General features: G+C 45.0%; 31 protein-coding genes and 1 tRNA gene (1 of these 32 only partly in view). 8 read left to right on the top strand and 24 right to left on the bottom strand.

What is annotated here, in order from left to right; genetic code table 11:
- From WC639_00165 to WC639_00145, 5 genes are all read right to left on the bottom strand, one after another.
- Positions 1 to 374, bottom strand: partial view of a hypothetical protein gene (locus WC639_00165; protein MFA6306214.1) — the 5' portion only. The gene continues 943 nt to the left of window position 1, outside the view; the window shows 374 of its 1317 coding nt (coding positions 1-374); its start codon is at positions 372 to 374; its stop codon lies off the left edge, out of view.
- A gap of 147 nt (positions 375 to 521) precedes the next feature.
- The gene (locus WC639_00160) at positions 522 to 4157 is read right to left on the bottom strand and encodes a DNA polymerase III subunit alpha (protein MFA6306213.1); all 3636 of its coding nucleotides are present in this window, start codon (positions 4155 to 4157) and stop codon (positions 522 to 524) included.
- A gap of 166 nt (positions 4158 to 4323) precedes the next feature.
- The gene (locus WC639_00155; GenBank protein ID MFA6306212.1) at positions 4324 to 4665 is read right to left on the bottom strand and encodes a hypothetical protein; all 342 of its coding nucleotides are present in this window, start codon (positions 4663 to 4665) and stop codon (positions 4324 to 4326) included.
- Positions 4666 to 4806: 141 nt separating this feature from the next.
- Entirely contained in the window at positions 4807 to 5688 is an 882-nt protein-coding gene (locus WC639_00150; protein MFA6306211.1) for a ParB/RepB/Spo0J family partition protein, read from the bottom strand.
- 165 nt (positions 5689 to 5853) lie between these two features.
- On the bottom strand, positions 5854 to 6624 hold the full coding sequence (locus tag WC639_00145; protein ID MFA6306210.1) for an AAA family ATPase: 771 nt from the start codon (positions 6622 to 6624) through the stop codon (positions 5854 to 5856).
- A 295-nt stretch (positions 6625 to 6919) separates the two neighbouring features.
- Here WC639_00145 and WC639_00140 point away from each other — a divergent pair.
- The 6 genes from WC639_00140 (at position 6920) to WC639_00115 (ending at position 12366) form a co-directional block, all read left to right on the top strand.
- Positions 6920 to 7003 (top strand) — tRNA-Leu (locus WC639_00140).
- Positions 7004 to 7158: 155 nt separating this feature from the next.
- Complete coding sequence (locus WC639_00135; protein ID MFA6306209.1) at positions 7159 to 7833, top strand: hypothetical protein; 675 nt, start codon at positions 7159 to 7161, stop codon at positions 7831 to 7833.
- 40 nt (positions 7834 to 7873) lie between these two features.
- Positions 7874 to 9127 (top strand): IMP cyclohydrolase, encoded by a 1254-nt coding sequence (locus WC639_00130; protein ID MFA6306208.1) that lies wholly within the window; start codon positions 7874 to 7876, stop codon positions 9125 to 9127.
- 229 nt (positions 9128 to 9356) lie between these two features.
- Complete coding sequence (locus WC639_00125) at positions 9357 to 10841, top strand: lyase family protein (protein ID MFA6306207.1); 1485 nt, start codon at positions 9357 to 9359, stop codon at positions 10839 to 10841.
- 33 nt (positions 10842 to 10874) lie between these two features.
- Positions 10875 to 11402, top strand: a complete 528-nt coding sequence (gene purE / locus WC639_00120) for a 5-(carboxyamino)imidazole ribonucleotide mutase (GenBank protein MFA6306206.1) — start codon at positions 10875 to 10877, stop codon at positions 11400 to 11402.
- Positions 11350 to 12366 (top strand): phosphoribosylaminoimidazolesuccinocarboxamide synthase, encoded by a 1017-nt coding sequence (locus WC639_00115; GenBank protein ID MFA6306205.1) that lies wholly within the window; start codon positions 11350 to 11352, stop codon positions 12364 to 12366. Before purE ends, WC639_00115 begins: the two co-directional genes overlap by 53 nt.
- Positions 12367 to 12770: 404 nt before the next feature.
- Here WC639_00115 and WC639_00110 read toward each other — a convergent pair whose 3' ends face one another.
- From WC639_00110 to WC639_00040, 15 genes are all read right to left on the bottom strand, one after another.
- Positions 12771 to 15038 carry a tetratricopeptide repeat protein gene (locus tag WC639_00110; protein MFA6306204.1) on the bottom strand — a complete coding sequence of 756 codons (2268 nt, stop codon included), beginning with the start codon at positions 15036 to 15038 and terminating at the stop codon, positions 12771 to 12773.
- Between the two features lie 68 nt (positions 15039 to 15106).
- Complete coding sequence (locus WC639_00105; protein MFA6306203.1) at positions 15107 to 15499, bottom strand: four helix bundle protein; 393 nt, start codon at positions 15497 to 15499, stop codon at positions 15107 to 15109.
- 53 nt (positions 15500 to 15552) lie between these two features.
- Positions 15553 to 18849, bottom strand: a complete 3297-nt coding sequence (locus WC639_00100; protein MFA6306202.1) for a LamG-like jellyroll fold domain-containing protein — start codon at positions 18847 to 18849, stop codon at positions 15553 to 15555.
- 228 nt (positions 18850 to 19077) lie between these two features.
- The gene (locus WC639_00095) at positions 19078 to 19992 is read right to left on the bottom strand and encodes a hypothetical protein (GenBank protein MFA6306201.1); all 915 of its coding nucleotides are present in this window, start codon (positions 19990 to 19992) and stop codon (positions 19078 to 19080) included.
- An 18-nt stretch (positions 19993 to 20010) separates the two neighbouring features.
- Complete coding sequence (locus WC639_00090; protein ID MFA6306200.1) at positions 20011 to 20841, bottom strand: Bro-N domain-containing protein; 831 nt, start codon at positions 20839 to 20841, stop codon at positions 20011 to 20013.
- A 154-nt stretch (positions 20842 to 20995) separates the two neighbouring features.
- Complete coding sequence (locus WC639_00085) at positions 20996 to 22825, bottom strand: LamG domain-containing protein (GenBank protein MFA6306199.1); 1830 nt, start codon at positions 22823 to 22825, stop codon at positions 20996 to 20998.
- Between the two features lie 19 nt (positions 22826 to 22844).
- Positions 22845 to 24089: an ATP-binding protein gene (locus tag WC639_00080; GenBank protein MFA6306198.1), complete on the bottom strand. Its 1245-nt coding sequence runs from the start codon at positions 24087 to 24089 to the stop codon at positions 22845 to 22847.
- A 129-nt stretch (positions 24090 to 24218) separates the two neighbouring features.
- Positions 24219 to 27671 (bottom strand): DUF2341 domain-containing protein, encoded by a 3453-nt coding sequence (locus WC639_00075; protein MFA6306197.1) that lies wholly within the window; start codon positions 27669 to 27671, stop codon positions 24219 to 24221.
- Between the two features lie 320 nt (positions 27672 to 27991).
- A complete protein-coding gene (locus WC639_00070; protein MFA6306196.1) occupies positions 27992 to 28591 on the bottom strand; it encodes a DUF3800 domain-containing protein in 600 nt (199 codons plus the stop codon).
- Positions 28592 to 28623: 32 nt separating this feature from the next.
- The gene (locus WC639_00065; protein ID MFA6306195.1) at positions 28624 to 30810 is read right to left on the bottom strand and encodes a hypothetical protein; all 2187 of its coding nucleotides are present in this window, start codon (positions 30808 to 30810) and stop codon (positions 28624 to 28626) included.
- Positions 30811 to 31032: 222 nt separating this feature from the next.
- Positions 31033 to 32718, bottom strand: coding sequence for a DUF2341 domain-containing protein (locus WC639_00060; protein MFA6306194.1), 1686 nt, complete (start codon positions 32716 to 32718; stop codon positions 31033 to 31035).
- A 102-nt stretch (positions 32719 to 32820) separates the two neighbouring features.
- Positions 32821 to 35919, bottom strand: a complete 3099-nt coding sequence (locus WC639_00055) for a DUF2341 domain-containing protein (protein ID MFA6306193.1) — start codon at positions 35917 to 35919, stop codon at positions 32821 to 32823.
- Positions 35920 to 36113: 194 nt separating this feature from the next.
- Positions 36114 to 36956 (bottom strand): Bro-N domain-containing protein, encoded by an 843-nt coding sequence (locus WC639_00050; GenBank protein ID MFA6306192.1) that lies wholly within the window; start codon positions 36954 to 36956, stop codon positions 36114 to 36116.
- A gap of 192 nt (positions 36957 to 37148) precedes the next feature.
- Entirely contained in the window at positions 37149 to 37403 is a 255-nt protein-coding gene (locus tag WC639_00045) for a GIY-YIG nuclease family protein (protein ID MFA6306191.1), read from the bottom strand.
- 30 nt (positions 37404 to 37433) lie between these two features.
- Positions 37434 to 38705 (bottom strand): LamG domain-containing protein, encoded by a 1272-nt coding sequence (locus tag WC639_00040; protein ID MFA6306190.1) that lies wholly within the window; start codon positions 38703 to 38705, stop codon positions 37434 to 37436.
- A gap of 2736 nt (positions 38706 to 41441) precedes the next feature.
- Between WC639_00040 and WC639_00035 the strand changes: the two genes are divergently transcribed.
- On the top strand, positions 41442 to 41693 hold the full coding sequence (locus tag WC639_00035; GenBank protein ID MFA6306189.1) for a DUF433 domain-containing protein: 252 nt from the start codon (positions 41442 to 41444) through the stop codon (positions 41691 to 41693).
- Positions 41656 to 42024 carry a DUF5615 family PIN-like protein gene (locus WC639_00030; protein ID MFA6306188.1) on the top strand — a complete coding sequence of 123 codons (369 nt, stop codon included), beginning with the start codon at positions 41656 to 41658 and terminating at the stop codon, positions 42022 to 42024. The genes WC639_00035 and WC639_00030 overlap by 38 nt, the downstream gene beginning before the upstream one ends.
- Positions 42025 to 42720: 696 nt before the next feature.
- On the opposite strand, the gene WC639_00025 is transcribed toward WC639_00030, so the two are convergent.
- From WC639_00025 to WC639_00010, 4 genes are all read right to left on the bottom strand, one after another.
- On the bottom strand, positions 42721 to 43374 hold the full coding sequence (locus WC639_00025) for a transposase (GenBank protein MFA6306187.1): 654 nt from the start codon (positions 43372 to 43374) through the stop codon (positions 42721 to 42723).
- A 52-nt stretch (positions 43375 to 43426) separates the two neighbouring features.
- Positions 43427 to 46531, bottom strand: a complete 3105-nt coding sequence (locus WC639_00020; protein MFA6306186.1) for an FISUMP domain-containing protein — start codon at positions 46529 to 46531, stop codon at positions 43427 to 43429.
- A gap of 115 nt (positions 46532 to 46646) precedes the next feature.
- Complete coding sequence (locus WC639_00015) at positions 46647 to 50522, bottom strand: LamG domain-containing protein (protein MFA6306185.1); 3876 nt, start codon at positions 50520 to 50522, stop codon at positions 46647 to 46649.
- A 12-nt stretch (positions 50523 to 50534) separates the two neighbouring features.
- Positions 50535 to 57662 carry a peptidase G2 autoproteolytic cleavage domain-containing protein gene (locus WC639_00010; GenBank protein MFA6306184.1) on the bottom strand — a complete coding sequence of 2376 codons (7128 nt, stop codon included), beginning with the start codon at positions 57660 to 57662 and terminating at the stop codon, positions 50535 to 50537.
- Between the last annotated feature and the right edge of the window lie 9 nt (positions 57663 to 57671).

The raw sequence follows: 57671 nt of genomic DNA, 5'->3' as shown, positions 1-57671 counted from the left end.
AGAGCGGCCAAAGCCGCGCCGGCTTCATTGTCCAATACTTCTATGGTTGAACTGTCGGTAATTTTTTCTTGAGCCGGAATAATTACAATAGTTAGCTTGGCCAAGCCGAAATACAAAACGGCCGCGACCAATAGCAAAGTTAAAACAATAAAACTGAAAGCGATTTTGCGATAGCTATTTTTCGGCTCGCCCGACTTTGAGGCTAACGGTTTTTTTTCTATTTTAAATCCGGCTTCCGGTCTTGCCGGCGCGATATTTAAATCATCGTTTAAGCCGAAAGGCGGTTTTTTCGCTCTGGCTTTTCTGGCGGTTTTAATTTTTGCCTTCTTAACGGCTCCGGCCTTAGCCGAGGCGATTGTTTTTTCTTCATTCATATATTTATTTCTCGCAACTCATAGCCCACAACTCGCAACGCAAAATAAAAATTTTGTGATTTACAAGCTATGAGTTATGAGTTGCGAGTTATGAGTTACGAGATTATTTTTATTCTACCAATTTTTTCATTTTTTGTCTAATAGCTATTATTTTAAAATATTATTTATGGCTTCAACTAAAAATTTATTGTAATCAACCTTAAAATCGGTCTCAACTAATTTAATATTGGCGCCGGCGCCGGACGATAATTTAAAAAATACTTTTTTATCGCCGCTATTTTTTAAAAGCGCTTGTTTTAATTTTTCCAGCGCCGAAGCGTTGATGCTTGAATTTAAATTTATATATAAATTATCATCTTCAAAAATTAAATGCTTCGCCGTCGGCGCTGTGCCGGCCCGCTTCGCCGGAGCTCTCGCCTCGCTGAAGCTTTCGGCGTAGCGCGGGTCAGCGAGGCGAGCCGGCGGATAAGATTTCGGCCGCTGATAACCAAAAAATTTTCTCGGCTCGTGGCTGTTTTTCCCGTTGCCCGAAGCCGTGAATTTTTTTATCGCCTCACCGGCGGTTTCAATTTTAAGCTCAACCGCTTTATTCGCCAGCAATTTAAGATCCTGGTCTTTATCGGATAATTTGCCTTGGCACAGCACCACTTTGCCTTCTTGCCAAATTAAATTATTCTCTTTTAACAGGCTCGGGAAAACCAATATTTCCAAACTGCCGCTATTATCTTCAATCTTAACGAACAGCATGGGCTCGTTAGAGCGAGTAATTATTTTTTTAATCTTGGTAATAACGCCGCCGACATAAATCTGCTGATCGGCTTTATGTTCGGCCAAGCGCGCCACCGGCAAAACCGCTTGATTTAAAAATTGCTTAAACTCGGAAAAAGGATGCTCACTGACATAAAGGCCTAAAAGTTCTTTTTCCCAAGCTAATTTTTCGCGCCCCGTGGCGGCCGGCGCCGAAACAAGCTTAAGCTGGCGGCTGAAATTCAAGCTCGGGGCATCGGAAAACAGGCTGACCTGGCCGTTGGATTTTGTTTTAGTGGTTTCGCGGTTAAATTCCAAAATGTTGTCCATGTTGCCTAAGAGCCGGCCGCGTTCGCCGAATTTATCAAGTCCGCCCGATTTGATCAAGCTTTCCAGCGACTTTTTATTTAAATCTTTATCGCAGACTCTTTCTAAAAGATCGGTAATATCTTTGTACGGCCCGTTCTTTTTGCGCTCAATGATTATTTCTTCGGCAATATGGTCGCCGATATTTTTCACGGCTTTGAGCCCGAAGCGGATAGTGTCCGGCGCTTCATCCGGGTTAACCGCCATATTTTTTTCCGTGCCGGACGTTACCACAGTGAAAGAATCAAAAGATTGGTTTATATCCGGCGCCATGACTTTTATGCCCATATGCCGGCATTCGTCAATTTCAATGGCGATGCGGTCGGTATTCTGCTGGTCGGCGGTAAGCAGAGCGGCCATAAATTCCGTGGGCCAGCGCGCTTTTAAATAAGCGGTTTGATAGCCGATTAAAGCGTAGCAGGCGGCATGAGAGCGGTTAAAGCCGTAGCCGGCGAAAGGCTCAATAAAAGAAAAAATCTTTTCGGCCAGCTGGCTGGGAATGCTGTTTTTAACGCAGCCGTCAATAAATTTTTCTTTTTGCTCGCCTAATAACTTAACGATTTTTTTGCCCACGGCTTTTCTTAAAACATCGGCCTCGGCCATGGTAAAGCCGGCCAGATCACGGGCGATCTGCATGACCTGCTCCTGATAAATCGCCACGCCATAAGTTTTTGAAAGTATGGGTTCAAGCTTGGGATGCAGATAATTCGGCTTTTTTTTGCCCTGCTTGCCGTTAATATAATCAGGAATCCATTCCATGGGCCCGGGGCGGTATAAAGCCACCATGGCGATAATGTCTTCAAATTCAGTCGGCTTAAGCTCGCGCAAATATCTTTTCATGCCGCTGGATTCAAATTGAAACACGCCGGTGGTTTCCCCGGCTTGAAATAATTTATAAGCCAGCTCATCGTCTTGCGGAATTTTATCAATATCAATTAGAAGCCCGCGGGTATTTTTAATGATTTTTATGGCCGACTCAATAATAGTTAAATTTTTCAAGCCTAAAAAGTCCATTTTTAAAAGCCCTAAATCCTCTACCGGATGCATGGAAAACTGCGAGACAATAGTCCGGTCCGAGGAAGAAGCGTATTGCAGAGGCACATACTCGGTTAAAGCATCTTTGGTGATAATGACCGCGCAAGCATGGGTTGAGGCATGCCGCGCCACGCCTTCAAGCCGTTTGGCATAATCAATAACCTGCTTGGCCGCCTGATCGGTCCTGTAAATTTCTTTCAGCTCGCCGATTTCGCTAACCGCCTGATCGATTTTAGAAAACATGGGAATCATCTTGGCCAATTTATCGCATAATTCATAAGGATAGCCAAGCACCCGGCCGACGTCGCGAATCGCGGCCCGCGCCGCCATGGTGCCGAAAGTGATTATTTGCGAAACATGGTCTTTGCCGTATTTATTCTCCACATATCTTAAAACCTCGTCGCGCCTCGCGTCGGCGAAATCCATATCAATATCCGGCATGGAGATTCTGTCCGGATTTAAAAAACGCTCAAACAATAAATCATATTTAAGCGGATCAATATTGGTGATATTTAATAAATAAGAAACCAGGGAGCCGGCGGCCGAACCGCGGCCCGGGCCGACCACGATTTTATTGTTTTTCGCCCAATTGACAAAGTCGGAAACAATTAAAAAATATGACGGCCAGCCCATTTTTTTAATGACGGTTAGCTCGTAATCCATTCTTTCCCTTATAACCGGATCAATTTCGCCATAGCTTTTGCCGTAGCGCTCAATTAAGCCCTGATGGCATAAATTATCAATATAATCGTCAATATTCTGCCCGTCCGGAACGGAAAAATAAGGCAATTGGATTTTACCCAGTTCAATTTCTAAATTGCAGGCTTCGGCGATGGTTTCCGTGTTGGCGATCGCCTCTGGCACATGCTCAAAAGACTCGGTCATCTCTTTTACTCCGCGAAAAGAATAATCGCCGCCGATCATCGTCATCCTGTCCCGATCTTCCTTTTTTTTCTTAGTCTGCAGGCAAAGCAAAACGTCCTGCGCTTCGTCGTCGTCTTTATTTAAATAATGGACGTCATTGGTCGCTACTAAAGGCAGATTTAGTTCGCGCGAAAAATTTATTAAAGCCCGGTTGACCTTAGCTTGATTTTCAAGGTTAGGATGGCTCTGCAGTTCCAAATAAAAATTTCCCGACCCGAATAATTCGGCGTATTCTAAAATTCTTTTTTTAGCCTTATCTAATTTATCGGCCGTTATCAGTTTGGGAATTTCGCCGGCCAAACAGGCGGTTAAGGCGATCAGGCCGTCTTTATGCTTGGTTAAAACTTCCCAGTCAATCCTCGGCTTATAATAGAAGCCTTCTAAATGCGCGATAGAAGTCAGTTTAATCAAATTTTTATAGCCGATTTCATTTTTAGCCAAAAGCACCAGATGATAATTTCTTTCATCGGCTTTGACGTTTTTATCAAGGCGTGACCCGGGCGCTAAATAGGCTTCCACGCCGATAATCGGTTTTATGCCGGCCTTTTTGCATTTTTGATAAAATTCTATGGCGCCATACATAACGCCATGGTCGGTTAAGGCCAGGCTGGTAGAGCCTTCATCTTTGGCTTTTTGAATTAACTCGTCAATTTTAGTCAATCCGTCTAAGAGAGAGTAATGGCTATGAACGTGGAGATGGGTAAATTTCATATTTTTTCTCGCCCCCTTTGACAAAGGGGGTCGGGCCTTGCCCGCAACGCTTCGCTTGCGAGGCGGGCGGGGGGATTTTTACCTTTTTAATATAACATTTTGCAGAAAAATAGCAAACAAAAAAACCGCCTCGATTCATCGGGCGATTTTTATTTTTTTGTTTTTATTATCTAACCATCTCGCACCACTTATAAGAGCCTAAGCAGCCGAAAGTATTAAGCTTAAACGCCGGCTGGCAGCCGATGCCGGCCAGTTCCAAGTTATTGGCCGCCATATAAGCCACCGAAGCAAAACAGCAGTTATATATTTTTTCGTCTTGCTTATCGCACTTAACTAATAAGCTCTTATAGTAATCGCTGAAATTTTCCTCTTGATTTTTATTTCTAGAAGTTTGCCCGGATTTTACCAGCCAATTTAATAATAAAATTATAATAACAAAAATTACGGCGTAAATTATAATATTCGCTTGAAATTTTTTATTTTTAAATTTGTCTTTAATATCATCCATATTTTATTATTCTGTCATTTCGACCCCGCATTTTGCGGGGGAGAAATCTATAATACATCTTAGCTAAAATTACCTTGTTTTTATGGCCGCGCTTAGTATTATAGATCTCTCCTCCCTGCAGTCGTCGAGATGACAAAAAAATTAATTTTTTATCTTAGCCACTAATTCCCCTAGCTCCTCGTCGCTATAAAAATAAATAATAATTTCTCCGCCCTTGCCTTTGCGCTTAACTTCGGCTTTGGTGCCGAAAAACTGGCGGAAAGCGAATTCTTTGTCTTTATCAGCGTAATTTATCTTAATCCTGGCCTGCTTGGTCCCGCCCATAATCCTGGTTTCTTTTAGCGAGTCGTCAACCGTCATTTTATTTAATAATATTTTTTTATACAGCGCGAATTGCCGGGCTTCGCTTTCTAGCCCGACGATTATTTTGGCATGGCCTTCGGTAATTTTCCCCTGGATTAAAGCTTCCTGGATTTCTCCGGGCAAATTTAAAAATCTTAAAGTATTGGTTATGACCGGGCGCGACCGGCCGACTCTAACCGCTAATTCTTCCTGGCTTAAATTAAATTCGTCAATCAGCTTGCGGTAAGCGATGGCCGTTTCAATCGCGTTTAAATCTTCCCTTTGCAGATTTTCTACGAGCGCCAGTTCCAGTTTTTGCTGCTCGTCAGCCTGCCTGACTATGGCCGGCACGGACGTAAGACCTAAAATTTTCGCCGCTCTTAAGCGCCTTTCGCCGGCGATTAATTCATACTTGCCGTTTTTTTGCGTAACGATCAGCGGCTGAATAATGCCGTACTGCTTAATTGATTCAACCAGCTCGTTAAGCTGATGCTCGTTAAAATTCTTACGCGGCTGCATGGGGTTAAGCGCGACCTCGTCCGGTTTTAACTGCAAAACTTTTCCTCTGTCATCAACGCTGGTCACGTCAACCACGGCATCGCCGGCCGATGTCATAGCGGCTCTATTGACTTTTTGCGGAATCAGGGAGCCTAGTCCCCGACCAAGGCTGTTATTAGGCATATTGTTATAAAATTATATTTAATTAATTATTTTAAAATTTTTAAACCCTAATTTCCAAATCCCAATGCCCAATAAAATTTTAAACTCCAAATCCTAATTTAATTTTTGGGATTTAAAATTTAGGATTTTATTGGTCATTGGATATTGGGGTTTGGGATTTTTTTATTAATATTTTCTCTCTAAATCAATTACCTCTCTTGCCAATTTTTCATACGCCCGGCCGCCTTTTGACGCCGGGTCATAATATAAAATGGATCGGCCGTAGCTCGGCGCTTCGGCCAGCTTAACCGAGCGCGGAATAATGCTTCTAAAAACTTTATTGGGAAAATATTGGTAAAGCTCGTTCATGACCGAGCCGGACAAGCGGTTGCGCTTATCAAACATGGTAATGACCGCGCCCATAATGCCTAATTCCGGCTTTAAATTATTTTGCACCAAACCGATAGTTTCTAAAAGCTGGCTTAAGCCTTCTAAGGCGAAATACTCGCTTTGAATCGGAATTAAGACTTCGTCCGCGGCCACTAAGCTGTTTACCGTTAATAATCCCATTGATGGCGGTCCGTCAATAATAATATAATCATATTCATCTTTAACAAGATCTAAAATTCGCGCCAGCCTGAATTCCCTGTCTTCCATATTGACGAGTTCAATGCCGGCGCCGGCCAAAGCGATCGTGGCCGGAGCGATTTTATAGCCGTCCTGCAAAGTGTATTTTATAATTTCAAAAATCGGCTTTTGCCCGATTAAAGCTTCATAAACTCCATGCTCCAAGTTTTTATGGTCAATGCCTAAGCCGGAGGTGGCGTTAGCCTGCGGGTCAATATCCACGAGTAAAACCAGCTTGCCGAGATAAGCTAAATAAGCGCCCAAATTTAAAGCCGTGGTGGTTTTACCCACCCCGCCTTTTTGATTGACTATGGAAATAATTTTACCCATTTGGCAGTTTCGTCATTGCGAGCGACAATATTTTTTTGTCATTTCGAGCCGTAGGCGAGAAATCTATAATATTTAGTAATCGCGCTAACCAGCTATTATAGATCTCTCCTCGCTCCGCTCATCGAGATGACAAATAATTAGATTGCTTCGTCGCCCGATTACGGGCTTCTCGCAATGACATATAATTTTATATTTACCACAATATTATAACTCATTTCTCTTGCTTTGACAATTTTAATGATATAATTTATAATAAAACCGCTAGCAATAATTGCTAGTTTTATTTTATAATCAAGCCGCTGTGGTGAAACTGGTAGACGCGCACGACTCAAAATCGTGTGGGAGCAATCCCATGTCGGTTCGACTCCGACCAGCGGCACATCGGTTCGTCTAAGCTTTAGCGTAGGCGACCAAAGGAGACCAAACAAGGAGTTTGGTTTTTATGTTCCTTAAAAATTAGAATTGTCATTAAGGAGCTTGGCGATATTTCAGGTGAATATAAACTAACTGCAACTTAAAAAATGGAGGTGGATTATGTCAATCAATGTTGTTGAAAAAATTGATGGTTTGGTAGAGGTAAGAAACGTGTTAATAAGCGTTTCAGACAAAAAGGGCCTTGATCCTTTTATTCCGCAGCTTATGGAAATAAATCCGGGCATCAGAATTTTTTCTACCGGCGGTACGTTCGGAGAAATTACCAAAATCCTCGGCGACAGAGCCAAAAGCTGTTTAACTCAAGTAGCTGATTATACCGGACAGCCCGAAACCCAGGGCGGCCTGGTTAAGACGCTTGATTTCAAAATATATCTCGGGCTTCTTACTGAAACGTATAACGAAGCCCATCAGGCGGATCTGGAAAGAACAAAAAGCGTTCCTATTGATATGGTCGTGGTTAATCTCTACCCCTTTTCTAAAACCATCTTGAAACCTGGCGTAACGGCCGAAGAAGCGCGGGGCAATATTGATATCGGCGGGCCTTGTATGATAAGAGCCTCGGCCAAGAATTTCCTGCGTGTGGCTTCAGTCGTTGACCCGACTGATTATATTCCGGTCATTATAGCAATGGAAAAAAATGAAGGGGCAATCCCTTTAGGCTTACGCTTTAACCTGGCCAAAAAGGCATTCAGCCATACGGCCAGATACGACCGAAATATCGCCGACTTCCTCGGCGACATAACTATTGATGATGTAAAAAATGCTACACAATAATCGATTAACCATTTAACCGTACCGTAGGGAGGTAAGATAAATGGCACAACAAGACCTAAAAAAAATGTATAAAACCATTATGGATGACCATTTCCCGCCAAAAATGGAAATCAGCTTTGTTGACGGAAAAAAGCGACAGACACTTTTTTATGAAAAAGCAACCTGGACGATCGACGGTGTGGAAAAAGGGCTGCGCTACGGGGAAAACCCGGGGCAGGAGGCCGCTCTTTACAAGCTTACAAACGGGAACCTGGTACTAGGTGAGACACAGACAATTCTGCCGGGCAATTGTCTTGCTTCAGATATCGAACTGCTTCAGTCCGGCAAGCATCCCGGGAAAACCAACCTGACCGACGCGGATAATGCCCTGAACATTCTCAGGTATTTTACCGACACGCCCACCGTGGTTATTGTTAAACATAACAACCCTTGCGGCGTTGCCCAGGATGAATCTCTTGAACGGGCATATATCAAGGCCAATATGGCGGACAGAGTCGCGGCCTTCGGCGGCTGTATCGCGCTTAACCGAGCGGTTGACTTGGCGACGGCCGAAGCGATAAACATGCAGTATGCCGAAGTGGTGGTGGCGCCTGAATTTGAAACCGGAGTCATGGATATTTTCGCGAAGAAGAAAAATCTAAGGGTGATTAGAATCGAAAATATAGAAAGACTCTGGGCTTTTGTCGGTAAAAGATGCGTTGAATTCAAAAGCCTCATAGACGGCGGAATTGTCGCTCAATGGTCATTCGTGCCCGAAGCCCGTACTAAAGAGAGTCTCAGGCTTGCCGAGTGCGTGTACAAGGGAAACGCTTACAGAATAAACAGAAAACCAACCAAGGAAGAATACGAAGATATGCTTTTTGGCTGGCTGGTCGAATCGGGTGTTACTTCCAATTCGGTCATCTATGTTAAAGATAAAGTGACCGTCGGCATCGGAACCGGTGAGCAGGACAGGGTCGGAGTTGCCGAGATAGCCAGAGATAAAGCCTACAGAAAGCTGGCTGACAGGTATTGCTTTGAAACATACGGAATTGCATATAACGACTTTAAAGATGAAGATAGAAAAGCGGAAATAGACAAAAGGGTGGCGAGAGAAAAAGGAGGATTGTCCGGAGCCGCAATGGTAAGCGATGCGTTCTTCCCTTTCCGCGACGGAGTTGATGTCGGAATTAGGGAGGAAATCTCCTGCGTTATTCAGCCGGGTGGATCGGATAACGATTACCAATCCATTGAAGCCTGCAACGAGGTGGATGTTACGATGGTTTACACCGGGCAGAGAAGCTTCAAACACTAAACCATCCTCGCCAAGAGGACTATACAGGGTTTCGCGCCTACAAGCCGAAACCCTTTTTTTATTATAAAATTTTACGCTTGCTTTTTCTCCCATTTTATTCTAATATAACAAAAACTAAAAGGAGGCCGGCTTAGGAGGAGCTGGCTTTTTATGTTCCTTAAAATTAAAATAAATTAACTGAAACAGAAATATAAACCAATAACTTAAACGAAAGGAAAAGGTGAAAGAGATGATAAAGCGATACCAGAAGCAAAAGATAGAGGAGATATTTAACGAACCAAGAAAATATTTACTTTGGGAAATGACCGAAAAAATGTTGCTGCGGGCCAGGGTGGAGTTAGGCATACTGCAAGATAAAATATACCGACGGATTATAGGAATCTGGGGAAAGCACCCAATCGATATATCTTATCTTCATGAATTAGAGAAGAGATTAAAACATGATCTCAACTCTTTTCTCGGAGAACGAAACAGGCATTTGGACGAAGATGACGCGGCTAAGGTGCATGAAGATATAACCTCCTACGACACGGAAGAGTCGGCGTTTATTAGAATGTTAAAAGATGCGGTGGCTGAAGTTAAAAAAGAGGTTGAAATTACTTTTAACATTCTTGGAACAATGGCCGTTAAATATAAATACACTGTCATGTACGCGCATACTCACGGCCAAGGCGCCAAACTTCAATCTTTCGGCAAAAGATGCCTTGGCTGGCGCGAACAGCTGGCTATTGACCTCCGGCTCCTCTCATTTATCGAACACTATCTTAATTTTTCAAAAATGTCCGGCGCCGTAGGCAACTACGGAAATATTGATCCGGAATTGGAAAAATTAACCTTGGGCTACCTTGGCTTCAAGCCATTTTACGGCGCTACCCAAATTATGCCGCGGGAAATATATGCTATGCTCGCGTCGGCGCTTTGCCAGCTGATTTTTACGCTGGAAAAAATCTCTCTTGACATAAGGCTGGGAGCGAGAAGCGGCCGCCCAATTTATCAGGAACCATTTAATAAGGAACAAATGGGTTCATCGGCTATGCCGCATAAGCGGAATACGATAAGCACCGAACAAATGGAAGGCATGTCCAGGCTGGGGATGGGGTGCTTTATTGCCATCTTGCAGAACATCCGCACCTGGGAGGAAAGAGCCATTGAGCAGTCATGCGTCGAGCGAGTTGCCTGGCCTGATTTATTCCACATCGTCATCCATTGCCTTGAAACTATGAATAAAGTATTGTCAGGGCTTGATGTGCATCAGGAAAACATGCTGATGGAGATTGTTGAATCTCGCGGCTGCTATGCCTCGGATGAAGCTAAAGAATTTATCAAAAAGAAAGCGGTCGCGCTTGGCTTAACTGCCGAAGAATGTTATCGCATCGTGCAACTGGCCGCTTTTAATGTCCTTGAACCGGATCAACTGATGAAAGAGTATAAAACCATGACTCTTAAAGACTTAACTCAGGCGGACCAATGGCTCGAAAGGTTTAAAAACACTGCTTGCGATTGCGGCATGACCATTGAGACAAAAATACTCACGGCATCGCTGGCAACGCATGAGCTGTTGAAAGCGTCTGAAGCTGACGTTGCGAAGTGGAACCAGGCTCTCGCCAAAATCTTCTCTGATGAATCATGCAAGGCGGAATGGAAAAAACTTTTCAGCCCGTCGTTCCTCTTGCGCAATGAAGCGTTTCTGTATCAAGAAATTTTGAAAGAATAAAATAACCACTAACCGCCAAAGGAGGAGGAAGTCATGACAACGGAAAAAAGACCTATTGCAGTCGGAGTTATTATCGGCAGCGATTCGGACGTACCGATCGTTGAAAAAGCGAAAGAAATACTTGAAGAATTCAAAATTCCTTATGCCGCGACAATCTGTTCCGCTCACCGTACGCCTGAAGATTTAGAGAGAATTGTCAGGGACTGGGAGCAAAATCGCGGTTGTAAAATTTTTATCGCCGCGGCCGGAGCCGCCGCTCATCTGGCTGGAACTATAGCTTCTCGAACAGTCAGGCCGGTAATAGCCATACCTATAGCCGGTAAAACGTTGACAGCGGTCAACGGACTTGACGCGTTACTTTCAAGCGCGCAAATGCCCACAGGAATTCCCGTAGCAACGGTGGCGATTAACGGAGCGGCCAATGCGGCTCTTCTGGCCATAGAAATTCTGGCGATTAGTGATACCGCGATAGAAAATAAGCTCTCTACATACCGCAAAAAACTAATATATGAAACCAGAGATAAAGCGGAAAAACTTAAAAAAGCCGGCTGGCCTGATTAACCTTGAGCCAGTAACCAAAAAACAAAAATGGAAGGGAGATAAGAACATGAAACTCACGAATTTAACGTTAATTAGAAGGGGTAGCGCCAAAGACATCTATCGGGTGGATAAAACCGACATCGCTTTCCGTTTTACGAAATGGTTTTCGGTCTTTGACGTCGGACGGGCCAGCTACGGCATTCCGGGAAAAGACAGGGCTATGTGTGCTTGTGCGGTCAAATCTTTCCGGATAGCGGCGGAAATAGGCATACCCACCCATTTCGTGGAGCAGATTGACGATGTGACTATCCGCGTCAAAGAAGCCCAGATCATTACGAATCGCCACATGACCGCGAAAGACGAAAACTATGTCATCCCGGCCGAACATATTTATCGCCTTAATAATGCCGGCAGTATTGATCGCGATTTCAGATCAGGTAAAAAGAAGCCGGAAGATTATGGCTTGCCGGCCGGTGTTATTCCTGCAGTCGGAACCCCGTTCCCCTACCCGATCCATATGTTCACGACAAAATTTGAAAAAATCGACCGTGATCTATCCGACGAAGAAATGCTGGCCATGGCCGGCATAACCCCCGAGGATCGCGACCAGTATTGGTCAATGATTGATCGCTTAATCGGCGCCTGCTCCCTGGCGATGGCCAGAGTCGGCTACGCTTTACTTGACGGTAAATGCGAACCCATTATGGGGCCGGGGAGAAAAAAAATGATTGGCGACGTTTTCTGCACGCCGGACGAGGATCGACCAGTACCGCTTGATAAATTAAGATACGGCATCGTCGAACACCATTCCAAGGAATTTATTCGTCAGGAACTTATCAAAATAGGCTACAAGCGCCAGCTTGATGAAGCGCGCTTAGCCGGCAAACCTGATCCGCCCATCCCCCTTCTGCCGGAGGAAACCATCGCCGAAATCGGCTGGCGATATAAAACTGTAGCCGAAGCTTACGCAGGAGTCATACTGTAAACGAGGGGAAGAAATAAAAACAATTAATTTCAAAAGGACACCGCTTTTTTAAAGCCGTGTCCTTCTTTTTTTATAAAAATAAAAATCAAAATTTAAACTCACCAGGGAATTTGTATTTTAAGGCGAGCCTAGAAAAATTTAGGATAAAATTTATGGCAAAATTTCTTTACAAAATTTTCCTGTTTGAGCGGAGCGAGTTGAAAATTTTGTTAGAAATTATTGGCATAAATTCCTAAATTTTTCTCTAGCTCGCGATTTTTGCGCCGCTTTTTCTAAAAAAGCGGCCCCAAGCGGAGCGGAATCACCTAGCGCAGCGCCACGAATGTAATCATATAAAAAAGAGAGTAACGAAATATATAAATATTTTACAATCAGCGAACCGAGATCCTGATTATAATACCCTTCTAGCGGGATTTACCGCTTAACTCTTTAATTTTCTTAATCACTTCTTCATTTCCCGGATTTAATTCCAATACTTGATTATAATATTTTAAGGCTTCTTCAGTATCGCCTTTAGCCTCGTAAGCTACGGCTAAGCTGTATAAGCTGTTGGAATGTTTGGGCGCGATGTTTAAAACCAGCTTAAATCTGTCTATGGCCTTAGCGATTTCGCCGTGGTTATAATAAAATCTGCCCAGCTCATAAAAAATTTCCGCGTCATAAACTTCCGTAGCCAATTCATTTAAAAGATTAAGCGCCAAATAATCTTTTTTATTTTTTAAATAAGCTTTGGCCAGGCCAAATTTAGCTTCGTAGTAATCGGCTTTCAGCTCTAAGGCCTTAATAAAATATTTTTCCGCGCTGGCCGCGTCATTATTATTTAAATAAGCTTTAGCCAGCTCGGCGGCTAAGATCGGATTAGTCGGCTCCAGCGCTAAAGCGCTCGTAAAAAACTGTACGGCCCAAATTTCCGCTCCGATGGTTAGCGGCCGGACATCGCGGTAAATCATGGCAAGTGTCTCGTGGGTTTGTACCGAATTGGGCGCGGCTAAAACGGCTCGCCGGCCGGCTTCTATTGATCGGGTAATATATAGCTCCGTAACATTATTGTCTTTTTCGCCTCGCGGTTTAGCCGCTTCTACTCGCGCGCGATTTAAATAAAATTCAGCCAGCTTGATATGGTATTCGGCTCGGTTGGGATTTAGCTTAACCGCTAACAGCAAATTAGCTTCGCTGCTAAAGGCAGGGGCCGCAACTATTTCAGCCGTAAAAAATTTTATTTCAAAAAATGCCAGCGGCAGGCATAAAGCGCTTAATAAAAACAAGCCGAGGAGCCACAGCCAAGATAATATCGCGGTTGTTTTTAAATTGAATATTTTTTCTTTAAAAACCGCTTGATTATGGATTTGCCAAAAAGCGATCGCCAGCGCGGCGAAAAGCCAGGCGGAAAAATTTAAAACCGTGTTAACCGGAAAAAACAGCTGGGCGAAAAATAATAAAAGAAAAGCCGTAAAGACGGCGGTAATTAAATCATAGTCCCCGTCCGCGAGCGCCGGCTGGCGATTTTTAAAATATTTGATAAATAAAATTATATTTATGTAAATTATCAGGCTAACGACTAAGAGCCAGCTTAAAAGCGCCGGCAATCCGGAGGTAGCCGGTATTTCTAAAAATTGCGAATAGCTTTTATCAAACCTAACCTGCCAATAATTATTTTTATTAAGCTCGGCCGGGCGGTAAAGGGAAAAGCTTTGGGAAAAAGTCGCCGGTCCGCTGCCGAAAATCGGATTTTTATTAATTACATTTTTCGTTATTAAAACCGCTGTTTTATAATCAAGCCTAACTTCGCTCGGCAATTCGCGGCCCAAAATTATTTTAGCCGGGCTGAAGTTAGGCAAGACCAGCATTAAAACAGCCGCCAGCATTAAGGCGATAGGAATTAATAAATAATAATTTAATATTTTTTTAAAACTAAAACCGATTTTAAGCCAGCAAAAAATAATTAAAAGCCCGGCGCCTAAAGCCAATATTATCCAGCTTAAATAAAAATTTATTAGCGCTAAAACTACTAAAAACAAAGCCAGGCCGGCGCTAAAAATAAAACGGTCAAGTTTTTTTATGGCGCCGGAAAATAAAAATCCCGCGGCTAAAACCGCCATCACGGCTAAAAAAACAGCTAAACTCAAAAACGATTCGCCGGCCGGATTAAACGAAGGTAAAGCTAAAATATTAAACCAGCCGGCCGCGAGCGATTGCGTCGCGCCGAACATGGCTAGCAGCGAAATAATTGCCGCCGCGCCGGCTGAATAAAATAATAATTTCAGCAAAACAAAAATCTTTGCCGCGCTGTCGGCCAGGCCGGTATTGATTAATAAAAAATAAAAAATCGCCAGGCTTAATAAGCCGAGCCAGCCGTCGGAAAAACGGCCGTAAGAGCCGAAAAAAGAAGAAAATATATCTAAACTAAAAATAGCCGACAGGCCGGTTAAGGCTAAAAAAATTATAATCGGCAGATTTAAGGGATTAGTTTTAATGGTTATCTCTCCTCTTGCCGCTTGACGCGCGAGCCATAAAAATAGCGCCAAAGGCATAATCAGGCGGAGTAAAAATTGCTTATTAAACTCAAAATATTCGCTAGTCCAAAGTAAAAAAAATAAAGGCAAGAGAAAAATAGTCGCCTTGATTAAGATTGATATTAAGCCATCTATTTTATTTATGAATTTTTCGGACATGAATTTAAATATATATTAAATCCCAACAACCAAACCCCAATGACCAATAAAATCATAAACCCTAAATCCTAATTTTTATTTTTACAGTTCCTGGTTATAGCGGCAAAAATTAAATTTAATTCCTGGGCTTCCCGCCATAATATTCTGGCCTCATCTTTATATTGCGGTAACGCATGAGCGATAATCCTTAACCAATATTTAGTTTCTTTTGTTTCTTTTTTAGCTATGGCAATCTTATTTAAAAAATCTTTTTTAGAGCTGGCTTCATCCGCCTCGCTGTAGTTTGCTCCTATGCTGGTTCCTGATCTGATTATTTGATTTATCAATGGCCGGCTGATAGTATCTTGCGGCAGTTTTCTTGAAAAATCTATTATTGCTTCCGCGTATTTAGCTGTTCTTTCTTCTAAATCGTATTTTGCTTTGGGTTTTATGCCATTGGGATTTGCTTGGTCATTGGTCATTGGGGTTTGGGATTTATTATTAAAATTGATTAGGAATTAGAAAATTAATTTTATTACTGCCTAACCTCCGCCCTTCTCGCGCCAAAATTATACAATTGCAAAATTTCATCAGCCGTAAGGGTGCGGTTATAAACCCGAACGTCGTCAATAGAACCCTTAAAAAAATATTCTGGGGTTTGACCTGCGATACTTATCGTATCTACTCCTGCGCCAATAAAATATTTATATAAAGTATCAGATGTTACCGCAAAACTAACATTTCCCCTAAAGCTACCGTTTTTATAGATTCCCCAATTAGAAGCTCCATCATAAGTAATGGAAATATTATTCCACTGGTTAACCGGGATATTTAATCCTAATCCGCTGGAGCAATCTAACGCAAAAGATGAATTTCCTTTGCAAATTACAACGTCCGCTGTACTGCCGGTCTGATTTAAACATAAATTAAATCCCGCTGTTTTCCCCGTGGCTCCAAAATCTTTTGACAAAAAGCATGAAATCCCCGAAGTTGTGCTGGCATTTTTTATCCAGCTTGACCAAGTATATTGGCTGGTATTAGTAAAATCTAAAACCGTTCCGTTATCAGAAATTGAAACATAATCATTCACCCCGTCAAAACTTAGCGCCTGGCCGGAAATGCCCGAGGCCGTGGACTTGCTGTCAAAATTAAGCACATCGCCGTTATTATTATTTCCGCTCCGGTCTAGTGATTCGGCCGTAGTAGATCCCCAGTTCATATCCGCGCCATTAAAACTCCAATAGCCGACCAATGAACTAGCGGTATCGGCGACCGCCGGCGCCGGAGAATTAACTTTCATCCGCGCCGAGCCGGCGCGGTATTGTTCGGAAATTTCCGCAGGCGACAAAGCACGATTGTAAATGCGGACGTCGTCAACAAAACCATTATAAGAATACGCTGTCCCTGTATTGGTCTTACCAAATCTGACCGAGGTATTTTGTAAATTTGGAGTCATGTTATCATTTACTTTCGGCACGCCGTCAACATATAAAACAACCGCTCCATTGCTTCCGCCGGCAAAAGTTTGAACCACATAATGCCAATCACTGTCAGTAATACCGGAACCATAATTCGTGCCGTAAAAACCGCCGCCGATTGAATTAGCGGTTCCATGCTGGGCGGTACTGCACCAACCAATCCAAGCAGATTGGTCAGAGGAAGCATCTCCAATAAAAACAGCTAAGCCGTAACCATCCGGCTGAACACCTCCTTTTTTTAGCCAAGCCGCCAAAGTAAATGGATTGCTGCCTGTAATACTGTTTGCTCCCGCATCCACATAATCATCCACCCCGTCAAAACTTAACGCTTGGCCGGAAATGCCCGAGGCCGTGGATTTACTGTCAAAACCAATCACATTGCCGTTGTTGCTATTGCCCGAACGGTCCAGCGCTTCGGCCGTAGTAGACCCCCAGCTCATATCCGCGCCGTCAAAACTCCAGTAGCCGACCAGCGACGAATCTTTAAATCGTCCGGAAAGCGGCGAGTTGATTTGCGTCGTCGGCGTATAACCAACTTCCACATAAACTTGCGTGGCAAGTCCACTGATAATATCACGATTATGAACCAAATAATTGCTGACGAAAAAATTATGATTTTTTTCTATGGTTAAATCATAGGTGTCAACTTTTTCTTTAACATATTCTATTTGCCGAACTTCAACTTCCTCGCCCGCGGAATTTAAAAGCCAGTCGCCGACTTTTATCTCTTCCGCCGGCTTATAGCCGCTGGTCGTCCAAATAACATGGTTCAGTGAAGTTTTTAAGGTGCCGTTAAAAACAAGGTAGTCATCATGCGAGCCGCCCCCCAGCCCAACAACTTTGTCCGGTTCAGCTTTTTTTAAATCCAAATTATATGACATCACTTCATCGCCAATTTTTACGTCTTCAATATTTTTCTGGCTGCCGTCGGCCATTAAAATCGGCTGGCCTTTAAGTATGCTTGCGCTATTCAGGGAAACACCGGCTTCAAGCGCGTCTATTTCAGCCCAAGTCCAGACCTTGCCGGTCTGCGGGTTCGTTGCCCAAGTATTGGAATAATTTGCCCAACTGGTTGTAAGGGGATAGGCGCTGGAATCATAAGCAGTACCATTTGTTCTGATAGAAATTTTACCGTTAGAAGCGGAACCTAAATTATTTTTCAAGCGCGCGTAAATCTTGACATAATTGATTCTCCCCGAGCTAGCATGATTTGGCAAAGCATAAAGATCTCTTTGCCAGGAACCGCCTGTCATGACATAAGTACTATCATCATCCGCCGTCGTTTCATCAATCTTGTCCCAATGCTCGCCGGAAGCAGGAAATTGATTAGTAATGGCCGTTTCGCTGCCCGCGCCGTTCGGCCTTAAGGTTTCGGTTTTGGAGTGGACGGGGTCGGCAGGAAGGGACTGATTATAGGCGAAGGCAATCTGCTCCCCGAGCTCAAATCTTAAAGTATGCTGGCCGGCTTTTTTGGTATAGTGAATAACTGTCGCTGTTTCACCGCACGACCAATTTGGATAAAAAATAATATCTCCTGCTAAAATTTGCGCATCGCGTTTTTCGGTCCCACAGCTCAAAGACACGAATTCATCGTCGTCTATGGTCGCTTGATCATTAGGAATAATTTTTAAATCACCCGCGCCTTGGGTTTTAAATTCAACCGTCCAGTTTTCGCCTTGAGCCGGATGGGAATGAACATTTATTATGCTGATTTCTATGGTCGGATCTAAAATCACCGGATACTTAGCTTTGGTTAGCCATTCAACGCTGGGTTTTAAAGTCAGCCGGCCGTCGCCGGTTAAAAAAGTTTCCACGTCGTTAAGCGAACTTTTTATTCCGTCCGCGTCAACTAAAAATGGCGCCGGAATGGTAAAAAGCTTATACAGCTCCTCGCCGCTTTTGCCTTTTTGATAAAAAACAAAATCGCCCGACTCGCTTTTTATGAAATCGTATAACTGAACATTGATTTGATATTCAAAAATTTCCGGATGGCCCGGCTGTTTTAAAATAATATCTTCTTTGAGTTTGTTGGCATATTTTGTCTGGACGATATCCGTATTGGTAAAAGCGTCTAGGTATCTGATGATATTACTATTATCTTTATCAGTCTCGGCTTTAGCCGAGGCAACGTTGCCTAGAGGAGAAATTAGAAGCTCCCGGCCGGCTAAAGTTATTCTTATCGGCTGGTCGTAAGTCGCGGGCAGGGCGAAATTAAAAGCGGTTTTGTCATTTTGGCCGGTTACGCTCCAATAAACCAGGCTTCCCAATATGGCGATAAGCAAACAAGGCAAAACCGCCGCTATAATAGCGGTTTTTTTAGGCTTGAAAAAATTTTTCAGTTTTTTTAATTTCATATTTATCTGCCATCGCGAACTTCTCTTTTGTCATTGCGAGCTTATCTCTTTTTGTCATTGCGAGAAGGCCGTATGCGGCGGAAGGAAGGCGGAAGGAATCCGATTCCTCCGAAGGAATCGGATTCCTAAAACATTTATAGATTGTTCCTGCTATAAAAATTTACTCTATAAAATTGTCCGTGGGATTGCTTCACCCCGATTACGGGGTTCGCAATGACATAAATACAACTATTCCGCCGGTTCGCTGGGCGCCGCGTTTTCCGCCGGCGCTGTTTCACTTTCTGATACCGGTGCTTCAGGCGCAGGCTCGGCTACTGGAGTTTCGCTCGCCGGCTCCTCAACCGGCAATTCAATAATGTCCACGCTGTCCGGCTCGGGGATGATCGGAGTTTCAGATTCAGGCGGGGTTTCCGGAGTTACGGTCTCGTCCGGAACGGTAGTATCTTCCGGAACGACCGTCTCCGGCGTGCCGCTGGCCGTATCGTCCGGCATCGGCGTGGTAAAAATTTCCGGATGCGCGGCTATGTAATCGTTATAAATCTGCGTTAAATTATCCGCCGGGCTGTTCTCCGGCGCGTCGGCGTTAAAGTCGGGCAGGTTGAATTCCGGCGCGGGCAATTCTGTTTTCACTATCGGCTCGTAGCCGGGAAAAACTTTAGCCGCTAAATCAAGGGTTAAACCGATTAAGCCGCTGTATTCCGTGACTTCTATTCGTCTTTGTTCGCCTAACGACTCGGCTTCGGCTTTAGCCTGCTTTAGCTCTCTAACCCGCGCCTGGTAATGCTTGGCTAAAAACTTGGCCAGATAAACGCCTAAATCTTCTCTGATTTTTTTGCTGATTTTTTGCGTTTTTGAGCTTAGCTGGTATTGCCAGGCGCTGTCTATAACCGTTAAATCCAAATAGCTATAGGTCGCGTAATAATAATTTTCATCCTGCTCAATTTTTTCAATTTTAAAATCCATATTAAACGCGCTTAAATCAGCCGAAAGTAGCAGCGTATTGTCCGTGCCTTCTACGCTGGTCTGTTTAACCCCGATATTTTCCGGGCCGGCCGCGAGCGCGCCGCCGCCGAGGATTAAAATAATCGCGAGGATTATAACCGCGGCGTTGTTGTACTTGAGGAAATTTATTATTTTTTGCATATATTTATAAATTAGTTATTATTTTTTCAACAGCTTTTTTCGCGCTTGAAAATTGGCATTGGAAATTACCGGCTGTCCGGTTTTAGCTTCAATTTGTTTTCTCGCCGTTCCGGCAATGCCGCCGCCCTCTCTCGCTACCCTGCGATTGGCCGGAAAATTTTTAGGCTGGCGCTTTTTGGAAATTTCCGCGGTCGCGGTTTCGGCCAGCATATTTAAAACTAATTCCAAATTAGTCATATTGTCCCGTAAATTTTCTTTCTTTAAATCTTTATGTTTTTTATAATCCTTTATTTTCAGCCCGGCCCAGGCGAAAGTTATATCGTCGGTCAAAATTGCGAATTCATCGGACGTTTTAACGCCTCGCTTATCCCATTCATTGGTTAAATCTTTTCTGATTTCCATGCTCTTTAAGCGCAAGTCCACCCATTCTTTAGAATAGCCTTTTTTAAGATAGGTGGCCATAGCCCTTTGAATGCCTTTTTCCGGATCTTCGGTTTCTTCAACCCGCTCATAGCCGATTCTAGCCAGCCATAATTTAAACGGCTCGGCTTTAGGCGAGGGTATTGATTGGATGACTCTAAATATCCCTTCCGTGTCAGCAACATCAGTTAAATAATATTTGCCGTCATTAGCTATTAATTTCAGTTGTCGACAAATTGTCGACAACTCAATTCCATCCTCATTTTTCACTCTAATCTTCATCCTATACCAATAATCTCGAGCATCCACGCTGTCAGTTAAAACTTCAACAACATCCACCACGGAAAAATACCATAATTCTTTATTTTCATCCCAAATTCGGCGAATTTTCTGTCCTTCAAAAATCGCGATTTTTTTATTTTTTTTCATAAAATTTTTATCATTTTTTATTTTATTTCCAAACCTCACCGCTCCTCCCTCTTTTCTTGCCCCCTTTAGCAAAGGGGGCTAGGGGGATTTAATTCCCGAATCTGACCGCGCCGCCGGTTCAGGAATTGGATTCCTTTAAAGGAATCCAATTCCTCTACTGCCCAAACCTTACCGCCCCGCCGGTATATAAATTTTTAATCTGCACCGGAGTTAGGGTGTAATTAAAAATCTGGATATCATCCAATTTACCTGAATAATAGGTAGCGCCAACTAGGCCCAATTTAATAGCATTAGCGGTAATAGCGGTGCCGGTAGTAACGGTAATATAATTCCAGGTGCTAGCCAAAACTTTTCCGTTAGCTATGCCGTTGACATAAATTGTCGGGCTGGCAAATCCATTCGCGCTCACTGTTCCATTGCTTGAAGTTATTATCTTCGCCCCAGCGCCGCCGGTTAGCTGAAGAAATGATTGAGAATTAGAAGTCGGATAAGCCCAAAAACTAACCGATTGCACGCCGCTCACGGAAGTGGGCTGATTTACATAATCATCACTCCCATCAAAATTAAGCGAGGCGTTTCGTTTTCCCGAAGCGCCATTGCCCCAAACCGTATCGGCGGTTTGGCAGGTGCCGGTGGCGGTTTGCGTGCCACCCGTGCCGATATAGAGTTGGCCGTTATTTTTATTAGGCGAAGAATCATGGATCACCCCGCCCTGGCATTCGTCCATTTTCCAATGCCCGACAGGCGCGCCTTGATTATATTCCCAAGCGATTTGTGCCGGCGTCCGGGCGTAGTTGTAAACGCGGGCTTGGTCAAGCATTCCGCTCCAAAAATCAGATCCAGATATCTGTAAATTCGCAACTGTGCTCCTAACAGTTCCAGTTAAAGAATTAACTGCGGCTTCATCGTCTTTTCCGTCAACATATAAATCGACAGTAGCTCCATTGTAAACTCCACAAACATAATGCCAATTAGTATCCGTATAAAAGGTATCTCCCAATGCAGCAACGGACGTGCTATCATTATAAACTAAAAAATAAAACTGTTGATTACTATCATCTCTCCTCTGAAGATTGATTTGTGCAGATTCTCTGGCAATAGACATCTCCCTTCCAAAATCTGCTACAGCGGATTTTGCCCATGCACATATAGTAACTTGACTTAGGCCGTCCGTTATATCACCCACATCCACATAATCATCCGCCCCATCAAACTTCAACCCCTTGCCGACTTTTCCATTAGCATAAACCGGATCTGCCGAATCGGGTGTAGAGACGGTACCCAAAGTTCCCGTATTTCCGTTCCCGCTCGTATCTTGCGCGCTTTGCCCCGAACCTTCTTCAAACTTCCATTCCCCGACCGGCGGCGCGCACGGATCGGTTGAACCCGGCACGCAATAAATCGCCGAGGCCGAAGACGAGGCTACGCCGTTAACATCGGTGGAATACGAACCGAGTTTTAGCGCCGCGTTTTTATTATAATCAATTTTAATTTCGTCAGCGGTTAATGAATAACTATAAAATTTATATTCGTCCACTAAGCCGGCTAAAATTCCGTAAGGCGTCCCCGCGCTGTCGTCCTTGCCGATTTTCCAAACATTAGCAGTTACTGGAATTCCGCTGATCGCTTGCGTCCCCGCGAGTATTCCATTAACATAAATTTTTAAATCCGTTGTATTAAATACGCAAGTGATTTGAGACCACTGCCCGATTGAAATCGCGATAGAAGAAGTAGCGGCCGCTACCCAGCTGCTCATAAACTTTCCTTGGCAGAGAGGAAATCCGTTCGCGTCAGTCGCCATTCTGAATTCTTCCGCTTTGCCGATTATGGCTTTTGAAGCTATTGAACCGGAAGGATTAACAAAAATACTTGCTGAAAAACTTCCTCTGCCTGATGTTGCTTGGGCCGGATGAAAAAAGCCAAAACAAGCAACCAATATTATTGCTAAAAATAAATAATTTTTGATTTTGAATTTTGAATTCATTTTTTAATAATTATCAATTTTATTTTTTTTCCAAAAGCCATTTCCAGGCCGGAATTATTTTAATTTTTTTGCTTTTAACAATTTTGCCTTCTTCCTGATTTTCCGTTATAATCAAGCCTTTTTTCAACTTAAATTTTTCCATGGCCTCTAAAAGGCCTTCAAGTTCCCTCTTTTCATTATCGCGATCAATATTCTTCGTCACCTGAATCGCTTCGCTGATTTTCATGCCCTGCCTGGTAATAAAATCGCATTCATTTTTTCCTTTGTAATAATATATTTCTTCGCCGCGCCTTTTTAATTCCAAAAACACCGTATTTTCCAATAATTTTCCCGTATCAGGAGAATTGGAAAAAGCTACCGCGTTGCGCAGGCCGTTATCAATTACATAAATTTTCTTATTGGATACATATTGCTTTTTCAGCGAATAATCATACTTAAAAAGCTCAAAGGCCAAGTAGCTTTCCTGAATAAAATCAATATAATTTTTCACTGAAGTGGTGCTTTTGAATTCAAGAATATTTTTTATGGAATTATAGCTTGCTTCACCGGTAAAATTCGTAAACACATAATTAACCAGCAGTTTGAAATTTTTTGTTTCCCTAATCTTAAAACGGGCAATTAAGTCGCGATAAACTATATCCTCAAAAATCTGCTCCATAATTTCCCGCCGGCCGCTCGTCACAAATTCAGGGAATCCTCCTGCTTGAATAAAATGCTCAAAATGCCTCAATATTCCGGCTTCTTTTTTTGAAGTTAGCCCGCGATAAGAAAAATTATGGAAGCTTAAAAATTCCTTGAAAGAAAAGGGATAAAGCTCCAATTTCAGGTATCTTCCGGTGAGATGAGTGGCCAGCTCGGAACTTAAAAGTTTGGCGTTGGAACCGGTTAGATATATTTTATATCCTTCTTCAAAGATTCTACGGGCGAAACGCTCCCATTTTGGCACATTTTGAATCTCGTCAAGCAAAATCACATTGGCAGGAAAAAGTTTTTGAAACATTACCATCAGGGTTTGAAAGTCGGATACGGAAAAACCGATCAGCCGCTCGTCATCAAAATTAAGATAATAAAAAGATGAATAACGCTCTGAAAATTGCTTGAGCAGCGTGGACTTTCCGCTTCTTCTGATTCCGGAAATTACTGTTATATGTTTGGTTTTTAGATATTGCTCAAAATCAACGTCCCGGCCGATTCCGGCGTCTTTTTCTTTGAATGTTCGGGCTTGATCCATGATTACTTTTTCCAAAAGGCTTGAATTTATCATAAATTTATCAACATTATTAATGTTGATATTTTAATTTTATCAACATTGGTAATATATACTATTTAGAAACTCCTGTCAAATGCCCGCCACGAATTAATCATATTCTATTCGTAATATGCTACGAAAGGATTAATACGTAAAATTCGGCACGCTGATATAATCATCCGTCCCGTCTAACTCTACCCCTTTGCCGAACTTTCCGGCGTTATCCCACATTTTGGCGGCCGTATCGTTAGCTCCTCCGCCGCCCGGAGTTAAAGTTCCGTTTAAAGTTGCTCCGCCGTTGCCCGAATTATTAGCCGTCGCGCCATAACCTTCGTCAAATTTATAATAAACGGTTTGCGAACCAACCGGACTGCCTCCGGCCGGATGCCCGGCATTCATGTCTTCAATAATTTGCTTTTGCGTCCGGGCGTAGTTGTAAATTTTAACATCGTCAAGAGAACCATTCATAGGAAGACCAGGATCGGTTGCGCTTCTATTCCCTAGCGCCAGCTTTAAAGAATTGGAAATATTACCCAATAAAGTCGCGTTATAAGAACAATTACTATTACAAGTCTGCGATACTCCGTCAAAATAAAATTTAACTCCGCTGGAGATTGACCGATCCAAAGTAACCGAAACATAATGCCATAAATTATCAATTTTTAAATACGGATTGAAAACCGGATTAAGCGAATTAACTCCGTCTTGCGCCTGAAAATATAACTGATTGCCGGCGCCAACCGTTGATACGAAATATCCTGCCCCTGACGCATTAGTCGCCAATTTAGCTATTATCCTCTGTAAAGAAGAAACATTGTTGTTTTTCATCCAAAAAGAAATAGTTAAATTGGAGAAACCGATATCCGTGCTATCGCTATCTTCTACGCTTACCCGATCATCCACCCCGTCAAACTTCAGCCCGGCGCCGAATTTTCCATTGGCCCAAGCCGGGTCGTCGGAGCCGCTCACGGCGGAGGCGCCCAAGGTCGCATTATTCCCATTGCCCGAATTATCATAAGCATACTGGCCGTTGCGCTCATCCATCTTCCAATAGGCTATCGGCCCGGGGGCGTAGTTATATAAATCGCTGACTTCACGATTAGAAAGCAGGCGGTTATAAACCCGAACATCGTCAACAGAGCCTTTGAAAAAATGTTCTGGGGTTTGAACTCCTGTGTTTGTTGTATCCACTCCGGCGCCAATGAAATATTTATACGAAGTATCTGAATCAACCGCGAAATTAATCGTTCCCATTAAACTGCCGTTTTTATAAATCCCCCAATTGGTGGCTCCGTCATAAGTTATAGCAATATTATTCCATTCGTTAACCGCAATATTTAAGCCTAACCCGCTGGAACAATTAAGTTCCCACGCTCCATTTCCTTTGCAAACAACTACGTCGGCCGTACTGTCGGTTTGATTTAAACATAAATTAAATCCCACTATTTTTGATACCGGAATCCCATCTTTAGACAAAAAGCACGAAGTGCCTGAAGTCGTACTGGCATTTTTTATCCAGCTTGACCAAGTATATTGGCTGGTGGCGTTAAAATCTAAAATTGTTCCGTTATCAGGAATTGAAACATAATCATCCACCCCGTCAAAGCTTCCGCCATTGCCAAAATAGCCGGCCGTGGTGGAAGCCGTGTTTATGTAGGTTCCGGTATTGCCATTGCCCGAATAATCAATCGCTCCGGAAGTCGTGGCGGTTTCATCCATTTTCCACCAAGCCACCAACCCATTACTCAGCCAGGCGCTAGATTTTTTACCGATGGAAACAGCCGCGCCGTCTCCGGCAGATGCTCCGCTCATCCCGGCCAGTCCGACATTATAATCCATTTTAATCTGTGCCGCCGTGCGGGAATATGGATAAACTTTTACCTCGTCGATTTTACCATTAATGTGAAAATTACTATCCATTTCTCCTATGCGGCCACTTGCGGAACTATAAGCTAATACACCGCCACTTCCTTCATAAGTGCCCCCATCATCAACACCATTTATATATAAACTCATGTCATTAGCACCTCTAATGACGAAAGTAAGATGATACCAAATATTTGTTAATAAAGCTGTTGTTCCTGTTTTAGTACGACGGTTTGACAGACTATTACCGGCTCCGTCTCCAAAACTTGCTCGTAATTTACCGCTATTGCTTATATCAACCTCAATTCCATAATAATTACCGCTACTATCCGAATAATAATCGTCATTCATTAAAATACCTTGATAAACATTATTAACTTTTAACTTTACCCATACGGACACAGTAATTGGTAGTGATGGTTTTAATATATTGCTATTGCCTATATCCACATAATCATTCCCCCCATCAAACGCCGAGCATTTTCCCGCGATACAATTATCTTCCGTCTGCCAGCCGGAAGTGGAAGAGGCGGTGGCGGACATATTTGTCAGCGTGCCATTATTTTTATTAGTAGTGCCGTCCTGCGCCGTGATGCCCTGCCCGTCGTCTAAGGACCAATAAGCAACCGGGCCGGCGGCAACTTCTTCGGTCGCCGGCGCCGCGGCGGTCGGCGCGGTTGAAGCGTATTTTCTGGCTAAAACCCAATCCACGGTTAAGTCGCGAGTATCGGTCGTGCCCGCGCCCGCGCCGGTAAAATAACCAAGCCAAAGATAAGGCGCCGAAGTCCAGGTGCCGGCGTAAGGATTGGTTTGGCTGCGATTATGATAATATCTGATATTGGAAGCATCAACGGAAAAACCGTCTATATAATAAGTATTAGCCGTAACCGTGTATTGCGTAACCCCGCTGACAATATTATATGAAGTGACCGTTCCATCGCCCGCCCAGGCCTGATTGTCTAAAGCGCCGCCGTTAGTCATAAAATAAGCTAGTTTATTAGCCGGACTGTTACTGCCATAAGTAGTTTGCGCGCCCGCGATTTCCAAACCGGCATAGCCGGAGCCCGTGGCCGCCCATTTGGCTTTATATTCATAAATATAATTTTGCGCCGTGGCTAAAATCTGGCTGTTGGTATAAACCGCGCCGGTGGTAATCGTCATGGCGCCGCCGGAAATTGAATAAGCGCCCGTGGCCGTCCATTTAGCCGTATCTAAAGAAGAATTAAAATCGTCAAAAAACGGAAAAATATTACTCGGATTTTGCGCGCTCGTGGCCGACGGATTGCCGTAATACATATAGATAGTCGCGCCGCCGGCAGGCAAGCTGGGCGCCTTAACCCAGGCGTTAACCGTGGTCGTAGCGGTAATATCTTCAATCCAGTAAGGCAAAACCTCGCCCAAATAATTAACAAAGCGCAGATCGCCTAAATCCGCGCGAATTTTCCCGGCGGTGATATCGGCGGACAAATTAACCGCGCTTAAAACCAAAGTCTGAAAATCTACGAGCTCGGCTCCCGAATCATTAGTAATATTAATGGCTTTGCGGTACTGCCACGAATCGTTCCACCAGCCGGCCTCCACGGCAGTACTTTTAAAAAATAAAAAATAGCTTCCTGCCAAAGCGAAGATAAGCAAGGCGGCCAAAGCGGCCGAAGGAATCCGATTCCTCCGAAGGAATCGGATTCCTAAAACAATCTTTTGACTATTTAATTTTATTCTTTTAATCTTCATATTTTAATTTGTCATTGGGAGAAGGCCGTACTCGGCCGACGAAGCAATCTCTTTTTTGTCATTGCGAGCGACCGGAGGGAGCGCGGCAATCTCACGAACTATTTGTTAAATTTATAGATTGTTCCCGCGATAAAGGTTTATTCTGTAAAATTGTCAGTGGGATTACCGCGCCGACTACTGTCGGCTCGCAACGACAATACCCTTTATTACTCTTGACAAACTGTTTTAATATGCTATATTGATAATAAGCCTCGGCGAAGGCCTGTCCGTATGGCAGAGATTGGTCCCGATTTATCGGGAATAGCCGAGATACTCTAACTCTAACCCCGTAAGGGGTTTTTGTTTTGATCAATTTTAATCAAATATCCGGTTTGCGTCGCTTGCTCGTAAAATATTTTCGCCTGTCCTCCGGTAAAAAACGCGTCCCGAATGCACCCCGCCCACATATCGGCCAAGCGGATCAACGGTTCGCTCTCGTCTCTTTTGCCGCGGACCGTTTTCAATTTTAATCCGCCAATTCTCAAAGCGTTAGTAAGTTCCGCGGCTTTCTTTTTATCAATGCCGTCAACAGTAACAATAGCGCGGTAATCTCCGGCCGCCTTTTTAATAATCGCTTGTTTTATGGTTTCCAGCATGGGGAAAAAATAAGGCAGCGGTTTTTTATATTTTCCAAAAAATACCTCTCCCTGTCCGATTCTTTTTCGCAATACCATTTCTAAATATTTCATTCTTCGCTCATGGCGGGATTTATGCCATTTTAAACGGCCGGTGCCCGCTAATAATTCTATGTTTACCAGCGCGTCTCGCAAAAACTGCTGATCTTTATCGCTTGTTACCGTTACCACAATAAAAAATTCCGATCCCGCGTCTTGCCCGGTTTCGTCAACATAGGCGTAAATTTTCTGGTTATTTATTGTCATAACTTTTAACTTTATAACTTTCAACTTTTATTCTACTCCACCGGCTCCCCGGTTTTAAAAATCATATTGGCTTTAAAAACCGTATCGGTCTGGATATTGATGCCTTGGGGATTAACCGCGGCGGCCGGCGTTTCCGTCGCCGGCGCCGCTTCTTCAGTATCTAAGCCATAAAAAGTTGCCGGTGAATTTTGGTTGTTGTATTCGGTGGAAATCCAGGTAGACGCTCTGGTAGTAGTCGCTATTCTAACTTCATCCACGGTTCCCTTATGCCACATTTGATTAATGCCTGAACCGATGCCAAGTCCGACTAAATCAACGCCCGGATTATCCGCGGCTGACATATTGCTATAGCGCGAAACTCCGTCTATATAAATAATTTTATTGGCGCTGCCGTTGGAAACATAATGCAAAAGCGAATATTTATCATCATAAGGAGTATAATCGCCGGAGATGCGGCTATCGGTACAGCAAGTTCCAAAATCCCAATACGTAACATTTGACCAAGGCGCGTGCGCGCCGATTCTTTCATTGCCGGAATTCGTATACCAAACAATTGATGAATTTTGCCCGCCATCCGCCGAGGCCTCATTATTCCACATGGAAATCGTAATATTGTTATTAGCATTAGGCCATAATTGGTCAGCATCTATTAATTGATCATTATCTCCCCCGAAAACAACGCCGTTGCCGGTCAGTTTACCCGCGCCATTTACCGGAGAGCCGGACGGAGTGGCATGATAGGCATTCGCGGTGCTGTCTTTAATGGCATCCGCGCCGTTGCCGCTGGGATCTTGTTGCAAATGATAAACCGCCTGATAGCTGTTGGTCCAAACATTCTGCGGACCATAAACCGCGTTAGCCACCGGTTCGGTGGCGTCCGCGTTGCCGTAATAAATATAAAAATCAGTGTCGGTTGAGTCGGCTAGAGCATCGGCCTTAAAATGCATTTCTCCGGTTTTCGCGCTCGTATCGCAAGAGACGATTTCTCTGGGCAGTTCAGCTGTTCCGTCAGTCTTGGTGATTCTGACGTCGGCGCAAGCGGTTTTAACATGCGCCCAAAAAGTCGCGTCCGGCAAATCGTCTAAATTAACGTAAACCGGGAAATTTTCCAGATCAGCGTCAACTTTGGCGTTAAGAGCGGTAATTTTTATTCTGTAGCCCCAAGCGGAATTATACCATGGATCTCCCGGATCATTATACGCCCAAACCGTAATCAGCTCTTCGGGCTTGGCTGAATCGCCAAACTCAAACCTTAAAGTATGCTTGCCGGCTTTTAACGTCCGGTGCACGACTTTGCCGACGCCGGCGCCCGCCGGCGCTCCGCTTTGGCGAGGCAAGCATTGCCAGTTTGGATAATAAATTATATCCCCGGCCAGAATCTGGGGAATTCTTGTTTCCCCGTTGCAGCTAAGAGAAATAAATTCATCGTCGTCAATCGTGGCCTGGTCTTCGGGAATAATTTTTAAATCAGCCGTGCCTTTGGTGGTGAATTCCACTTCCCAGTTATCGCCTTGTTGCGGATGAGAGTAAAGGTTTAAAATATTGATTTCCACGGTCGGGTCTAGGGTGATGGGGTATTTTGCTTTTACGAGCCAGTTTTCATCAATCGCGATCGTTAATAATCCGCCGGCGACCGTCGTAGTTACCGCGGAAAAAGAGCGCTGGCCGACTTTATCTTCTATAAACGGAGTGGGAATGGTAAAAACTTTCGCCAAGTCTTTACCTGTGTTATAATTTTCTTTATCGTAAAAAATAACATTGCCTTCCCGGTCTATTTCAATGATAAAATCTTGATAATTTTTAATGTTATATTTAAAAATCAAAGGATGGCCGGGCGCTGAAAAAACCAGCTCTTCTTTTAATTTATAAGGGTATTCGGTCTGAATAACGTCGGTATTTTTATAAGCTTCTTCATAAATACTGCGGACGTCTTGGCGCTTAACTTTTACCGGCTCGCCGGCCAGCGGTTGTAAGCCCAGCGTTTTATCGCCGAAGCTCACTTCAACGGCTTGGGTGTAAATTTCGGGAATATTTTTGCTAATGCTTGGCAATAACTTTTCCATGGCGCCTAAAACCCGCGGGTCGCGGTAATCACGGTTAAAAAACCAATAAAAACCGGAGATAACCAAGGCGAAAACAGCCAGGCTGATTATATATTTTCCTAGATTTACCCTTTTTTTTGAGTTAACTCTTTTTTTAGTTCTAGCTGTTTTTTTCATACTAATTATTTGTCATTGCGAGCGACTATCTTGCTGTTTGTCATTGCGAGAAGGCCGTATGCGGCGGAAGGAATCCGATTCCTCCGAAGGAATCGGATTCCTAAAACATTTATAGATTGTTCCTGCGATAAAGGTTTATTCTGTAAAATTGTCCGTGAGATTGCCTGCCTACCGGTAGGCAGGCTTCGCTACGCTCGCAATGACATATTAATTGAAAACTTATTACTCTACCGGCGCGCCGGCTTTAAAAATCATATTGCCTTTAAAAACCGTATCGGTCTGGATATTAACGCCTTGGGGGTTGGGCGCGGCGGCCGGCGTTTCCGGCGCGGGAGCGGTTTCTTCGCCGCCCCAAACGCTATTCGCCGGCTCGGTCGCTACTAATTTGCGGACATAAACATCGTCAACCAAAACATAATCGCTAGCCCCTAGGCTGACCCCGTGAACATGGGAAGTTAAGCTGCCGCCGGCCGTCGTGGCATCGGTAACGGTTCTGACTGAAGCGCCGTTAATAAAAGCTTCCATGCTAGAGCCGACGGCGTTGACTTTCATGGCATACCAAGTGTCGGCGGCTACCGGCCCGTAAACCGTGCCGATTGAGGTCCAAGCTCCGGAAGCGAATCTAAAAAAACCGCCGTCTGACGCCGAATTTTGGTTGCGCCAGGCATAGCCGGAATTAAAAGTTAAGCCGTCCGTCCGCCAGCCCATCTGATGGATTTTCCTGTTAGCGCCGCCGCCCAAATATGTTCGGTAATTAAGGGAAAAATCGGTCAGCGATAAAGTCGTGACATAACAGCGGGTATCAAAATAAGAATTCTTGGTCTGCGTGCTGTCCGGGTCATGGCGCAGGGCGCCGCTGACTATGGTTATTTTATCCGTGTTCTCCGCGTCGATAGTCCATTTGCTTAAATCGCCGGAAAAATCATCAAAAAATAAAAAAGTGTTTGAGCCGTTGGAGGCGCTGGTTGATTGGCCGGCGTTGCCGTAGTAAATATAAATATCCTGGTTTTCGGTGCTTAAGTCGGCCGCCACCTGCACCCAGAAAACCGCGTTGTCGCTGTCGGTCTTTGATTCCTGCCAATAATCCAAAAGAGTTGAACCGTCGCTGGCGGTAAACATAATGTCGGCGAAATCAGTCCGGCTGTGGCTGTCTAAATAAACGTCGCCGCCGCTGTCCGAACCCGAACCATAATGCGCGGTTATTTTAACCTGATAATTCGTACCCGCGCCGGTAGCCGCGTTAATAGTATGTGGTTTACGGTAGGTCCAAGAAGAATTATACCATGGATCAAGCAAACCATAACCGCCCCGGTCACCTAAAGCTTCCAGCCAAAATTCGCCTTTACTCCCCGGATAATATTTAATCTCCGCGCGGAAATAATTAGTCTCTCCTGGCAGAACCGCGAATCTGGCGCCGCCTTTAACCTCCAGGCCGGCGGGAATCGGTTTTCTTTTGGCTAAAGCCCGGCTTAAAATAGTATCATTGATTATAATATTGCCGCGCGAAACATCCAGGTCCTGCCACTTTCCCCCGTCCCATTTTTGAATATTCTCTACCTCGCCGTTAAATCTGGAAAAGTAGGCCAGAAAAACGGCGTTTTCTTCTTGATCGCCGATGTTGGTCACGCTTAGATAAACCTCCGAGCCGTTAAAATCAGAGTAAGTTTTTTTATCCGACTTAATAATCAGCGTCTCGCCTTGATTATCGTCCGTAAAAGGAAAACTAATATTTAAATCGGAAATTTTTAGCGGCGGGACGCTTAGGCCGATATTAGTTTCGGTAATATCTTTAAAAACCTGAACCGGATCGCCGGCGGTTTTACTGAAATTAAAATACAGCAGTCCGCCGGTGAGCGAAATCACCGCCAGAATTCCTATTATAATTATTTTTGTTGAATATTTTAGCATGCTTTTAATTTAACCCAATTTGTCATTGCGAGAAGGCCGTATGCGGCGGAAGGAATCCGATTCCTCCGAAGGAATCGGATTCCTAAAACAATTGAAAACTTATTACTCTACCGGCTCCCCGGCTTTAAAAATCATATTGGCTTTAAAAACCGTATCGGCTTGGACGCTTACGCCCTGGGGGTTGGGCGGAGTCGGCACGCTAAGCGCTTCTTCTTCCCCCCAAGCGCCATGCGCCGGTTCGGTAGCTATGAATTTACGGGCAAACACCCAGTCAAACTCGGCTCCGTAAGAGGCATTGTTGGTGTCGGTCAGGCCAATATAGCCTAAATCCCAGCCGGAGACGGTTCTGGCATTGGCTAAAGAATTATTATAGTAGGCGTTCACCGTATCGCCGATTACTTCAAAGCGCGCGATTTTATTCACTCCGGGATCGGCCACGCCCGAATCTTCGCCATACCAATTGGCCGAACCGCCGGCCGTATCCCTATAAACGTTAGTTATATGAGAATGGTTGCCGTCGCCTAAAAGCACGAATGTTTTGGCGTTCGTCGCCGAGCCTGAACGCACGCCGTAAAAACGATTGTATCCGTCTAAAGTCCCGTCTTGCTTGACATAAGCTTCGGTAGCATAGCTCGTTCCCATGCTTGATTTTGAAACTAAGTAGCGGGAAGTATCGGCCGTGCCCCACCAATCTCCGCCCGAGTTGATCGTAACTGACCCTCCGCTGACGTTAACGGTTCCGGCGCCGGTATTTACTTCGTCCCACTTCGTGGCGTCAACCGCGGATCCGCTGAAATCATCAAAAAACAAAAAAGTATTTGGGCCATTGGAAGTAGTGGTGGTATTGCTTTCGTTGCCATAATAAATATAGATATTCTGGCTGACTGTGCTTAAATCGGCCGCCACTTTCACCCAAAAAATCGCGCTTTCGCTGTCGGTTATTAATTGCGTCCAGTAGTCCAGGGCGGTCGTGCCGTCGCTGGCGTAAAATCTAACGTCCGCGAAATCCGTCCGGCCGTGGCCGCTAAGATAAACATTTCCCGCGCTATCCGTGCCCGAGCCGTAATAAGCGGTTATCTTTACTTGATAATCAGTGCCCGCGCCAGCGGCCGCGTTGATAGTATGCGATTTGCGGTAGCCTAAGGGGCTTTCGGTCGCCGGCGGCGGCTCAATGCCGGAAGCTTCTTCCGCGGTAAGATTATAAAAGGTTGCCGGCGAACTCTGGTTATTATATTCGGTGGTAATCCAGCCGGTGGCGCGGGCGATGCCGGTAGAAATTCTTAATTCATCGGTATAGCCCCATTGCTGGCCGCCTCCCTGATAATTTCCTAAAGAAATTATATCCGCGGTTGAACGCCAATCGGCCGTTCCCACCGAACCGCCGTCAATATAAAAGACGGTATTTGTGCCCGAAGTTTCCGCTGTTAAATAATGCCAGCCGTTGCTAAGCGTACTGACGTCAAAACCCGAACTGTGAAAATTAGTCCCGCCGGCGTTATCATAGGCTCCGAGCAATCTGGTGGTTACTTGCGTTAAAACTTGGTGATCATTATTTCCTCTGGTCAGCGTGGTATAATTGGTTGTCGGAAAGGGCGTTTTAAACCAGGTGCTGATAGTGTATACTCCGCTGGCCAGAGAAATGCTGGAGATAGTTATTCTATCTGTAGAATTTGGAAAATTAGCGCCTCCGTCCATTTGCCCGGCTATTGCCGCTGATCCGGTTATGGTTCCGTTTTTCGCGTTGCTGGTTGAATCATTGGCGGTTAAAGATGTTCCGTTGGGCAGATGCCAAACCCCTTGGTAATAACCGCTGCCGCCATCGTCCCAAACCGCCTGCGAGCCGTAATCGCTATCGGCCGCCGGCTCGGCGGCGCTGGCATTGCCGTAATAAATATAAAAATCCGTATCGGTTGAATTAGCTAGAGCATCGGCTTGAAAATGCATTTCTCCGGTTTTCGCGCTCGTGTCGCAGGCGACGATTTCTCTGGGCAGTTCAACCAGGCCGTCCGCTTTGGTAATTCTAACATCCGCGCAAGCGGTTTTTACATGCGCCCAAAAAGTATCGTCCGGCAAGTCGTCTAAATTAACATAAATGGGAAAATCGGTTAGATCCGCGTCAACTTCGGTATTAGCAACCGTAATTTTAATTCGATAGCCCCAATTAGCGTTATACCAAGATTCGCCTGAATTATACGCCCAGACCGTAATCAGATCATCGGGATTGGCCGGATCGCCGAACTCAAACCTTAAAGTATGCTTATCGGCTTTTAAAGTCCGGTGGATTACTTTGCCCGTGCCGGCGCATTGCCAGTTTTTATAATAAATAATATCACCGGTTAAAATTTCCGGAATTTTTTCCTCGCCGTCGCAAGCTAAACTCGTGAATTCATCATCAGCAATCGTCGCCTGATCTTCGGGGATAATTTTTAAATCAGCTTGGCCCTTGGTAGTGAATTCCACTTCCCAATTATCGCCTTGTTGCGGATGGGAATAAAGGTTTAAAATATTAATTTCTACGGTCGGGTCTAGGGTAATCGGGTATTTGGCGTCTTTAAAATAATCTTCGCGCACGGAGATGATTAATAAATCGCCCTCAACCTCCATGTCTAAGACGTCAAACCGCCGATAATGCCGGCTATCTTCAACGAACGGGGCGGGAATCGTGAAAACTCGGCTTAGTTCTTTGGCACCCGGCTGTTCACCGTATGATTCCTTATTATAAAAAATCAAGTTGCCCTTATCTTTTTCCACATAATATTTATCTATATTGCCGATGCGGTATTGAAATTTAATCGGATGTCCCGGCCGCTTAAAAATCATCTCTTCCTTAATCTTAAAGCTATATTCGGTATGAGCGACGTCGGTATTGAGATAGGCGTCGCGGTAAATATGCTTTTCGCCGGCGTTTTCCACCTGAACTTTTTTACCGGCCAAAGGCGTAATGCTTAAAAAATTATTCCCTTGGCTGACGACTAAGGGATCTAAATACCACTCCGGCACGTCCATTTTAATCATTTCTTCCGCTACGCCTAAAACTTTAGGGTCGCGGTCATCGCGGTTGAAAAACCAATAAAAACCGGAAATAACCAAGGCGAAAACAGCCAGGCTGATTATATATTTTCCCAGGTTTACCCGGGACGTCCGCCGTCTCGCGGGACGTCGGACGTCTCTGATCTTTTTGGTTTTAACTGTTTTTTTCATACTAATTATTTGTCATTGCGAGAAGGCCGTATGCGGCGGAAGGAATCCGATTCCTCCGAAGGAATCGGATTCCTAAAACATTTATAGATTGTTCCTGCGATTAAGGTTTATTCTGTAAAATTGTCCGTGAGATTGCCTGCCTGCCGGCAGGCAGGCTTCGCTACGCTCGCAATGACGGAAATTTTATCTATTGCCTAACCTTCACCCGCCTGAATTATACGGCTGTTTTTATTATTCGGTAAAAAATTTTTTCCCGAAACAATTTTTTTGCCTGATCGCTTTTCTATGTCAATTCTCGTCCGTCCGGCTACTGCCCCGCCGTCGCGGGCGTCTTTTTTTAACGGCTTAAAGCCTCTTGAATCCCTGTCTCTGGTGAATCTGGTAGTCGTGGCTTCGCCCAGCATGGTTAAAATCAGCTCCATGTCATCCATATGGTCGCGCAGATTTTCCCGCGCCAAGCCTTTTAATTTTTTATACTCGCCTGGCGTCATGCCGAAAGCGGCCTTAGAAATTTCCGCGGTCAAAATTTCGTATTCTGTTTTTTCTTTTATTCCTCGGCCTTGCCATTCGTTGGTTAATGTTTGCCGCACCGCTATTCCGCGCATTCTTTTATCTATCCAATCTTCCGGATAACCCTTAGCTTTATATATTGCCACCGTTCTCTTGGTTGCTAATTCCGGATCTTCTATTTCCTGCACTCGCTCATAACCGACTTTTGCCAGCCATCTTTTAAACGGTTCGGCTTTAGGCGAAGGAATTGATTGGATTATCCTGAAAATCCCTTCGGTATTGGCACAATCGGTTTCACGCATTTTCCCGTCCGGAGCTTCCATTTTCAACTGTCGACAAATTGTCGATAGTTCAATGCCATCTTCGCTTTTTACCCGAATTTTCATCTTATACCAATAATCATTCGGATTTACGCTATCGGTTAATGCTTCAACCACATCAACTACCGAAAACCACCATTCATTATTATGGATGGTTTTTCTTATTCTCTTGCCTTCAAAAATCGCTATTTTTTTATTTTTTTTCATAAATATTTCTTATTGTCATTACTCTTTGTCATTACGAGAAGGCCGTATGCGGCCGAAGGAATCCGATTCCTCCGAAGGAATCGGATTCCTAAAGGTTTATTCTGTAAAATTGTCAGTGAGATTGCTTCGTCGCCTGCTGGCTCCCTGCCTGCCGGCAGGCAGGCTCGCAATGACAGGGATTTTTCTATTGCCTCACCCCGTGAAATAAGATTTGAGCCTATTTTTCAAATATCTTTTCCCATAAGCGGTTTTTAAATATTTCTCACGATGAGTAGCATCTTCTTGATTAAAGCAAGCCTCATAATAAACCAGCTCAAATGGCCGTCTAAATTTTGTCGACTCAACTAATCCTTTCTGATGTTGCTCAAATCTTAATTTTAAATTTTTTGTAAAACCAGTATAAAAATTTTTATCTTTCTTGCTTTGCAGAATATATGTATAATACATATTTTTTAAAATAAAAATTTAAAATTTATTTCACGGGGTCACTTCCGCCTTTCGCCCGCCTGAATTATACAATTGTGAAATTTCGCTCGCCGTCAACGCGCGATTAAAAATGCGGACATCGTCAATTTGGCCGGAGAAAAATCTTCCCGGAGACTGCGATAAGCCAGATGAATTTCCTGATCCGATATAGTAACTGGCAGTTGTATCGGAATTTACGAATAACGTTTGGTCTCCCTTATAAACACCATTGACATAAGTGCCCCAGCCCGAAGCGCCATTATATGTAATAACCACATGAACCCATGTATTAGAGGATAACCCCAAACTTAGTCCGGAAGAACACTGCCAATTGCAACCTGGGGCAGCGAAGTCACAGACAACAACATCAGCAGTGCTTCCGGTCTGATTTAAACAGAGATTGAATCCAAAGGCTTTATTACTACAAATATCTTTGGAAATAAAACACGAAGTACCTGAAGTTGTGCTGGCATTTTTTATCCAGCTTGACCAAGTATATGGGCTGGTACTGGCAAAATCCAAAATTGTCCCATTATCAGGAATATTTATATAATCATCACTCCCATCAAACTTCAACGCCTGCCCGGAAATACCCGGGGTAACGGATTTATTATTAAAATTAGTCACATTACCATTATTGCTATTGCCCGAACGGTCTAGCGCTTCGGCCGTAGTAGATGCCCAGCTCATATCCGCGCCGTTAAAACTCCAGTAGCCGACTAACCCACTCGCGGAGGACAGTCCTCCGGAAGCTCCGGTCGGCGCATTGGCTTTCATTCTCGCCGCGCCGGCTTTATATTGCTCGCTGATTTCACCGGCGGAAAGAGCGCGGTTGTAGACGCGGACGTCGTCAAGAGAACCTTTTAATGGCTTACCAGTATAGCCCTCCCCTAATTTATATGGCCTAAAATCAGTTCTTACTAGCCCAGTAATTGTTTCAATATAGGCTCCGTTTTTATATAAAGCTATGTTTCCAGCACCATCTGCAACAAAAGACAGGTGTGTCCATTTATCAAAAATATCTGCCGCACTTTCATTTGAAAAACTATACTCGGTATAAGAACCGCCTCCCTCTCTATATATAAATTTATGATTAAGATTGGCAATATCTAAATATGCTCCTCCTGATCCGCCCGGACCAACAAAACGATAATTAAAATAATTAGGATAAGGCGCACTAACCGGATTTATCCAAGTTGAAAAAGTCCAAGGACTATTTACCCCAAAATTTAAAACGGCTGGAGTTCCTGTGTCCACATAATCATCCACCCCATCAAACTTCATCCCCTGCCCATTAATGCCCGGCGTAACGGATTTTTTGTCAAAATTAGTCACATTGCCATGATTATTATTGCCGCTTAAATCTAACGCTTCGGCGGTCGTTGATGCCCAGTTCATATCCGCTCCGTCAAAACTCCAATAGCCGACCAGCGACGAATCCTTAAACCGCCCGGAAAGCGGCGAGTTGATCTGCGTTGCGCCGGCCATTTCGTCCGCGCCGATATCAAAGGCTCGTCCGGCCGGCCGCGGTCCGCCGTCAATATCCGTGTTAAAAGATAAATTCGCGTCGCCGGATAAATCCGCGCCCATATCGCGCGCCCAAACGTCAGAAGCTAAAAGATGCAAGTCCGGCGCCGTAGTAGAAGCCGTATTAACAAAATTAACTTTTTTATTTCTATAATAAGTTCCATAAGCCGGCGCAGTCGCGTCTTTGGAAAGATTGTTGGTGGAGGAAGAATCGAAAGTGCCCAAATAGTCGGTATCGTTATCGTAAGCGATATTATTTTTGGCAACGAATATGCTATCACTTGGCCTAAAAGCATCTCCAGCAATACCATAAATTGTATTATTATAGGCATAGATATTGCTCGGATTATTATAATCACCAATACCAAAACTACTAAAATTACCATAAATAATATTATTATTAACATAGTTATTTCCAATAGCTAAAAGGATGGCTCTGACAGAGCTACCCGTAATTTCACCTACTATAATATTAGAATCGATATACATATCTCCTGCAACAGATTCGTGTGAAATAGCTGATCTATAGTCTGAAGCGGTAATGATTTTAAGTTGAAGGCCTTCTAATCTAATATAGCCCACCGAAGCCTTAACCATCGCTGTAGATGCGCCTGCCTCTAATCTATATTTTGTATTATCCCACTTCCCCTTATGCCTCTGACTTACTCCGACTTCCGACGGCAGATACGGCGTGTAAATTTTTATATAATTACTGGCTGTTGTCGTCCAGCCAGAAACAGACACAGCGGTCGTATCCGCCGCATCGCCGTACGCCGCGATATTCCAGACTTCGGTGGAACTGGCTAAATTTTTTCCACCGCTCCAAGTATCAAAATTTCTTAAACCCGAAGCTATGCCCGTGTTTTCCGTGCCGGCTTCGGCTAAAGATAAAGAGGTATACGCCCGGAAAAGCGACCAGCCGGTGTTGGCGGAAGTTGAGCTGGCAATATGGCCGGAGACGTCTTGCACCGTAAAAGAGGTCGGCGAAGAACGGCCCGAAATGAAAGCTAAAGAATTAACCGTCGCGCCCGTGGTAGTGGCGTACTGGATAACGTCGCCCACGCCCACGTTCGCCGGCAGAGCGGCCGCGAAAGTCGCGGACGACCCGGTAATAGTCATAGCGTTAGACGCGCCGATGTCAAAAGCCGTGGTTTTCCCCGGCCCAACGCTTCTATATATATGAGTAGCCGCGAACTGGTCCGCGCCGATGTCAAAAGCCGTTGAACTAGCCATGCGGGATTGACCTTCTATATCGGTAGTAAAAGCTAAACTAGAGTCGGCGCTTAGATTCACGCCCCAGCCCAAAGCGCCGGTGTCGCCCGAAGCCAAACGATAATCCGCGTTGGCCGAATCGGCAAAGAGAAAAGTTTGGGAAACTCTGTTATTACTTCCCTGCCCGATAGCGTCATTAATATCGGTCGCGTTATAATCCGTGCCAACGGCAAAAGAGCCGGAATAAGGATCGGTCGTGCTGGCGACAAGGTTATTTTTAGCGATCGTAGTTCCGTAGTTCATTATTCCATAAGCGCCATTAAAAACAGTATTGTTATAAACATAACCAATACCACTTATGACGACGCTACTATTAAAACCGTATATAACATTGTTCCATATATCTGAATTATCATCTACACTATCTTGATTAATTCCGTATAAATAACCGGAACCACTGTTAACGCCCCAAATAATATTATTACTCATTTTAATTTTATTGGCCGCAGCAGTTTGCGCCGTAATATATATGGCACGAATAAAACCCGAGGCAGCTGTTAATTTAATTTGCAAACCATCAAGCCAAACATAATCTTCATAAATCCTAATAAAATTATTAGTGGTATATTGCAAACTATATTTCGTCTCATCCCATTTCCCTGAATGCCGAAAACTTTCATTCGGATCGGTCCAAATTTTAACGTAGCGAGTAGAGTCGGTCGTCCAGCCGTCAACCGTCACGGCCGTGGTATCCGCCTTGCCGCCGGTAGAACGGCATTTAGCGATAGCGATTTGGTTGGTGGAAGTTAAATCCGCCTGTTGCGCCGCTTCCCAGGCGTTTAAAGACAAATAATCAAAGCCCGTGCCCGCGCCCGGATCAACGATTTTAACCGATTCAGTCGGGTTGTCGGCGAAAGCGGCCGGGATAGCCGAGCGAGCCAGCGTAGCCAAACTTTTTTTAATTTTTTCATAAAAAATCACGCTCGGAGGCAGGTTAACCGCGCTATTGTCACTCGCTAGCACCGTCTCCTTTTTGTCATTGCGAGGGAGCGCCAGCGACCGAAGCAATCTCACGAACGGCGATTTTAACCAGAGATTGCTTCGCCCCGAGTACGAGGCTCGCAATGACAGACTTTTTTTAGCTTCGCTCCTCGCAATGACAGAGGAGGCTGGAATGACAGAAAAGTTGTTTGACCCCGTTAAAGATTTATCTCTAAACGTGGTTGACAATTTTCCGGCATTTTTGCTATAATAGCTATTATAATTATTAAATTTATTTTTATGAAAATTATCATTAATAATCACATCGTGGCCGATCCGAATATTTGCCACGGCAAGCCTACTTTCAGCGGAACCAGAGTTATGGTTTGGCAGGTTTTGGATATGCTCTCGTCCGGCGCCGCCACCGCTAACATTTTGCGCGCTTTCCCCTCGCTCACTAAAAAACATATCGCGGCCGCCCTGGCCTACGCTTCCACTTTGACCCAAGAAAATTATGTCATTATCAATACCCAGGCTCAAGTTTCTGCTTGATGAAAATGTACGCTCGGAACTTTTTAAATTACTGCATTCACAGAGTTTTGACGTAAAAAAATCTCCCAGAGGCTCCTCTGATAAATTTTTATCTTCACTTTCTCTTAAAGAAAAACGGGTTTTTGTTACTAACGATTCCGATTTCTGCGAATTAACTAATTCACGGATTTTTTCAGTTGTTTGGCTCCGCCTGCCCCAGCATGATGCTGAATTATTATTGGCTTCTTTCGCTAAGCTGCTTAAAGAATTGCCGGCCCCAAAATTTTCCGGAAAATTAATTATTTTGGAATCTAACTGCTGGAAAATATCTTTGCCGGGAAAATCAAAATAAATTTGCTTATTAAACGCTATCTCCGCTTCATTTTTTGAGGCGGATTTTTTGTTTGTTCTAATTTCTATTGACACTCCGCTCTGCTTATCAATAATATCCGTTAAATCAATTTCCGGCAGGCGGTCTAATTTTTCAAACTGCCTGGCTTTTATTATTTCCCTATTGCTTAAAACTTTGGCATAATCCACGCCGAATTGCCGCCGCTTTAGCATTTGTTTACTATCCTTCTCTTTTTTGTCATTGGGATTTGGGATTTCATTGGTCATTGGGATTTGGTCATTGGTCATTTTGTATTCCGGCTTGCCCGCCGAAGCCTTGGCGTAGGCGGGTTCCATTAATTTCTGTTTTATTTCTTCGGTTAATTTGCCCGCGTAATATAGGGGCAGAAGCTGTGTCCGCTCTTCCGCGCCTAAAGGCAGGGAGCCGTCGCGAATTTCCACGATATCTCCGGCTTCGTACCGGCCTGCGCCCGCGCCCGTGGCGATCGGCTTAACTAAAATAATCGTGCCGTTTTTATACGGCTCTAGGGAAAAATTCGGGTCGCGCCTGACGAAGGCCTGAAAACTGTCATACAGCCAGGCCGGCAGGCTTATCCTCTGCCCTAAAGCCGCCTGCCCGACGGCGAAAAACGCCAAAACAACTACTATGATAATAATAGCCTTTTTAGATTTTAATAATTTTTTCAGTTTTTTTAATTTATTCCAAACCATACTTTTCTAAATTTTTAATCTGCTTAATCTCCGGCAATAGCTGTTCGCAAAGAAAGGAAAAGGAATCGGATTCCCTTAGGGGAATCCGATTCCTCGTCAGAGGATTCCCTTTTAGAAAACTCTTATAGCTTGACCAAGGCCAATTTTCTTTTTTATCAATCCCATGGATTTCCGCGTTGCAATTTATGTAAACGGATAATTTTAGCAAACCGCCTTCGGTTTTAATTTCTTTGCGCTTATATTTGCCTTGAAACAAAGCGCCGGAACGGGAATATTTATTGTTAAAATAATTTGTGTAGCCTAGGCTAAGCTTATGTATAAATTTGGATATGCCGCTTTCAATTTTTTGCTTAACTAATAAATGAAAGTGGTTTGGATTTAAACAATAACAGATAACATCAACTAATGGCGCAGAGGAATTAGAGGAATTCGATTCCTTTAAAGGAATCGAATTCCTTTTATTCGGAATCGAATTCCTTTTATTCCTTTTACCCAAATCATATAAACTTCCAACCGGCTCAAGGCGGTTGAATTCTTCCAGGCTTAATAAAAATCTTTGATAATCGCTTTTATCTAAAAATACCCGGCGTTTTTCTACGCCGCGATTGTAAATATGATAGTAGTAATCGCTATTGAACATATAGTTTCTTGTGGGGAATCCGATTCCTTAAGAGGAATCGGATTCCTAAATTCTAATCCTTAAGGCAACGAGCGGTAAGGCCGTAAGCGCGGGAGTAGTAGTTCGCGGGACTGACGTACGTAGAACCGAAGTCCAGGTTGTAGGCGTAGGTAGAGTACGGAGAACCGGACCAGTAGTCGCCGTACGCGCCCCGATCGGATAACGCGCCGGTATTGAATCTACGGTTGCCGGCGGCGGAAATTTTTAAAGTTGAGGTGGCCATACCAACCAGGCAATTAGTAGTGCAAGTTTTCATGCCTATATTTATCATAGCCGTGTCCCACTCGGCTTGCAAAGGGATATGCCAGCCGGACGGGCAGGGGTTATTGGTTTTATTCGCGTCGCCCCAGAGATTATTATTCTGCGGATAACGCCAATCGTAAGGAGAAGTGGTGGTAGCGATAAAGTTTGCATGGCCGGGAACGTCGCCGTTACTGCCGACGAAGGTGACAGGGCTCATTTGCGGACTGACAATCTGATGCCCGTCGGAAGCTCGTCCCCATTGGTAATAATAGCCGTAAGAGAAGGTGTCGTTATAGGCGGTCGCGACTCTATCCGCGCCGAGATTACGGTCCATAAAACATTGGCCGCTGACGTCCACCGAGCCGTAGACTAAGCCGCCGAAACTGCACTCGGTTCCGCAAGCCGTAGAAGCCGAGCAAGTTTGCATAACCGGCGCGCGGAAAATTATCGGCTTAGTCGGACCACTAGTTATAGTGCCGCTCGTAATCGTGCCGCTATTGGGGTCGTCTTTAAGGCAACGGAGAGAGAATCCGGAGGCACGGAGGGAATTGTCCGCGGGATTGACGTACGTGGAGTAGAAGAACAGGTTGTAGGCGTTGGTAGAGTACGGGGAACTTGACCAGTAGTAGCCGTACACGCCCCGATCGAAGAACGCGCCGGTACTGAAGACGCGGTAGCCGGCGGCAGAAAGTTTTAAAGTAGAAGTAGCCATACCAACCAAGCAATTAGTAGTACAAGTTTTCATTCCTATATTTATCATAGCCGTGTCCCACTCGGTTTGCAAAGGGATATGCCAGCCGTTCGGGCAGGGATTGTTGGTTTTATTTACGTCGCCCCAGAGATTGTCGTTCTGCGGAACGCGCCAATCGTAAGGACTACTGGATTCCGTAATAAAAAGGCTGTGGCCGGGTACGTCGGTAGAACTGTTAGTAGAAGTCGTACCGCTCATCCGCGGACTAACGATTTGATGCCCGTCCGAGCCTCGGCCCCACTGGTAATAATAGCCGTAAGATTTATCGTCGTTATAAGCGGTAGCGACTCGCTCGGCGCCGAGGTTGCGGTCCATCCAGCATTCCCCGTCTTCGGCCAAAACCGAACCGTAGACTATGCCGCCGAAAGTGCAGGACGACCCGCAGGCAATATCCGCGTTGCAAGGCGGAAGTTTTTCACTCCTAAAAACTATCGGCTTAACCGCGCCGGACGTAGCCGGACCGCTCATAATCGTGCCGCTACTAGCGTCGTCCTTAATACAACGGACGGGCAAGCCGGAGGCGCGATTGACGGCGACCGCAGGATCGACAATTGAAGAATCGGTGGAGATCAGGTGATAGGCGCTAGTAAGATTAGGAGAACTTGACCAGTGGTAGCCGCCCGTATTTCGACCGGCGAACACGCCGTTATTTTGGCGCCAGCCGGTGGCTGAAATTTTTAAAGTTGAGGTAGCTATGCGTACGAGACAATTAGTAGAACAACCGGTAAGGCCTAAAGCGTCTATGACTGCATCCCATTCCCCTGTTGCTCCGCCAGTCGGCACATGCCAACCGGTCGGGCAGGGATTATTGGTTTTATTCGCGTCGCCCCAGAGGTTGTCGTTTTGCGGATCGCGCCAGTCGTAAGGGCTATCTGGCTCTAAAATAAAAAGATTATGGCCCGGAGTATCGGTTGAACTGTTAACCGGGGTTGTACTGCTCATCTGCGGGCTGACGACTTGATGCCCGTCCGAGCCTCTGCCCCACTGGTAATAATAGCCATAAGACTGATCATCATTATAAGCCGTAGCCACGCGCGAAGCGCCGAGGTTGCGGTCCATCCAGCATTCTCCGTCTTCAGCCAAAACCGTACCGTAGACTAAACCGCCGAAAGTGCAATATGATCCGCAGGCAATATCCGCGTTGCAAGGCGGAAGTTTTTCACTCCTAAAAACTATGGTAGAAGCCGCTTGATTATACGCATAAGCTACCTGCCCGCCGAACTCAAATCTTAAAATATGGTTGCCGGCTTTTTTAGTATAGTGAATAACCGTTGCCGTTGCCGAGCACTGCCAATTCGGATAAAAAATAACGTCGCCTTCCAGAATTTGCGGCGTTCTGGTTTCGCCGTTGCATGACAGCGAGACGAATTCATCGTCGTCTATAGTCGCCTGATCATTGGGAATGATTTTTAAATCTGCCGTGCCTTGGGTCGTGAAATTAACGATCCAGTTCTCGCCCTGGTCCGGGCTGGAATGAACATTCAAAACCGTTATCTCCACGGTCGGATCTAAAATCACCGGATATTTCGCCTGTTTTAGCCAGCCGTCGCTCGGTATTAAAGTTAATATTCCATCGTCTTTTAATTCAAAACTGACTTCCGCGGTAGAGCTCTTTTTTCCATCCGCGTCAATCATAAACGGCGCCGGAATAGCGAAACGGCGATAAGCCTCGTCGTTCGCGTGCCCTTTTTCGTAAAATATAAGATTCCCCTCCTCGTCTTTTAGATAGTCATAAGGCGCTAGGTCAATTTGATACTCAAAAATTTCCGGATGCCCCGGGCTTTTTAAAATTATGTCTTCTTTTATTTTATTAAAATATCTGGTCTGGACGATATCGGTATTAGGGTAAGCGTTAAGGTATTTTATAACGTTGCCCTCGGCCGAGGCCTGGGCCGCGCTCGCGCCTAAGGGCGAAATGGAAAAAGCGAAATCGGCCAGCCTGATTAATAGGGGCAAATCATAAGTCTTAGGCGAACTCAAACTAAAAGCCGAGCCTTTATCCGGCTTGATTTTATTAAGATTTTCCATTAAAGACCCGACATAAAGCCAGGTGCCGGCGATTATAGCCAGCACAAGGGAAAAAGCGATTAAGTAAGTTTTTAGATTGTTTAATTTAGCTTTCATAATTAATGTAAAATGTAAATCTAAAATCCAAATATCCAATATCAAATAAAATGCCAAATTTCAAATCAAAATAAATTATTTCATCTTATTGCAACATAAAATCTATCAATATTATTTATCGGGAAAATTCTATCTTTCTGTTTCCTAACTGATATAATTTCTCAATTTCATCAGTTGATAATTGACGATTATAAATATTAACTTCGTCAAGATTGCCGGGTAAATACCAGCTATTATTATAATAAGTGCCTAAAGTCCAAGTTGAGGTCGGCTCCTTGTATGTTCCCGAACTATCGCTGCCGGTTAAGCCGACATCGGTATTATTCAAAAAACATTTCCATGCCGAAGCGTCGGTTGTAGAGTTTACAATAAATACTAGATGCCACCATTTATTTAAATCGCTGGCTGTAAAAAGTTTATCGCAAAAAGTTCTAAATGACCCGCTGCTTGGCGAAGATAACAATATTCTATTTCCATTATACATATATAAAAAGGGGTAGCCGGAAGTATTAAAAGCGACTAAGCCTTGATTTATGCTGATTTGCGTCGGATAAAACCATAGCGAGATAGAATATGGAGAAACAAGAGTCGGAGCATTATTAATTTTTATATAATCATTAGCCCCGTCAAGCTTTAACGCTTGCCCGGAAACGCCCGGAGTAGCGGCTTTATAATCAAAACCAATAACATCGCCATCTCTATTACCGCTCTTGTCCAGCGCTTCGGCCGTAGTAGACGCCCAATTCATATCCGGTCCGTCAAAAGTCCAACTGCCGACTAACCCGGAAGATAAACCAACGGCGCCCGAGCCCGAAGGTGTATTAACCGTCATCCGCGCCGCGCCGGCGTTGTATTGCTCTAAAATTTCAGTGGGCGACAAAGCGCGGTTGTAGATACGGACGTCATCCATGTTCGTAGACACTGACCTTGGATAAAATAAAAGGTTTTCACTGCTTGAGGGCGAAATATAAGCAGTGCCGGTTGAACCCCAAGCTACTCCGTTTTTATAAAAAATACCTCCCGAAGAGTCGCTAACCAACGCTATATGCGCCCACTGATTAATAGTAAATATGTTATTTGTAGAAGTAAATATAGTACCACCTGCCTGCAGCCAAGTCAGGGTATTATTAGCTGTGAGACGAATACGATAATCAGTACTTGCATTTTTTGTAATAGGGCCATTTAGTTGTGAAACGCTTACATTATCATGAGACAACATCCAGAAAGAAATAGTAATAGCGCTAGAAGGATTAAGAGACGTTGCGTGAGGAACGCTTACATAATCGTCATTCCCGTCAAACTTCAACCCCTGCCCGTTAATGCCCGGGGTAACTGATTTTTTGTCAAAATTCGTGACATTGCCGTTATTATTATTGCCCGAGCGGTCCAGCGCTTCGGCCGTGGACGACGCCCAGTTCATATCCGCGCCGTCAAAACTCCAATAGCCGACCAGCGACGAATCTTTAAACCGGCCGGAAAGCGGTGAATTGATAATAGCGGAGTTGGCAGTATTTGAAATTAACGGACAATCCGCCGGACAAGTGCCATGAGTCTCTGAATTATTACAACTCCCATCGCCGCAGAAAGCCGACGTAACATACTCGTCTGCTCCTATATCCCAAGTTCCGGAGCGAGACTGAAGATCTATATCATCAGAATATAAGCCCGAGCCAGGATCATTAGTGCCATGATTAACCGCTACGCTTCCTGATACTAAATGATAATCATCATTAACATAATCTACAAATTCATTTTCATAATTATTAGTAGAATCAAGAACCTGGGCGTTTGTTCCATCGCCGTCGTCAGAAGCATTATAATCAGTCGTAGTCGCCAAGGAAAGGTCAGAGCCATCATTTCCTACCGCTATGGAATTATATACGTAATCAATGCCTCTAATACCGTACCCTTGGGCGCCGGTATGTTTTGTTGATGTGCAATTATAGCAATACTGGGTGCCTCCATAACCGAAAAATCCGTTTCTAGTTCCGCCGTAAGCAACGCAATTATACGCATACACATTTAAATTAAGATTACCAGTAAAATAAAAACTGCTATTTGCTCCTTCCGCGACAGAAATATTATATCCTAAATAAACATCAGCCGCGGAATTTGGATAAATATTTGTTTGCACGACATAACTATATTGGACAGAAGTATAAGTTCTTTTAAATTGTAAGCCCTCAACATAAACCCAAGGGACAGAAAGGATTAATGGTGTAGCATCATTTAATATTAATCTATACTTTGTATCATCCCATTTGCCTCCATGCCTGTATGATTCAGCCGGGTCAGTCCAAATCTTAATATATTGAGTAGCGCTCGTCGTCCAGCCAGTAATATTCACAGCCGTAGTATCGGCGCTTCCTCCGGTAGTTCGGCATTTGGCAATTTGAATTTCATCGCGCGTAACAAGATTAAGGTTTTGCGCTTCCCAAGCGTTAAGGGAAACATAATCCGTGCCGGCGCCGTTATCCGGGTCAATAATCTTTATTACCGTAGCGGCGGCGCGAGCCGTTTTGATTAAACTTTTTGAAAATTTATCAAGCTTGCTTGCCAACGCTACCCATTTCGGCATCTCTGTTACGGATTTTTGAGTTCGGTTTTTTTTAATAACGCTGTCAAGAGGAAGATTATAAATTTTTTTAACTCGCCTGAAAGTTGCCGCTTTTGCTAAATCTATCGGCGAAAGAATTTTGGTAATATCAATGCCGTAAGCTCTTCTTTTAACTATGGTCTCCCGCTCATCAGTCTCGGAAGCCGTAAATTTATTAATAAATTCTTGGCTGATTGGCCCGTCATAATAAAACGCCAAATAATCTGTTTTTTCGGAAATACCTAAGCCTTTTGAAGCCGGGCGGATTTCTATAATATCTCCGGCCTCGTACCGTCCTTCGCCCGCGCCGGTAGCGATCGGCTTAACTAGAATAATGGTGCCGTCTTTGTACGGCTCCAGGGAAAAATCAGGTTCACTGCCCATATCCGAGGCCCAGGCGGTAACTAACTCATCCGGCTTGGCCGGATCGCCGAATTCAAATTTTAAAGTATGTTCACCGGCTCTTAAAGTGCGATGGATTACTTTGCCGGCGCCGGCGCATTGCCAGCTTGGATAATAAATAATATCCTTATCCAGAATTTCAGGAGTTTTTTCCTCGCCGTCGCAACTTAAAGACAAAAATTCATCGTCGTCAATCGTGGCCTGGTCTTCGGGGATAATTTTTAAATCAGCTTGTCCTTTAGTGGTGAATTCCACTATCCAGTTATCCCCGGTTTGCGGATGGGATTGGACATTCAAAAGGTTTATCTCAATAGTAGGGTCAACCAATACGGGATAAATCGCTTGGTTAATCCAATCCTCATTAATCGTAACTGTTAAAATATTTTCCTTAATAACGGCTTTAATATCCTTAAATGACCTATGTTTTTGGTCCTGCACGAAAGGAGTAAAAATAGTGAATATCCGGCTTAAATTTTTAGAATTATTATTTTTCTCATACAGCTTCTTATCGTAAAATATAATATTGCCTTGCTCATCTTCTTCAACGCGATAATTTTCAATATTGCCTAAATTATATTTAAATTCCAGGGGATGTCCCGGCTCCTTTAAAATTAACTCTTCTTTAATTTTATATTGGTATTCAGTCTGAATAACATCAGTATTAAGATAAGCGTCGCGATAGATAAATTGATTGTTTATTTTTTCCACCCGCACTTTTTCACCGGCTAAAGGCGTGATGCTTAAAAAATTATTTCCCTGACTAACGACTAAGGGGTCTAAGTACCACTCCGGCACCTTCATCTCAACCATCTCCATAACGCCTAATACTCGGGGGTTGCGGTAATTTTTATTAACAAGCCAATAAAAACCGGAAATAACCAAAACAAAAACAGCCAGGCTGATTATATATTTCCCCAGGCTAACCCGGGACGTCCGACGTCTCGCTGGACGTCGGACGTCTCTGATCTTTTTGGTTTTAGCTATTTTTTTCATTCTTATAATTTTTTATTTCGCGCACCTAAATCCTATATTCTCGCTCTGCGTCTCCGGCGCCTGCGATAAATCCAAACTATAGATTCCATTAACTCCTCTGATACAGCCTCTAACCATGCTGCCGTCTTCGCCGACTTTAATCTTGCCGATGTAATTATTAGCATCGGTTAAATAATACGGCGGGCGGATGATTGATAATGACTTATACGAAGAAACCGCGCCGTATTCGGCCCAATCCGCTCCGGCGACAACCGGTAAATCATCTTGATTGATTAAACCTTTAGTCCATTCCCCTGTCCCGGGCAGATTATTTATAATATTGCCATTGGTTAATTTATAGGAAGCGGACGAAGTCGCCAGTTGCAGGCCAGCGGCATTAGCGTCAGAATCATTGGCCGCCACTTGCAAAATATCGGCCGCGATAGTCAGCCATTCATTTTCACCGATTAAATGATAGCCCGCGCCTAAAGCCTGGCAGGCGGCTTGCGCCTGTCCTTGGCTGACGTTCGTAATCGGTCCGGAGGAATCCGATTCCTCTGAAGGAATCGGATTCCCTACGCTCCCGGCCAAATTATTCATCACGCAGAACCCGGGTAAAGTTCCGTATTCGGCCGAGCCCGGTATCCAGACAAAACCCTCGTCGCAGTAGCCTTCAAAAGCTCCGGCCACGACTTTGCCTTCAACGCCTAAGTCAGCCATGGTTTCGTCCACGGCTGAATCTAAAATATCCGAACAGTTGCCGCCGGTGCAGAGCATAATTCGGCCGTCAACCAGCATTGAGCCGACTATTTTAACCTGGCCGTCCGAAGCGATATTCATAATACTGACGCCGTCGGCCTGGAAATCGGCTATATCGCCCGAACCGGCTTGATTGATAACTAAAGCGGTCCGAGTTGAGCTAGCCGTAATTTCAGTAATATCAACAATCCGCACCGAGACGTCCGATGTCTTTGACGCTCCGATTACTAAATTCCCCTGTTCATCAAGCTTAATTTTTTCCGCTAACGCCGTCGTGCTGGCCAATAGACCGTCATTCTGGAGCATAGCCAAGCGGAGCGATAGAATCTCATTATTTATTCCAGCTATTTGAGTATTTAATTCCATAATGCTGTCTAGCGTCTGCGTTCTTAAATCAGCGATTAAACCGTTAGTATCATCAAGCCTGACGGTTAAAACCGCGTCTAATCTGTTGGCTTCTTCCTCTGCTATGGCCGCGATTTTCGGATCTAAATCTAAATTATCAACCGCCTGTTTTATCATTAATTGCACTTCGTCTTCTATTTCCATGCCCGCGATGCGCTCTACTACTAGAGCTTCAACTTCTTCTACGGCCAGAGATTTATTGCGGCGCGAAATCAAAACTTTAATTTTGCCCGTGCCGCTATTTAACGGCTCTAAAGCCACGCCGATGGTTGAGTCGCCGCCGTCGGCGCGCATAGCGTAGCCGGGCGTGCTTGACGCCGAGGTCAGGGAATCGCCGATATTAATCGCGCCGTTTTCCGCCGAAGCGAAAGCGTCAACCTGCCCCAGCATGCCGACTATGACATAACTCGCCGGATCTTCTTTAACTTGGCTGGAATTATTACCAACGATTGACGGCTTGGTGGAAACTATGCCCATGGCGTTATTGTCATGCCCGCGCTCGCATCTTTTAACCGCGTTATTTTCTAAGAGGTCAACGCAAACGGTTTCGCCGGGCATTAAATCGCTATCTAAAGTGCGGAAATATTCGGCATAATCGGCTCCGCCGCCGGTAATCGTGCCGTCGGCTAAAACATTGCCGTAGCCGGTGACGCGGAAGATGGCGCCTGAAGAAGAAGTGGAAACAGCGAAAATATCAGAATCATCAGTAGCCGAACCGACGAGCGATAGTTTAGCATAAGGCGAAGTCGTGCCGATGCCCACGTTGCCGTTATCCTGGATAACGAATCTCGTGGTGCTCGCGATATCCGAAACCGCGAAAGCGTAGCCTAGGCCCGAACCGTTGCCGGCGACTGACAATCTGGCGAACGGCGAAGAGGTGCCGATGCCCACGTTGCCGGTAGAATCAATGCGCATGACTTCCGAGCCAAGGCCGAAAGCCGCCGAGCCGTAAACGTCTAAGCCGTATTCGGGCGAAGAAGTGCCCATGCCGATATTGCCGGTAGAAGATAAAACCAAAGGCGTTGAAGTGGCCGTGCCGTTATAGGCGTACTGGAAAGCCAGATTGGAAATTCCCGGGTTGCCCGTATAGGTCTGGTTCTGCATCATCCAGTGAGTTGACCTAGTAAGGCTGGCTCCCGTATCCCAGACATTGCCGATTAAGCGCAGACGCGGCGACCATTGGGCGTCTAAAACGCTGGTCGCGGCCGTGGTATTCCAAAGAACAACGCCGTCGGCCACAACCGCGGTAGAACTTGCTAAGGCGGTTTTACTTTGAGTTAAAATTCCCGACAGGCCGAGCGTGGTAACGCTCGCAATCGCGCCGCTAATAGTCAGTGAACTGCCGCCGGTTATGGCTCCGGAAATATTTAAAGCGCTATTAATATGCGCTGTTGAGTACGGCGTAGCCGCTGAAGCGCTGGTGGTTTGGGCGTTTGAATACTGGCTGGCGAAAATACTAGGTTCAAATTGCGCCCCCCAGACTCCGATATTGTTCCGGCCGTTAATAACATAGACATTTTTCCAAGAGTGGGTGGTTGTAGCCACGCCGGAAACGGAATATCTTTGCCATTCTTTTCCCACCGTAATATTTTTGGTAATAGTGGTGGTCGCCGTGCCCGTGCCAAAATCAAAAGCAATGGCGCAGGAAGTAGCGTTAGTAAAATCGCCCGACCTTAGCCAGACCGAAAAAGTCCACGGCCCTTGAGTTGAATTAATAATCTGCTGTTTGACATAAGCCGTATCGGCCGTGCCATAGCCGGTCCGGTCGCCGGTCGCGCCCATCCGCGGATCGCCGGCGTCATTAGCCGTTCTGGTGGTGCTTACGGCCGCCCAGGTCGTGGCTAAAACTTCAGTTTGTAAAAGATAATTTTGATAAGTGCCGAAGCCGAACCAGGGCGATGACAGGCCGTTAAAATTAGCCGTGGAAGTCGCGTTGCTAACATACATTTGCGCGTCTATGACGCCCATGGGATCGGCGGTATTAAGGCCGATGCGGCCGTCGGAATTAATATGGAAAAGCGAAGCGCCGCTGGACGAAGCTACGTCAAATAATTGTTCCGAGGCCACTCCGGCGGTTCCGGCGATCGCCAGTTTAGCGGTCGGAGTGGTCGTGCCGGCGCCGACTCTGCCCGCGGTTGAAATAAATAAAGTTGAAGTGCCGGCCGCCGTGTCGGTTCCGGAAAAATAAGCTAATTGCCCGACCGTGCCGGTTAATCCGCCGCCGCCCGTATTATCCGCCGACCAGGTTAAATTACCGGCCGCGTCAGTTTTTAAAACCTGTCCGCTGGCGCCGTCGGTCGCCGGTAAAGTATAAGCGCCGACCTGCAAAGTGCCGTTGATATAAGCGTTGCCGTCAACCGAAAGTTTTTGATAAGGCGAAGTCGTGCCTACGCCGACGTAGCCCGAACCCTGCTGAACTATGAATTTATCCGTGCCGACTGTTAAGCCGTTGGCGAAAGTTGAAGAGGCCGCGCCGGACGACAAGTTAATGGAGCCGTCCGAGGAATAAATATTGGAGCCGGTAATGTATATCGTTCCCAGGCCGACCTGCAGATTACCCCTGACGTGCAGATTGTTTTCAATGGTGGAAGTGCCGGTGCCGCCGATATACATTAAGCCGTCGGTGGAAAGTTTTTGCGAGGGCGAAGTCGTGCCGATGCCGACGTAGCCGTTATCCTGAATGACGAACCTGGTGGTGCTCGCGATATCCGAAACCGCGAAAGCGTAGCCCGTGCCCGTGCCGGCGCCGGCGATTGATAATCTGGCGAACGGCGAAGTCGTGCCTATGCCGACGCGGGACGAAGACGGAGTAACTCCGCCGAGATAGCCGTCGGCTTCGGCGTAAACCGTTAAAATATCCGTGCCGCCGATCCGCGCCGTATAGCTTTCAATCGTGCCGGTCGCCACCGAGCCGGAAACCGCCATATCAATCCAGGAGATAGCCCCGCCGTCAGTCGGAAATTCCATAGCGCCGAGATAAGCCGAGCCGGCTACTTCTAATTCGCCGGAAACCATTAAGCTGTTGCCGTATTGGGAAATCATGGTTGAAGAGGCCGTGCCGATATGCAAAGCGGTTTGCGGCGAAGAAGTGCCGATGCCGACATAGCCTAAGCTATTTATGGTTAAAGCCCTGGTGCCGGAATCAACTAAAGCGTCGGAGGTGGTGGCGAAATACAGCGAGCCGCCGGACGACTGCATAAACCAATGCTTTAAATTCGCTCCGGCCGAAGTATCGGATAAAGTGAATTTCGGCGTAGGGCCGGCGATATGAAACAGACTGTTCGGCGTGGTTGTGCCGATGCCGACTTTACCTGAACCCGTGAAATAGATGGAAGTGGTATCTAACGTGCTTGAGGCCCAGCCAACTCCGCTAGCTCCAGCGGCTGAATTATCCGCCGACCAGGTTAAAACTCCGGCCGCGTTGGTCTTTAGAACTTGACCGTCAGAACCGTCCGTATTAGGTAAAGTGTAAGGCCCGACTTGCAAGGTGCCGGTGACATAAGCGTTGCCATTAACCGAGAGAAGTTTAGAAGGCGAAGTCGTGCCGATTCCGATATAGCCGTTAGAGTTAATAGATAGAGCCGTGAAAGTTGAGGTGGCTAAAGCGTCGGACGAGGTAGCGATATATAGACTCCCGCCCATACTTGATAAAACCCAATGCTTTTGGTTAGCGGCCGCCGACATATCAGACAGAGCAAATTGAGTTTTAGTGGATGAAGCTATTTGCAGGTTCCAGGCCGGAGTGGTTGTGCCGATGCCGACGTTGCCGTCTGAAGATACTCTCATTCTTTCTAGCCCGGCTGTACTAAAATTAATATAACCATCTGTATAGGTAGCGGCATTGCCAGAAGCCAAGGTCAGAGGTCTTGCTCCTAATGAAGTTGCGGCGCCAAAACCATAATTACCTGAAGCTAATATTGAATAATACATACCAGATGTACCGGCAACTACGGCGCTATTTCCGGAGACGAAAGTACTGGAATTGATATAGGAACTTGCGCTTATTGCCCCGCTAACTTCCAATTTTGTCGTCGGATTCGCCGTCCCAATCCCGACATTGCCATTGGCCAAAACCGTCATGAAAGTAGATGTTGCTGTTCCGCCCGTAGTTGAAGCAATGGTAAATAATGGCGTATTAGCAGGCGTGCTAACCGAATTGGAAATAGAAAGTAAAGAGTATGGCGAAGTCGTACCGATACCGACATTGCCGGAAGAAGTGATTCTCATTCGCTCAGCGCTACCAGTAGAAAAACCTATAATATTTCCATCAGGTAAAAACATTCCAGTATCTGAATCTGTACTATGTGAATAGCTTGGTAATGCAGCAGAGCCTATGTTAGCTAAAAATTTATCTCCATATAACCAGCTACCATAGATATTGCTGTTAAAATAACCTATCCCATTAACATATAATTTATAACTTCCCGGATTTGCCGTCCCAATCCCCACATTCCCAAACTCATTTATATATAATAAGGAAGCACCGGTTGAAGAAGCGATATTTAAGATTGGCTGGCCGGCCGTACCTTGAACGGAAAGTTTGGTTAAAGGAGAGCTCGTGCCGATACCGACGTTGCCGGCGGCAGTAATGCGCATAGCTTCGGACGAATCAGAATTGCCGATAGTCGTCTGGCCGGCAGAACTTACCGTTAAATAAGTCGTAGTTGAAGTTAAGTCGTCCGACGAAGTGCCGATGTAGAGATTGCCGCCTTGCGAAGACATAAACCAATGCTTGGCGTCCAGCCCGGCGCTCATATCCGAAAGAGTTAAGAACGGCCGAGTGCCCGCGACTTGCAGATTCCAGTTTGGCGTGGTCGTGCCTATCCCGACGTTGCCGGAAAAATAAGACGAGCCGGTAACTTCAAGGGAGTTTGCCGCGTTGGAAATAGTTGAGCCGCCGATCATAACCGTATCGGTGGAAGTCGCGTTGTAGATGCCGTTGGCGATAAAGGTCCAGCCGCTGGCTCCGCCGGCCGCGCCGGAATTATCCGCCTGCCAGCTTACCGCCCCCGAGCCGTCGGTCTTTAAAATATAGCCGGTTGAACCGTCGGTATTAGGCAAAGTATAAGAACCGACTTGCATGGTGCCGGTGACATAAGCGTTGCCGTTAACCGAAAGTTGCTTATAAGGCGAGGTGGTAGCGATGCCTATATAGCCGTTGGAGTTAATGGTTAGAGCCGAGATGGTTGAAGTGGCTAGAGCGTCGGAGGAAGTAGAGATATAGAAACTTCCGCCCATACTAGATAAGAGCCAGTGTTTTTGGTCAGCCGCGGCCGACATATCCGAGAGAGCAAATTGGGTTTTGGTTGAAGATGCGATTTGCAGGTTCCAGGCCGGGGTGGTTGTGCCGATGCCGATGTTGCCGGTATTTGCTATATACATCTTTGTAGCGTTATTAACCATAAAATTCATGTAATTAACACTATCATCACTGGCGCCATTACCTGATATGCCAGTTTTTGTAGTGCTAAAATACAGAAAATTTTGAGCACTTACTGTTAAATTTCCATGTACAGAAGAATTACCATCAAAATATGTGGTACCACCAACATTTAATTTATAACTCCCCGGATCCGCCGTCCCAATCCCCACATTGCCATTCGCCAAAACCGTTAAATAAGTAGAAGTGGCTACTCCGGTCGAGGAAGAAGCGATGGTAAACAACGGAGTCGTGCTTTCGCCATAGGCATTCATGACCGAAAGTTTTGCGTAAGGCGAAGTCGTGCCGATACCGACAGATCGACTCGGAGTTAATCTCATAACCTCACCATCGGTGCTAAAAGCCATTGTATCCATTGCCGCTCGACTTATGCTCAAACTAGAATCTGGCATCCAATTCATGGTTGCCGGAATTCTCATTACACCATTACTAACTTGAAAATCCGTATCATTGTCAATTGTTATGGCCACTAACGTATCGGTTACGATTAAACCCGTATCCGTATTAGTAACTGACGCCAAATTCGGCAAAGCGCTGCTGCCGTTAGATACAAGCATTTGACCGCT

It is taken from the genome of Patescibacteria group bacterium (genome assembly GCA_041662965.1).
In the GTDB taxonomy this organism is placed as follows: domain Bacteria; phylum Patescibacteriota; class Patescibacteriia; order Patescibacteriales; family GWC2-42-12; genus JACPHD01.
Note: the sequence above shows the minus strand (reverse complement) of the source record. Positions and strands in the feature narration are given on the sequence as shown.

Excerpts from the sequence above, each read along its gene's own strand:
- WC639_00130 (MFA6306208.1), top strand. The coding sequence starts at position 7,874 with ATGGCACAACAAGACCTAAAAAAAATGTATAAAACCATTATGGATGAC.
- WC639_00100 (MFA6306202.1), bottom strand. The coding sequence starts at position 18,849 with ATGAAATTAAAAAAACTGAAAAATTTTTTCAAGCCTAAAAAAACCGCT.
- WC639_00020 (MFA6306186.1), bottom strand. The coding sequence starts at position 46,531 with ATGAAAGCTAAATTAAACAATCTAAAAACTTACTTAATCGCTTTTTCC.
- WC639_00045 (MFA6306191.1), bottom strand. The coding sequence starts at position 37,403 with ATGTATTATACATATATTCTGCAAAGCAAGAAAGATAAAAATTTTTAT.
- WC639_00065 (MFA6306195.1), bottom strand. The coding sequence starts at position 30,810 with ATGAAAAAAACAGCTAGAACTAAAAAAAGAGTTAACTCAAAAAAAAGG.
- WC639_00095 (MFA6306201.1), bottom strand. The coding sequence starts at position 19,992 with ATGCAAAAAATAATAAATTTCCTCAAGTACAACAACGCCGCGGTTATA.
- WC639_00155 (MFA6306212.1), bottom strand. The coding sequence starts at position 4,665 with ATGGATGATATTAAAGACAAATTTAAAAATAAAAAATTTCAAGCGAAT.
- WC639_00060 (MFA6306194.1), bottom strand. The coding sequence starts at position 32,718 with ATGCTAAAATATTCAACAAAAATAATTATAATAGGAATTCTGGCGGTG.
- WC639_00090 (MFA6306200.1), bottom strand. The coding sequence starts at position 20,841 with ATGAAAAAAAATAAAAAAATCGCGATTTTTGAAGGACAGAAAATTCGC.
- WC639_00075 (MFA6306197.1), bottom strand. The coding sequence starts at position 27,671 with ATGAAGATTAAAAGAATAAAATTAAATAGTCAAAAGATTGTTTTAGGA.
- WC639_00070 (MFA6306196.1), bottom strand. The coding sequence starts at position 28,591 with ATGACAATAAATAACCAGAAAATTTACGCCTATGTTGACGAAACCGGG.
- WC639_00080 (MFA6306198.1), bottom strand. The coding sequence starts at position 24,089 with ATGATAAATTCAAGCCTTTTGGAAAAAGTAATCATGGATCAAGCCCGA.
- WC639_00115 (MFA6306205.1), top strand. The coding sequence starts at position 11,350 with ATGAAACCAGAGATAAAGCGGAAAAACTTAAAAAAGCCGGCTGGCCTG.
- WC639_00145 (MFA6306210.1), bottom strand. The coding sequence starts at position 6,624 with ATGGGTAAAATTATTTCCATAGTCAATCAAAAAGGCGGGGTGGGTAAA.
- WC639_00030 (MFA6306188.1), top strand. The coding sequence starts at position 41,656 with ATGTCATTATCAATACCCAGGCTCAAGTTTCTGCTTGATGAAAATGTA.
- WC639_00110 (MFA6306204.1), bottom strand. The coding sequence starts at position 15,038 with ATGTCCGAAAAATTCATAAATAAAATAGATGGCTTAATATCAATCTTA.
- WC639_00010 (MFA6306184.1), bottom strand. The coding sequence starts at position 57,662 with ATGCTTGTATCTAACGGCAGCAGCGCTTTGCCGAATTTGGCGTCAGTT.
- WC639_00055 (MFA6306193.1), bottom strand. The coding sequence starts at position 35,919 with ATGAAAAAAACAGTTAAAACCAAAAAGATCAGAGACGTCCGACGTCCC.
- WC639_00015 (MFA6306185.1), bottom strand. The coding sequence starts at position 50,522 with ATGAAAAAAATAGCTAAAACCAAAAAGATCAGAGACGTCCGACGTCCA.
- WC639_00135 (MFA6306209.1), top strand. The coding sequence starts at position 7,159 with ATGTCAATCAATGTTGTTGAAAAAATTGATGGTTTGGTAGAGGTAAGA.
- WC639_00125 (MFA6306207.1), top strand. The coding sequence starts at position 9,357 with ATGATAAAGCGATACCAGAAGCAAAAGATAGAGGAGATATTTAACGAA.
- WC639_00025 (MFA6306187.1), bottom strand. The coding sequence starts at position 43,374 with ATGTTCAATAGCGATTACTACTATCATATTTACAATCGCGGCGTAGAA.
- purE (MFA6306206.1), top strand. The coding sequence starts at position 10,875 with ATGACAACGGAAAAAAGACCTATTGCAGTCGGAGTTATTATCGGCAGC.
- WC639_00085 (MFA6306199.1), bottom strand. The coding sequence starts at position 22,825 with ATGAATTCAAAATTCAAAATCAAAAATTATTTATTTTTAGCAATAATA.
- WC639_00040 (MFA6306190.1), bottom strand. The coding sequence starts at position 38,705 with ATGAAGTTTGATGGGGTGGATGATTATGTGGACACAGGAACTCCAGCC.
- WC639_00160 (MFA6306213.1), bottom strand. The coding sequence starts at position 4,157 with ATGAAATTTACCCATCTCCACGTTCATAGCCATTACTCTCTCTTAGAC.
- WC639_00050 (MFA6306192.1), bottom strand. The coding sequence starts at position 36,956 with ATGAAAAAAAATAAAAAAATAGCGATTTTTGAAGGCAAGAGAATAAGA.
- WC639_00105 (MFA6306203.1), bottom strand. The coding sequence starts at position 15,499 with ATGACCAATGACCAAGCAAATCCCAATGGCATAAAACCCAAAGCAAAA.
- WC639_00150 (MFA6306211.1), bottom strand. The coding sequence starts at position 5,688 with ATGCCTAATAACAGCCTTGGTCGGGGACTAGGCTCCCTGATTCCGCAA.
- WC639_00035 (MFA6306189.1), top strand. The coding sequence starts at position 41,442 with ATGAAAATTATCATTAATAATCACATCGTGGCCGATCCGAATATTTGC.